The organism is Halorubrum rutilum, from assembly GCF_042665015.1.
Taxonomy (GTDB): Archaea; Halobacteriota; Halobacteria; order Halobacteriales; family Haloferacaceae; genus Halorubrum; species Halorubrum rutilum.
The window spans coordinates 378265-431255 of sequence record NZ_JBHTBL010000011.1 but is presented as its reverse complement, the minus strand read 5'-3'; the positions used below and the strand labels follow the sequence as shown (position 1 = coordinate 431255).

60 protein-coding genes and 1 tRNA gene (2 of these 61 only partly in view) are annotated in these 52991 nt (G+C 71.9%); 25 read left to right on the top strand and 36 right to left on the bottom strand.

Features of this window, described 5'->3' with window-relative positions; genetic code table 11:
- The 7 genes from ACFQMF_RS13715 to ACFQMF_RS13685 all read right to left on the bottom strand — a co-directional run.
- Window positions 1-697, bottom strand: partial view of an FAD-dependent oxidoreductase gene (locus tag ACFQMF_RS13715; protein WP_256408353.1) — the 5' portion only. It extends 542 nt beyond the left edge of the window; only the first 697 of its 1239 coding nucleotides appear in the window; the start codon lies at window positions 695-697; its stop codon lies off the left edge, out of view.
- Between the two features lie 201 nt (window positions 698-898).
- On the bottom strand, window positions 899-1132 hold the full coding sequence (locus tag ACFQMF_RS13710; protein WP_256408352.1) for a YgaP family membrane protein: 234 nt from the start codon (window positions 1130-1132) through the stop codon (window positions 899-901).
- Window positions 1133-1181: 49 nt separating this feature from the next.
- The gene (locus ACFQMF_RS13705; protein WP_321169211.1) at window positions 1182-2897 is read right to left on the bottom strand and encodes an FAD-binding domain-containing protein; all 1716 of its coding nucleotides are present in this window, start codon (window positions 2895-2897) and stop codon (window positions 1182-1184) included.
- A gap of 132 nt (window positions 2898-3029) precedes the next feature.
- Window positions 3030-3902: a sulfurtransferase gene (locus ACFQMF_RS13700; protein WP_256408350.1), complete on the bottom strand. Its 873-nt coding sequence runs from the start codon at window positions 3900-3902 to the stop codon at window positions 3030-3032.
- 107 nt (window positions 3903-4009) lie between these two features.
- Complete coding sequence (locus tag ACFQMF_RS13695; protein WP_256408349.1) at window positions 4010-4435, bottom strand: universal stress protein; 426 nt, start codon at window positions 4433-4435, stop codon at window positions 4010-4012.
- Window positions 4436-4506: 71 nt separating this feature from the next.
- Window positions 4507-5064 carry a GNAT family N-acetyltransferase gene (locus ACFQMF_RS13690; RefSeq protein WP_256408348.1) on the bottom strand — a complete coding sequence of 186 codons (558 nt, stop codon included), beginning with the start codon at window positions 5062-5064 and terminating at the stop codon, window positions 4507-4509.
- 67 nt (window positions 5065-5131) lie between these two features.
- Window positions 5132-7003, bottom strand: a complete 1872-nt coding sequence (locus ACFQMF_RS13685; RefSeq protein ID WP_256408347.1) for a site-2 protease family protein — start codon at window positions 7001-7003, stop codon at window positions 5132-5134.
- Window positions 7004-7187: 184 nt separating this feature from the next.
- Between ACFQMF_RS13685 and ACFQMF_RS13680 the strand changes: the two genes are divergently transcribed.
- Complete coding sequence (locus tag ACFQMF_RS13680; RefSeq protein WP_256408346.1) at window positions 7188-7430, top strand: hypothetical protein; 243 nt, start codon at window positions 7188-7190, stop codon at window positions 7428-7430.
- A gap of 14 nt (window positions 7431-7444) precedes the next feature.
- On the opposite strand, the gene ACFQMF_RS13675 is transcribed toward ACFQMF_RS13680, so the two are convergent.
- The 3 genes from ACFQMF_RS13675 to ACFQMF_RS13665 form a co-directional block, all read right to left on the bottom strand.
- On the bottom strand, window positions 7445-9127 hold the full coding sequence (locus ACFQMF_RS13675; RefSeq protein ID WP_256408424.1) for a methyl-accepting chemotaxis protein: 1683 nt from the start codon (window positions 9125-9127) through the stop codon (window positions 7445-7447).
- A gap of 159 nt (window positions 9128-9286) precedes the next feature.
- Window positions 9287-10270 carry a 5,10-methylenetetrahydromethanopterin reductase gene (locus ACFQMF_RS13670; RefSeq protein ID WP_256408345.1) on the bottom strand — a complete coding sequence of 328 codons (984 nt, stop codon included), beginning with the start codon at window positions 10268-10270 and terminating at the stop codon, window positions 9287-9289.
- Window positions 10271-10272: 2 nt separating this feature from the next.
- Window positions 10273-11028, bottom strand: a complete 756-nt coding sequence (locus ACFQMF_RS13665) for a coenzyme F420-0:L-glutamate ligase (RefSeq protein ID WP_256408344.1) — start codon at window positions 11026-11028, stop codon at window positions 10273-10275.
- 520 nt (window positions 11029-11548) lie between these two features.
- Between ACFQMF_RS13665 and ACFQMF_RS13660 the strand changes: the two genes are divergently transcribed.
- Both ACFQMF_RS13660 and ACFQMF_RS13655 read left to right on the top strand, forming a co-directional pair.
- Window positions 11549-12052: a DUF367 family protein gene (locus ACFQMF_RS13660; RefSeq protein ID WP_256408343.1), complete on the top strand. Its 504-nt coding sequence runs from the start codon at window positions 11549-11551 to the stop codon at window positions 12050-12052.
- Between the two features lie 105 nt (window positions 12053-12157).
- Complete coding sequence (locus ACFQMF_RS13655; protein ID WP_256408342.1) at window positions 12158-12631, top strand: redoxin domain-containing protein; 474 nt, start codon at window positions 12158-12160, stop codon at window positions 12629-12631.
- 455 nt (window positions 12632-13086) lie between these two features.
- On the opposite strand, the gene ACFQMF_RS13650 is transcribed toward ACFQMF_RS13655, so the two are convergent.
- Window positions 13087-13449 carry a DUF5518 domain-containing protein gene (locus ACFQMF_RS13650; protein WP_256408341.1) on the bottom strand — a complete coding sequence of 121 codons (363 nt, stop codon included), beginning with the start codon at window positions 13447-13449 and terminating at the stop codon, window positions 13087-13089.
- Between the two features lie 147 nt (window positions 13450-13596).
- On the opposite strand from ACFQMF_RS13650, the gene ACFQMF_RS13645 reads away from it, so the two are divergent.
- The 3 genes from ACFQMF_RS13645 to ACFQMF_RS13635 all read left to right on the top strand — a co-directional run bounded on the left by ACFQMF_RS13645 (window position 13597) and on the right by ACFQMF_RS13635 (window position 15335).
- On the top strand, window positions 13597-14604 hold the full coding sequence (locus ACFQMF_RS13645; protein ID WP_256408340.1) for a hypothetical protein: 1008 nt from the start codon (window positions 13597-13599) through the stop codon (window positions 14602-14604).
- A 122-nt stretch (window positions 14605-14726) separates the two neighbouring features.
- Complete coding sequence (locus ACFQMF_RS13640) at window positions 14727-15026, top strand: hypothetical protein (protein WP_256408339.1); 300 nt, start codon at window positions 14727-14729, stop codon at window positions 15024-15026.
- 132 nt (window positions 15027-15158) lie between these two features.
- The gene (locus tag ACFQMF_RS13635) at window positions 15159-15335 is read left to right on the top strand and encodes a hypothetical protein (RefSeq protein WP_256408338.1); all 177 of its coding nucleotides are present in this window, start codon (window positions 15159-15161) and stop codon (window positions 15333-15335) included.
- A gap of 28 nt (window positions 15336-15363) precedes the next feature.
- On the opposite strand, the gene ACFQMF_RS13630 is transcribed toward ACFQMF_RS13635, so the two are convergent.
- Window positions 15364-16431, bottom strand: coding sequence for a type II glyceraldehyde-3-phosphate dehydrogenase (locus ACFQMF_RS13630; protein WP_256408337.1), 1068 nt, complete (start codon window positions 16429-16431; stop codon window positions 15364-15366).
- Window positions 16432-16608: 177 nt separating this feature from the next.
- Here ACFQMF_RS13630 and ACFQMF_RS13625 point away from each other — a divergent pair, with 177 nt between their 5' ends.
- The gene (locus ACFQMF_RS13625; protein ID WP_256408336.1) at window positions 16609-17559 is read left to right on the top strand and encodes an aminopeptidase; all 951 of its coding nucleotides are present in this window, start codon (window positions 16609-16611) and stop codon (window positions 17557-17559) included.
- Between the two features lie 496 nt (window positions 17560-18055).
- Here the strand turns inward: ACFQMF_RS13625 and ACFQMF_RS13620 are convergent, their stop codons facing one another.
- A complete protein-coding gene (locus ACFQMF_RS13620) occupies window positions 18056-18985 on the bottom strand; it encodes an HVO_0234 family beta-propeller protein (protein WP_256408335.1) in 930 nt (309 codons plus the stop codon).
- A gap of 112 nt (window positions 18986-19097) precedes the next feature.
- Here ACFQMF_RS13620 and ACFQMF_RS13615 point away from each other — a divergent pair, with 112 nt between their 5' ends.
- Entirely contained in the window at window positions 19098-20081 is a 984-nt protein-coding gene (locus tag ACFQMF_RS13615) for a nucleoside recognition protein (RefSeq protein ID WP_256408334.1), read from the top strand.
- A gap of 467 nt (window positions 20082-20548) precedes the next feature.
- On the opposite strand, the gene katG is transcribed toward ACFQMF_RS13615, so the two are convergent.
- Both katG and ACFQMF_RS13605 read right to left on the bottom strand, forming a co-directional pair.
- Window positions 20549-22702, bottom strand: coding sequence for a catalase/peroxidase HPI (gene katG / locus ACFQMF_RS13610; RefSeq protein ID WP_256408333.1), 2154 nt, complete (start codon window positions 22700-22702; stop codon window positions 20549-20551).
- 183 nt (window positions 22703-22885) lie between these two features.
- A complete protein-coding gene (locus ACFQMF_RS13605) occupies window positions 22886-23272 on the bottom strand; it encodes a cupin domain-containing protein (RefSeq protein WP_256408332.1) in 387 nt (128 codons plus the stop codon).
- 185 nt (window positions 23273-23457) lie between these two features.
- Between ACFQMF_RS13605 and ACFQMF_RS13600 the strand changes: the two genes are divergently transcribed.
- Window positions 23458-23691: a DUF2249 domain-containing protein gene (locus tag ACFQMF_RS13600; RefSeq protein WP_256408331.1), complete on the top strand. Its 234-nt coding sequence runs from the start codon at window positions 23458-23460 to the stop codon at window positions 23689-23691.
- Between the two features lie 25 nt (window positions 23692-23716).
- On the opposite strand, the gene ACFQMF_RS13595 is transcribed toward ACFQMF_RS13600, so the two are convergent.
- Window positions 23717-24061 carry a glutamyl-tRNA reductase gene (locus tag ACFQMF_RS13595; RefSeq protein ID WP_256408330.1) on the bottom strand — a complete coding sequence of 115 codons (345 nt, stop codon included), beginning with the start codon at window positions 24059-24061 and terminating at the stop codon, window positions 23717-23719.
- A 104-nt stretch (window positions 24062-24165) separates the two neighbouring features.
- Here ACFQMF_RS13595 and ACFQMF_RS13590 point away from each other — a divergent pair, with 104 nt between their 5' ends.
- From ACFQMF_RS13590 to ACFQMF_RS13580, 3 genes are all read left to right on the top strand, one after another.
- Complete coding sequence (locus ACFQMF_RS13590) at window positions 24166-25485, top strand: phosphoribosylamine--glycine ligase (protein ID WP_256408329.1); 1320 nt, start codon at window positions 24166-24168, stop codon at window positions 25483-25485.
- Window positions 25486-25563: 78 nt separating this feature from the next.
- Entirely contained in the window at window positions 25564-26133 is a 570-nt protein-coding gene (locus tag ACFQMF_RS13585) for a helix-turn-helix domain-containing protein (RefSeq protein WP_256408328.1), read from the top strand.
- A 79-nt stretch (window positions 26134-26212) separates the two neighbouring features.
- Window positions 26213-27454: an HD domain-containing protein gene (locus ACFQMF_RS13580; RefSeq protein WP_256408327.1), complete on the top strand. Its 1242-nt coding sequence runs from the start codon at window positions 26213-26215 to the stop codon at window positions 27452-27454.
- Between the two features lie 41 nt (window positions 27455-27495).
- Here ACFQMF_RS13580 and ACFQMF_RS13575 read toward each other — a convergent pair whose 3' ends face one another.
- A complete protein-coding gene (locus ACFQMF_RS13575) occupies window positions 27496-27900 on the bottom strand; it encodes a universal stress protein (RefSeq protein ID WP_256408326.1) in 405 nt (134 codons plus the stop codon).
- A 103-nt stretch (window positions 27901-28003) separates the two neighbouring features.
- On the opposite strand from ACFQMF_RS13575, the gene ACFQMF_RS13570 reads away from it, so the two are divergent.
- The 4 genes from ACFQMF_RS13570 to ACFQMF_RS13555 all read left to right on the top strand — a co-directional run bounded on the left by ACFQMF_RS13570 (window position 28004) and on the right by ACFQMF_RS13555 (window position 31705).
- A complete protein-coding gene (locus ACFQMF_RS13570) occupies window positions 28004-29272 on the top strand; it encodes an HD domain-containing protein (protein ID WP_256408325.1) in 1269 nt (422 codons plus the stop codon).
- 67 nt (window positions 29273-29339) lie between these two features.
- Complete coding sequence (locus ACFQMF_RS13565; RefSeq protein ID WP_256408324.1) at window positions 29340-30449, top strand: amidohydrolase family protein; 1110 nt, start codon at window positions 29340-29342, stop codon at window positions 30447-30449.
- 27 nt (window positions 30450-30476) lie between these two features.
- The gene (locus ACFQMF_RS13560; RefSeq protein WP_256408323.1) at window positions 30477-30929 is read left to right on the top strand and encodes a hypothetical protein; all 453 of its coding nucleotides are present in this window, start codon (window positions 30477-30479) and stop codon (window positions 30927-30929) included.
- A gap of 89 nt (window positions 30930-31018) precedes the next feature.
- Entirely contained in the window at window positions 31019-31705 is a 687-nt protein-coding gene (locus ACFQMF_RS13555; RefSeq protein ID WP_256408322.1) for a thymidine kinase, read from the top strand.
- A 22-nt stretch (window positions 31706-31727) separates the two neighbouring features.
- Here ACFQMF_RS13555 and ACFQMF_RS13550 read toward each other — a convergent pair whose 3' ends face one another.
- From ACFQMF_RS13550 to ACFQMF_RS13540, 3 genes are all read right to left on the bottom strand, one after another.
- Window positions 31728-31979: a DUF6199 family natural product biosynthesis protein gene (locus tag ACFQMF_RS13550; RefSeq protein ID WP_256408321.1), complete on the bottom strand. Its 252-nt coding sequence runs from the start codon at window positions 31977-31979 to the stop codon at window positions 31728-31730.
- Window positions 31980-32060: 81 nt separating this feature from the next.
- Window positions 32061-32561 carry a transcriptional regulator FilR1 domain-containing protein gene (locus ACFQMF_RS13545; protein WP_256408320.1) on the bottom strand — a complete coding sequence of 167 codons (501 nt, stop codon included), beginning with the start codon at window positions 32559-32561 and terminating at the stop codon, window positions 32061-32063.
- Window positions 32554-33174, bottom strand: coding sequence for a class I SAM-dependent methyltransferase (locus ACFQMF_RS13540; RefSeq protein WP_256408319.1), 621 nt, complete (start codon window positions 33172-33174; stop codon window positions 32554-32556). The genes ACFQMF_RS13545 and ACFQMF_RS13540 overlap by 8 nt, the downstream gene beginning before the upstream one ends.
- Before the next feature lie 59 nt (window positions 33175-33233).
- On the opposite strand from ACFQMF_RS13540, the gene ACFQMF_RS13535 reads away from it, so the two are divergent.
- Both ACFQMF_RS13535 and ACFQMF_RS13530 read left to right on the top strand, forming a co-directional pair.
- On the top strand, window positions 33234-33758 hold the full coding sequence (locus ACFQMF_RS13535) for a CinA family protein (RefSeq protein WP_256408318.1): 525 nt from the start codon (window positions 33234-33236) through the stop codon (window positions 33756-33758).
- An 82-nt stretch (window positions 33759-33840) separates the two neighbouring features.
- Entirely contained in the window at window positions 33841-34260 is a 420-nt protein-coding gene (locus ACFQMF_RS13530; RefSeq protein ID WP_256408317.1) for a universal stress protein, read from the top strand.
- Between the two features lie 37 nt (window positions 34261-34297).
- Here the strand turns inward: ACFQMF_RS13530 and ACFQMF_RS13525 are convergent, their stop codons facing one another.
- The 8 genes from ACFQMF_RS13525 to ACFQMF_RS13490 all read right to left on the bottom strand — a co-directional run bounded on the left by ACFQMF_RS13525 (window position 34298) and on the right by ACFQMF_RS13490 (window position 40107).
- Window positions 34298-34504: a hypothetical protein gene (locus ACFQMF_RS13525; protein WP_256408316.1), complete on the bottom strand. Its 207-nt coding sequence runs from the start codon at window positions 34502-34504 to the stop codon at window positions 34298-34300.
- Between the two features lie 43 nt (window positions 34505-34547).
- On the bottom strand, window positions 34548-35351 hold the full coding sequence (locus tag ACFQMF_RS13520) for an ABC transporter permease (protein ID WP_256408315.1): 804 nt from the start codon (window positions 35349-35351) through the stop codon (window positions 34548-34550).
- Entirely contained in the window at window positions 35344-36240 is an 897-nt protein-coding gene (locus ACFQMF_RS13515) for an ABC transporter permease (RefSeq protein WP_256408314.1), read from the bottom strand. Before ACFQMF_RS13515 ends, ACFQMF_RS13520 begins: the two co-directional genes overlap by 8 nt.
- Window positions 36231-37346: an ABC transporter ATP-binding protein gene (locus tag ACFQMF_RS13510; protein ID WP_256408313.1), complete on the bottom strand. Its 1116-nt coding sequence runs from the start codon at window positions 37344-37346 to the stop codon at window positions 36231-36233. Before ACFQMF_RS13510 ends, ACFQMF_RS13515 begins: the two co-directional genes overlap by 10 nt.
- A 1-nt stretch (window position 37347) precedes the next feature.
- Window positions 37348-38442: an ABC transporter substrate-binding protein gene (locus tag ACFQMF_RS13505; protein ID WP_256408312.1), complete on the bottom strand. Its 1095-nt coding sequence runs from the start codon at window positions 38440-38442 to the stop codon at window positions 37348-37350.
- Between the two features lie 264 nt (window positions 38443-38706).
- A tRNA-Thr gene (locus ACFQMF_RS13500) sits at window positions 38707-38780 on the bottom strand.
- A 68-nt stretch (window positions 38781-38848) separates the two neighbouring features.
- The gene (locus ACFQMF_RS13495; RefSeq protein ID WP_256408311.1) at window positions 38849-39376 is read right to left on the bottom strand and encodes a GNAT family N-acetyltransferase; all 528 of its coding nucleotides are present in this window, start codon (window positions 39374-39376) and stop codon (window positions 38849-38851) included.
- A 101-nt stretch (window positions 39377-39477) separates the two neighbouring features.
- Entirely contained in the window at window positions 39478-40107 is a 630-nt protein-coding gene (locus ACFQMF_RS13490) for a CBS domain-containing protein (protein WP_256408310.1), read from the bottom strand.
- A gap of 210 nt (window positions 40108-40317) precedes the next feature.
- On the opposite strand from ACFQMF_RS13490, the gene udk reads away from it, so the two are divergent.
- Window positions 40318-41013, top strand: a complete 696-nt coding sequence (gene udk, locus ACFQMF_RS13485; RefSeq protein ID WP_256408309.1) for a uridine kinase — start codon at window positions 40318-40320, stop codon at window positions 41011-41013.
- Between the two features lie 30 nt (window positions 41014-41043).
- On the opposite strand, the gene ACFQMF_RS13480 is transcribed toward udk, so the two are convergent.
- Together ACFQMF_RS13480 and ACFQMF_RS13475 are read right to left on the bottom strand one after the other, a co-directional pair.
- Window positions 41044-41253 carry a hypothetical protein gene (locus ACFQMF_RS13480; protein WP_256408308.1) on the bottom strand — a complete coding sequence of 70 codons (210 nt, stop codon included), beginning with the start codon at window positions 41251-41253 and terminating at the stop codon, window positions 41044-41046.
- Window positions 41254-41370: 117 nt separating this feature from the next.
- Window positions 41371-42816, bottom strand: coding sequence for a DEAD/DEAH box helicase family protein (locus ACFQMF_RS13475; RefSeq protein ID WP_256408307.1), 1446 nt, complete (start codon window positions 42814-42816; stop codon window positions 41371-41373).
- A 49-nt stretch (window positions 42817-42865) separates the two neighbouring features.
- On the opposite strand from ACFQMF_RS13475, the gene ACFQMF_RS13470 reads away from it, so the two are divergent.
- Together ACFQMF_RS13470 and ACFQMF_RS13465 are read left to right on the top strand one after the other, a co-directional pair.
- A complete protein-coding gene (locus ACFQMF_RS13470) occupies window positions 42866-43825 on the top strand; it encodes an alpha/beta hydrolase (protein ID WP_256408306.1) in 960 nt (319 codons plus the stop codon).
- 72 nt (window positions 43826-43897) lie between these two features.
- The gene (locus ACFQMF_RS13465) at window positions 43898-44266 is read left to right on the top strand and encodes a hypothetical protein (RefSeq protein ID WP_256408305.1); all 369 of its coding nucleotides are present in this window, start codon (window positions 43898-43900) and stop codon (window positions 44264-44266) included.
- Window positions 44267-44897: 631 nt separating this feature from the next.
- On the opposite strand, the gene ACFQMF_RS13460 is transcribed toward ACFQMF_RS13465, so the two are convergent.
- Window positions 44898-45269: a DUF8153 family protein gene (locus ACFQMF_RS13460; RefSeq protein ID WP_256408304.1), complete on the bottom strand. Its 372-nt coding sequence runs from the start codon at window positions 45267-45269 to the stop codon at window positions 44898-44900.
- Window positions 45270-45447: 178 nt separating this feature from the next.
- A complete protein-coding gene (locus ACFQMF_RS13455; protein ID WP_256408303.1) occupies window positions 45448-45897 on the bottom strand; it encodes a universal stress protein in 450 nt (149 codons plus the stop codon).
- Between the two features lie 120 nt (window positions 45898-46017).
- Here ACFQMF_RS13455 and ACFQMF_RS13450 point away from each other — a divergent pair, with 120 nt between their 5' ends.
- On the top strand, window positions 46018-47589 hold the full coding sequence (locus tag ACFQMF_RS13450; protein ID WP_256408302.1) for an amidohydrolase: 1572 nt from the start codon (window positions 46018-46020) through the stop codon (window positions 47587-47589).
- Between the two features lie 104 nt (window positions 47590-47693).
- A complete protein-coding gene (locus ACFQMF_RS13445) occupies window positions 47694-47945 on the top strand; it encodes a SelT/SelW/SelH family protein (protein WP_256408301.1) in 252 nt (83 codons plus the stop codon).
- Between the two features lie 43 nt (window positions 47946-47988).
- Here the strand turns inward: ACFQMF_RS13445 and speB are convergent, their stop codons facing one another.
- The 4 genes from speB to ACFQMF_RS13425 all read right to left on the bottom strand — a co-directional run bounded on the left by speB (window position 47989) and on the right by ACFQMF_RS13425 (window position 50749).
- Entirely contained in the window at window positions 47989-48819 is an 831-nt protein-coding gene (gene speB / locus ACFQMF_RS13440; protein ID WP_256408300.1) for an agmatinase, read from the bottom strand.
- A gap of 8 nt (window positions 48820-48827) precedes the next feature.
- Complete coding sequence (locus ACFQMF_RS13435) at window positions 48828-49205, bottom strand: translation initiation factor IF-5A (protein ID WP_256408299.1); 378 nt, start codon at window positions 49203-49205, stop codon at window positions 48828-48830.
- 106 nt (window positions 49206-49311) lie between these two features.
- Window positions 49312-49596, bottom strand: coding sequence for a hypothetical protein (locus ACFQMF_RS13430; RefSeq protein WP_256408298.1), 285 nt, complete (start codon window positions 49594-49596; stop codon window positions 49312-49314).
- A 1-nt stretch (window position 49597) separates the two neighbouring features.
- Window positions 49598-50749, bottom strand: a complete 1152-nt coding sequence (locus ACFQMF_RS13425) for an aminotransferase class I/II-fold pyridoxal phosphate-dependent enzyme (RefSeq protein ID WP_256408297.1) — start codon at window positions 50747-50749, stop codon at window positions 49598-49600.
- 126 nt (window positions 50750-50875) lie between these two features.
- Here ACFQMF_RS13425 and ACFQMF_RS13420 point away from each other — a divergent pair, with 126 nt between their 5' ends.
- Together ACFQMF_RS13420 and ACFQMF_RS13415 are read left to right on the top strand one after the other, a co-directional pair.
- Window positions 50876-52510: a succinic semialdehyde dehydrogenase gene (locus ACFQMF_RS13420; protein WP_256408296.1), complete on the top strand. Its 1635-nt coding sequence runs from the start codon at window positions 50876-50878 to the stop codon at window positions 52508-52510.
- Between the two features lie 72 nt (window positions 52511-52582).
- Window positions 52583-52991 carry the 5' portion of a hypothetical protein gene (locus ACFQMF_RS13415; RefSeq protein WP_256408295.1) on the top strand. The gene runs 389 nt beyond the window's last position, so only the first 409 of its 798 coding nucleotides appear in the window; its start codon is at window positions 52583-52585; its stop codon lies beyond the right edge, outside the window.

Here is a 52991-nt window from a genome sequence, read left to right as displayed (position 1 = left end):
CGACGGAGACCATCACGCCGCGGCTGGGCGCCATCCCCACCTCGACGCCGGCCATGTCGGCGATCCGGTCGGCCCACGCGCCCGTCGCGTTGACGACGTGGTCCGGTTCGAGGGTCGCGTCGACGTCGCCGCCGACGCGGACGCGGACCGCGCCGCCGCCTCCCTCACCGTCGACCTCGATCCCGTCCACCGGCGCGTGCGGATGGACGTCGGCACCGTGTCGCTCCGCGTCGGCGGCGTTCGCGGCGACCAGCCGAGAGGGGTAGATCACGCCGTCGGGCACCCGGAACGCCTCGACGACATCTTCGGAGAGCCCGGGAACGACCGCCCGCGCCTCGTCGCCGTCGAGCCGCTCGGTCTCGATACCGATCTCCTCGCAGGCGGCGATCTTCTCCTCGAAGTACTCGGGGTCGTCGCCGGCGAGCCGGACGAACAGGCCGCCCGTCTCGCGGACGCACGCGCCGGCGATCTCCCGGAGCGTGCGGTTCTCGCGGAGGCACTCCTCGGCGCCCCGAGGGTCGTCCTCGGCGTAGCGGGCGCCGCTGTGGAGCAGGCCGTGCGAGCGCCCGGACGTGCCGCCCGCGAGCCCGCCGCGGTCGACGAGGGTGACGTCGACCCCGCGGAGCGCGAGGTCGCGGGCGACGCCGGCCCCGGTCGCGCCGCCGCCGATCACGAGGACGGTCGGATCGTCGGTCACGCGCGGTCACCTCGGTCGGCGGGAGTCCGGTCGACTGGGTGTCCGTCGGGCACGGCCGCATCGACGACGGGTCTGCGTCGGGGTCTCATGTGAGACGTTACGACCAGCCACACTTGAGGCTACCGTCGGCGGCGGTCTCGAAACCCGTCGAGAACGGTCGTCTCGGTCCGCTTCGCGGCGGTAACCGATCCGGAAGGGGGCCTACCGGGACCCGCCCGCTGACGCCGGGCACGTGTCGACGCCGAACAGGGAGTAGAGCGCGCACGTCCCGGTCGCGGCGGTCCCGAGCATGAGCAGCGACGCGACGCCGAAGACGGGCGCGGCGAGCGCCGGGAGCGGGGCGGCTCCGCCGAGGGTCGCGAACGAGAGGCCCCCGAGCACCGCACCGAGGGCCGTTCTGACGCGTCTATCCGTCGAGCCGACGTTCTGGTTCATAATACACAATACTACGCACGACCGTAAATAACTTTGCCGTCGGCGGCGGCTAGCGGTCTGCCTCGAACGCGGACAGGTCGGTCTGACGACCGCGGTCACCCTCGCGGTCGCGCGAGCCGTCGGTCGCTTCGGGCGCGGCGGTGCCGTGTTCCTCCGCGATCGCTCGCGCGGCGTCGAACCCGCCCGAGAGCGAGGCGCGGCGGGCGATCGGCTCGTCGGCCAGCCGCGCCGCGGCCGCGGGGTGGGCGTCGTAGTACCGCCGCTCGAACGCCTCCCGAGCCGCCTCGAAGTCGACGACGGGGTACGGGTACTCCTCGCCGATCTCGACGCCGCACTCCGCCTGGACCGCGAGCGGGGTGCGCTCGGGGCGGTCGAGGTGCTCGGTCGGGAGCGGTCCCAGCTCGGGGACCCACCGCGTGACGAACTCGCCGTCGGGATCCTGGTCGCGGACCTGCTTGCGCGGGTTGTAGAGGCGGAGCCCCGGCCGCCCCACGAGCCCGCACTGCGACTGCCACTGCGTGTAGTTGATCGCGGCGTCGGCGTCGATCAGGTGCTCGTAGAAGTGGTCTGCGCCGATCCGCCACGGCTGCTGGAGGACGTGGAAGTAGACGCTCGCGCAGAGCGCCCGCATCCGGAAGTTGAGCCAGCCGGTCTCGCGGAGACAGCGCATGCTCGCGTCGACCATCGGGAACCCCGTCTCGCCCGCCTTCCACGCCGCGACGAGCTCCGGGTCGTGGCGGTCGCGGTTGAACCCCTCGTAGACGGGGTTGACGGCGCGGTCGAGCCACCCCGGCCAGTCGACCAGCTTCTGCCGGTAGTGACGGTTCCAGAACAGGCGGGAGACGAACATCGACCTGCCGCGACCGTCCGGCGCGTGCTCGGTCACGTACCGGTGCACCTCCCGGAGCGAGAGGCAGCCGAACCGGAGGTACGGCGAGAGGCCGCTCGTCCCCTCGCGGGCGTCGACCGGCGAGGAGACGTTCCCGGGGTAGTCGCCGATCCGCGCGACGAACGACTCCAGCCGGTCGCGCCCCGCCGCCCGGCCGCCCTCCGGGATCATCGACTTCTCGGGGGTCACGTCGTAGGCGGCCGCGACCGACTCGGGCGTCGGGGCGAACGCGCCGCCGCGACCTCGGTCCACGTTCGCGTCCGACCCGGGATCCGCCGCGATCCGCTCGACCGCGACGCGTCGGGGGTCCCAGTCGAACGGGTCCGCGGCCAGCCACGACTCGATCGCCGCCTTCCACTCCCGGCGCGGGCGGTCGGCGTCCCGGACAAGCCCGTCCCCGTCGACGAATCGAACGCCGACCTCCTCGGCCGCGCGCTCGTCGCGGCGGAGCCCGTACCGGCCGGTCACGCTCCGCGTCGCGACGATGTCCCACCCGGCGTCGGCGAAGCGGGCGAGCACCTCGATCGGGTCGCCGTGGGCGTACGTCAGGCCCGGTGCGCCCACGTCGCGATACTGCCGGTCGAGGTCGCGAAGGCAGTCGTGGAGGAACGCGATCCGGGCGTCGCAGGCCGTCCCGCGGTCGCCGTAGAAGGCCGGATCGAAGACGAACAGGGGGAGGACGGTCGGGTCGGTTCCCGCCTTCGCGGCCGCCGAGTCAGCCGCCGCCGCGAGCGCGGGGTTATCCGCGATCCGCAGGTCCTCGCGGTGCCAGACGACGGTCCCGGCCTCGGCCGGCGACCCAGCGAGCGACCGGATCGCGTCCCGGTCCGGGACCGTCGGGAGGGCCGTCGAGTCGTCGTCCGCGCCCGCGTCCATACTCACCGTCGCTTCGGGCTCTCGGGACATGGGCCTGTCGGCGACGGTCCCGGCGCGGCGGCGGTCAGACGGATCGCCGTCGATCGGAGCGGTTCGAAAATAGCGGCGGGACAGTCAGCGCCCGAGCGTCGCCTACTCGCCGGTCTCGATCGGCGCGCCGACGAGGTTGCCCCACTCGGTCCACGAGCCGTCGTAGTTGCGGACGTCGTCGTAGCCGAGCAGCTCGTGCAGGAGGAACCACTCGATCGACGAGCGCTCGCCGACGCGGCAGTAGGTGATCGTCGACTCGTCGCCGTCGACGCCGGCCTCCTCGTACAGCTCGCGGAGCTCGTCCGCGCTCTTGAACGTGCCGTCCTCGTTCAGGGTGGTCCCGATCGGGACGTTGCTCGCGCCGGGGATGTGACCGCCGCGCTGGGCCGTCTCGTTGAGCCCCTCGGGCGCGATGACCTCGCCGGAGAACTCCTCGGGCGAGCGCACGTCGACCATCGGGATCCCCTCCTCGATCGCCTTGTCGATGTCGTCCTTGTAGGCGCGGACGCTCTCGAAGGGGCCGCGGGCCTCGTACTCGCGCGGGGTGAAGTCGGGCTCCTCGGTGGAGAGCGGGTAGTCGTTCTCGACCCAGTACCCCTTCCCGCCGTCGATCACGCGGACGTCCTCGTGACCGTAGTACTTGTAGATCCAGTAGCCGAACAGCGCGAACCAGTTCGGGACGCGGCCGCCGCCGTACACGACGACCGTCGTGTCGGCGTCGATGCCGCCCTCGCCGTTCCGGGCCGCGAAGTCCTCCTTCGAGACGATGTCGCGCTCCGTCTCGTCGGTGAACACCTCGTCCCACTCGAAGTTCAGCGCGCCCGGGATGTGGCCCTCCTCGTAGGGCGTGTACTCCGACTCGTCGGTGACGGTCGGGTTGTTGATCTCGACGAGCCGGTGATCGGAGTCGTCGTCCTGGAACGCGTCGAGTCGCTCTTCGACCCAGTCCGCCGTGACGAGTACGTCTTCAGACATCACTTCATCTTACGCGTCCAACCACTTTTGAAGACCGGGTAACGGAGGTGCTTGCCAGCGTCTCTGACGCGCCCCGCCGAGTTCGACCTCCGCTCGGGCACGTCACCCTACCGGATCACCGTCACGGGCACGTCGGCCTTGTCGACGACGCTCTTCGCGACGCTGCCGACCACCTGCTCGCGCTCCTCGCTCAGCCCGCGGTGACCGACGTAGATCGCGTCGACGTCGGCGTCGGCCGCGTAGTCAGCGATCGCGTCGGCCGGCCGTCCGGTGAGCAGCTGCGTCTCCACGTCGATCGACTCGTCCCCGACCGCCTCCTCGGCGATCGTCCGGGCGCTGGCGAGGACGCTCTGGCCGGCGTCGACCGCGGCCTCCTCGCCGGGGAGGACGATCGTCCCGTCGACGAGCTCCGAGTCCGGCGTCAGCACGTGGGCGATCTCGAGCGTCTCGTAGAACGCGACCGCCTGCCGCGCCGCGTACCGCACGGCCTCGTCGCTCTCCGCCGATCCGTCGGTGGCCACGAGATAGCTCATACGCGACGGTCGCGCCGGCTCGCATATAACTCCTGTCCGGCGTTCTCACGGCCTGCGGTTCCGGGTCGGTCTCAGTCGCGGTCGACCGGTCGCGCGACCAGCTCGCCCCACGGCGCGAAGCCGTGACGGTCGTAAAAGGCCCGGGCGCGCTCGTTCGCGGGGTCGACGTCGAGCACGATCCGGTCCAGCGGGAGCGACTGGTCGCCCGCGAGGTCGACGGCGGCGGCCAGGAGGTCGTCGGCGACGCCCGTGCCGCGGTAGTCGGGGGCGACGTAGAGCTCGTTGATCACGGCCGCGTCCCAGACCATCGCGAGCCGCTCGGGGAGGACGAAGACGTAGCCGACGAGCTCGCCGCCGTCGTCGCCGTTCTCGTCGTCGTCTCCGCCGCCGCCCTCGCTCCCGCCGCCACCGTCGACCGCGACCGTCACGCACCGCTCGTCGTCCGCGACGCACCGGTCGACCCACGCGAGCCACCGCTCGCGGTAGCCGTCGGTGAGCTTCGCCTCGTAGGCGGTCGCCTTCGCGTCGCCGCCGGTGGTCTCGCCGAGCCCGCGCTCGAAGGCGAGCTTGCAGCTGTAGAGCCCCTCGGCGTCGGTCGCGGGGTCGTACGGTCGAACGCGGACCGTCATCGCTCTCCCCCGCGCTCCGGGCGATCGGCGCCGCGGTTCTCGGCGGTGGGGGGACGACTCATCTCGCTCAGATCAGCCCGAGCGCCATGAGGATCTGGTTCCCGAAGATCATCGCGATCAGCCCGGCGAGCATGACGAGCCCGGACGAGACGGTGATCGTCCGGACGGCGGCGTGCCGGTCGGAGAGCGGGACCCGGCTGATCACCGCCTCGGCGACCATCCGGAGGATCCGTCCGCCGTCGAGCGGGAACGCCGGGAGGCAGTTGAACAGCGCCAGCTGGATGTTGATCCACCCGGTCCAGAAGAGGAGGTTCGCGAGCAGGAACACCCCGCCGCCGAGCGCGCCGAGCGCCCCGTCGACGACGAAGAAGTTGGTCACGTCGCCGGTGAACCCCGCGAAGTTGAACGGGAGCCCGAACAGGCTGCCGAGCGGGAGGATCAGCGAGACGAACACGAGCCCGAGCGGGGAGTCCGTCAGCCCGCCGATCGCGACCCCGTCGGCCCCGGTCTCGCCGCCGTCGCCGCCGAGCAGTTCGAGGTAGGCGCCGGCGGGGTACTGCGAGACGCCGAAGTCGTCGAGCGCGAGCCCGCTGGAGCCGGGGAACACCGTGACGCCGACGAACCCGCCGTCGCGGTTCGGATGCGGGGCCAGCTCGACGTCGTACGCCCGCCGCTCGTCGCCGCCGTCGTACGCGATCACCTCGACGGTCGCGCCGGGGTCGCGATCGCCGAGCACCGCCGAGAGGTCCTCTGCGTCGCGGGTCCGCTCCCCGTCGATGGAGACGATGGTCAGCGGCTCGCCCGGTTCCGCGCCCGCGTCGTCGAGCGGGCCGTCCGCCTGCACGCCGAGCGCGTAGGCGCCGATCGGGATCTCCGCGGTCGTCGCGTTCGCGTCCCCGCCGCCCGCGCCGGCGCGGCGCACCGACACCGTCGCGCGCTCCGCGTCGCCGACGGCGTCGTAGAAGCCGCGCTCGGTCGCCACCCGATCGCCGTTCACCGACGCGACCGTCAGCGGCGCCTCGGTGACCGTCACGCCGAGCGGGTTGCCGCCGGCGGAGCCGACGGCCTGCAGCCGCCGGTCGACCGTGACCTCGCGCTCCCCGTCGCCGTCGGCGGCCGTGACCGTCACCGCGTCGCCCGCGTCCGCGATCGCGGCCTCGAACTCGGCGGCCGTGTCGACCGGCGCGCCGCCGACCTCGACGATCCGGTCGCCCGCCGAGAGCCCGGCCGCGTCGGCCGGCGAGTCGGGGTTCACCTCGCCGACGGCGTAGCCGGGGGCCGGCGAGATGGCGCCGACGACGGGGCCGAACAGCAGCGCGAACACGAGCACCGTGAGCAGCGTGTTGGCGGTGACGCCGGCCGCGAACATCCTCGCTCGGGCGCCGCGCGAGGCCGCCCGCGTCGCCTCCTCGTCCGGCTCGACGAAGGCGCCGACGGGCAGGACCGCGAAGAAGACGAGCCCCATCGACTCGATGTCGATCCCCTCGACGCGGCAGAGCAGGCCGTGTGCCCCCTCGTGGACGACCATCGCGACCGCGAGCCCGGCGACGATCTCGGGCGCGACCGACAGCGGGAGGAAGTCGTTGACGCCGGGGATGATGAGGAAGTTCTGCGGCTGCTGGATCGCGGAGGGCTGGGCGGTGTTCAGCGCCGAAGCGGCGGACGAGAGGATGAGGAAGAACGATCCGACCATCGCGACGAGGGCCCCGCCGAGCCCGAGGTTCGCGAGGCCGCGCCAGAACCGCCGCGGGGCCGCGAGCCGATCGAGGAACTCGCGGCCGCGGAGCGTGCGGAGGGTGAGTATCGGACCCGAGACGCGGACCGACTCCGGGAGTATCCCGCGGTTTCGGAGCCACAGCGCGACCGCGGAGTAGGCGAGGACACCGGTGAGGACCCACAGAAGCGTGTTCTCGGCGAACAGGTCCGTCAGCGCGTTCATTACCGGCACGTCCGTGTCCGTCGGGTGTAAGGCGTTCGGTTACCGGAACCGCTCGCGGACGAGCGGCGACGCCGGCGACGGGCCGCGGAACCCGTCGCGACCCCTCCGGGCGGCCCGCGGACGCGACGCGAGAGGGACGGCCGGGAACTCAACACCCAAGTACCCGGCCGATCAACCCCGTCACATGTTCGCGCTCATCGACTTCGTCTCGCGGGTCGTCGGCGACGTCGGCCGCTTCGTCGACATCTTCCTGAACGACCTCATCCTCGGCGCTGGCGACCCGCTCTCGGCGCTGCTGATCGTCGTCGGACAGGTCCTGATCGTCGCCTCCGTGTCGGTGCTCGGCTACGCCGCGGTCGGCGCGCTGCTGCAGGAGATCGGCGTGACGCTGCCGTCGCTCGGCGGTCGCGGTCGGTCGGATCAGTAACCCGCCGCCGGGGCTCAGTCGTCCGTCGAGCTCGTCCGCGTCCGGAGGCGCGCTCCCGGCTCGACGGCGGGCGAGGGCGAACGGCCGTCGTCCGCCGATAGCTCGCCGTCGTCCGCCGGCACCTCGAACTCGTCGAGCCGCGCGAGCAGCTCGTCGGAGCGGTCCGCGAGCGCGTGCGCCCTGTCGGTCACCTCGGAGACGCTCGCGGTCTGCTCCTCCGCCGCCGCGGCCGCGGTCTCGGCCTCGCTCGCGGTCCGGCCGCTCACGTCGGCGACGTCCTCGACCATGTCGACGACCTCCTGGGTCGTCCGGGCCTGATCGTCGGTCGCCTCGCTGATCTCCCGAACCGTCTCGTCGACCGCGGTCACGTCCTCGACGACCTCCTCGAACTCGCGGAGGGTGGACTCGACGGCGCCGACGCTCTCCGACACCTGCGACTCCATCGCGCCGACGTCGGCGGCCACGTCGGCGGACGCCTCCTGCACCTCGTCGATGCGCTCCGAGATCGCCGCCGCCTCCGCCCGGGTCTCCTCGGCGAGGGACTTCACCTCGTCGGCGACGACGGCGAACCCGTCGCCGGAGCCGTCGGCACGGGCGGCCTCGATCGAGGCGTTCAGCGCGAGCAGGTTCGTCTCCTCCGCGATCCCGTCGATCACGGCCGCGATCTCGTCGATCTCGCCGATCCGGTCGACGAAGTCCTCGACGGCGGTCGCCGTCTCCCCGATCCGCGATTCGAGCGCCTCGAGCTCCGCGATCGCCTCGGCGCTCTCCTCGCGGCCGGCCTGCCCGCGGTCCGCGGCGCTCCGGGCGGTCGTCGCCGCGTCGTCCGCGGAGGCCGCGATCTCCTCGACGGTCGCCGAGAGCGTGTTCATCTCCGCGGAGACCGCTTCCAGGTCGCTCCGCTGCTCGGCCGCGCCGTCCGAGATCTCCTGGACGGACCGCGCCACCGCCTCGCTCGCGTCGTCGACCTCGTCCATGCTCGCGCGCACGTCGTCGCTCGCCGCCGCGACGTCGCCCGTGAACGAGCGGAGCTCGCCGACCGTTTCGCCGAGCGTGGCGACGAGCCGGTTGTAGTTCCCGACGAGCTCGTCGTACCGGTCGTCGTCCGCGGCGAGCGACTCGGCGTCTATCGTCGCCGTGAGGTCGCCGTCCTGCGCGCGCTCGGCCGCGTTCCCGAACGCGTTGACGACCGACTCCAGCTCCGTCGTGTACGCGGCCATGTTCGCGGCCATCTCGTCCAGGGCGTCGCCGAAGCCTCCCGGGACCTCCTCGTCGAGGACCGGATCGTCGAACTCCCGCGCCGCGAGCGCCTCGGCCTGCGCCGAGACGGTGTCGAGGTAGCGTTCGACCTCGACGAACGAGTCCACGAGGCCGCCGATCTCGTCCGACTGGTCGGCGCCCGGCGTCGCCGTCTCGGCGGTCGCCCCGCTGCCGGCCCCGCCGACGTCCCCGGCGGCGATCGCGTCGGCCCCGGCCTCCAGCCGCGTGAGCGGCGCGACGAAGTCCCGGCGCACGATGAGCAGGGTGTTGTAGATCGCGACGATCGCCGCGAGGAACAGCGCCCCGGAGACGGCGGACGCGAGCGCTCCCGAGAGGAGGAACGGCGCGAGGAAGATCCCGACGGTGACGAGGAACTGTATCCCGACGGCCGTCACGACCTTCCGCTCTATCGACTCGGAGACGCCGAGGCGGTCCATCGTGCCCCAGAGGAGATCCTCGTACCGCCCGCGGACTCCCGGGCGTCGTCCTCGATCGATCGACATGCTCCGGACTCGGCGGGACCGGGTTATGAACCTCCGGTCCGAGTTCTCACGGGCGATTCCCGATTCCCAGACCGCGAGATCGCCGCGGTGATTTTAAAAGACCCCGTCGACGGCCTCGGCCGCGAGGTCGACGGCGTCCTCCAAGTCCGGGCCGAGCGGCGACCCGACCACGAGCCCGTCGGCGTGCTCGGCGACGGCGGCCGCGCGCTCGCGGACGGTCGCCGGCGAGCCGGCCATGCAGAACGCGTCGACCATCTCGGGAGTCACGAGCTCGAAGGCCGCGGAGAACTCGCCGGCCGAGACGCGCTCGCCGATCTCGCTCGCCGCGTCCGGGTCGATCCCGTGGCGCTTCAGCACCGGGGGCGCCGCGCCCGCGGCGATGAACGCGACGGGCGGGCGGGCGGCCTCGCGGGCCGCCGACTCGTCCTCGTCGATCGAGACGGCGGCGTACGCGATGAGGTCGAACTCGCCCCGCTCGTCGGGGCGGTCGCCGAGGCCGTCGTCGACCTGGTCGCGGGCCCACGCGAGGTCCTTCGGGTGCGAGCCGTTGTACAGCAGGCCGTCGGCGTGTTTCGCGGCCATCCGGCACATGTGCGGCCCCTCGCCGCCGACGTGGACCGGGATCGCGGCCCCCTGCGGGGGCTCGTAGTTGAGCCCCGCCTCGCTGGCGTCGAAGGTCCCGTCGCGGTCGACGCGCTCGCCGGCCCACAGCCTCTGGGCCGTCTTGAACGCCTCCAAGACGGGCCGCAGCCCGCGCTCGTCTTCGAGCCCGAGGTTCGCGAGCGTGGAGGGGTCGCCGGGGCCGAGCCCGAAGACGGCCCGGCCCTCGGAGAGCTCGTCGAGGGTGGCGACCTTCGAGGCGAGCGTCACGGGGTGGGTCTCGTAGGGGTTGGCGACGCCCGGGCCGACCCGGACCGAGTCCGTGGCGGTCGCGAGCTGCGAGAGGAACGCCCACGGGTCGCGGTTGTTGTAGTGACACGTCGAGTAGACGGCGTCGTAGCCGGCCGCCTCGGCGCGGACGCCGAGGTCGACGAGGCGGTGCAAGTCGTGTTCGGGGGTGAGTTCGATACCGAGCATGGTTATCCGTCGAATGTCCACTGGCGGAGGGCCTGCCGGACGAAGTCGCCCTCGACCTCGCGGAAGTGGCTGTCCGACCCCTCGTGGTCGCCGAACGCCCAGTCGCGGACGACGACGACCGGGGTGCCGCCCGCGCCCTCGCCGGCGACGAGGTTCGCGGCCGACGCGAGCTCGTCGATCACGTTCTGGACGGTGACGCCCATCTCCCGGCCGTCGCGGTCGCGCTCGCCGCGCCAGTCGCGGGCCGCCGGCAGGCCGGCCCAGCCGATCGCGACGCCGCGCTGGCCGTGACGGAACGGGCGCCCGCAGGTGTCGCTGACGACCACGCGGTCGGCCGCGATCCCCTCGCGGATCCGCTCCGCGCTCTCGGAGGGGCGCTCCGGGAGCAGCAGCAGGTCGCCGTCGGGGACGTTCGACCGGTCGATCCCGGCGTTGACGCCGATGTGACCGAAGCGCGTCGCCGTCAGGAGGAACGGCGCCTCCATGATCAGCTCCGTCGACTCCTCGATGACGGCCTGCGCGAAGCGCGGGTCCCGCTCCTCGCCGGCGATCGCCGCGAGGCGGTCTGCGACCTCGTTCGCGCGCGGTCCGGCCGGGAAGTCGGAGAGGTCGAACGTCCGCCCCTCGGCCTTGGAGACGACCGTGCTGGCGACGACGACGACGTCGTCCTCGCGGAGGTCGACGCGCTCGTCGATCATGGCCGCGAGGTCGTCTCCCTCCCGGATCTCCGGGAGGCCCGGGACGGCGAACAGCTCCATACGAACGGGTGGGCGGCGACGAGGAAAAACCCCGCCGGTACCGGGTCGGTTTGACGGTATCGGGCTCACGGTGAAACGGGGAATTCGCTACCGGGACGGCGCCGATCGCTTATAAACTGAACCGCGGTGGCGCGCGCCTCCGAGCGCCCGCAGGGCGCGAGGAGCGCGTGCGAGGGACGCCGCGAACGCCCGCAGGGCGTGAGCGGCGAGGCTGGGGAGGCGTGAGGTGCGGTCGCCGTGCGGTCGGGTGGGACTCAAAGGGGCAGCCGGGAGGCGGGCGCAGGCGACGCAAGCACCGCAACGAGGGAGCGTCAGCGACCGAGTGAGGAGCGCAGCGAGCGTGCGCCCGCCTCCCGGCTGGGGCTTTGGAGGTGTTCACCCAATGTCAAGTATTAGTCGCGCACAGCCGAGTGGCTGGGGCTTTGGAGGTGTTCACCGGTGATCGGCGAGAAGCGATATACAATAGTCAATATCCGGCCGCTCCGCACATCTTATAAACGACTCAGACGACCTCGTACGTGTGGACCTGCACGTCCGGTACGAGGGCGACGACGACCCCGACAAGTGCACGGCCCGGAAGCTCGCGCGGTTCGACCTCGCGGAGCTGCACCGCTCGGACCGCGCGACCCCCAACGGCGTCGTGCTGAATCCCCACGCCGAGCGGGCGCTCTCGCCCGCGGACGGCGACCTCGCCCGCGAGAACGCGCTCGTCGCGCTCGACTGCTCATGGGAGTCGGCCGGCGAGAAGATGTTCGGCCTCCCGGGCAAACACCGCGCGCTCCCGTACCTGGTCGCCGGCAACCCCGTGAACTTCGGTCGGCCGATGCGGCTCACAACCGTGGAGGCGTTCGCGGCCGCGCTTCGCATCCTGGGCGAGCCGGATCACGCGGAGCGGATCATGGCGAAGTTCACGTGGGGCGAGACGTTCCTCGACCTCAACGAGGAGCCGCTCCGGCGGTACGCGAACTGCGAGGACTCCGCCGAAATCGTCGCGATTCAGCGGGAGTACCTCGACCGGGAGTAGCCGCGGCGCAGACGCCCCGCCCGAGCGCCTCGCGGTCGCGGCGGATACCGGATCCGAACGGGGGTGCGGCAAGCCTTTTGCACGAATCCCCCCTACTGTGAGTCGATGGTATCCACTGGTGACACCGCACCCGACATCTCCGCGACGATCGGCACGAGCGACCACGAACCGTTCGAGCTCGGCGACCACCTCGGCGACGGCCCGGTGGTGCTCGCCTTCTTCCCGGGCGCGTTCACGCCGCCGTGTACGAACGAGATGATCGCGTTCCAGGAGCACGCCGACGCCTTCGAGGCGGCCGGCGCGACGATCTTCGGGATCAGCGCCGACTCGCCGTTCTCCCAGGGCGCGTTCCGCGAGGAGCACGGGATCGAGTTCGACCTCGTGAGCGACATGGCCGGCGACGCAATCCGGGCGTACGACCTGGAGATCGACATCGCCGAGCTGGGGCTCCACGGGATCGCCAACCGCGCCGTCTTCGTGCTCGACGAGGACGGCGAGGTCGTCTACGACTGGGTCGCCGACGACCCGACCAACGAGCCCGACTACGACGCCGTCCTCGACGCGGCCGAGAGCGCGTAGGACGGATCTGAGCGAGGAGTAGCGGATTCGGTCACCTTTTCATTCGATCATTTATAAACGGCTGACGGTAGATCGAGGGTGAACGCCTCAAAAGCCCCAGCCGACGAGGCGGGCGCACGCTCGCTGCGGTCCTCGGTCGGTCGCTTCGCTCCCTCCTGTGGTCCTTGTGTCGTCATCAGAACGCTTCGCGTTCTGATTGGCTCACGAGAGCGGAGCTCTCGTGAACGCCTGCGCCCGCCTCGTCGGCTGCCCCTTTGATTCCCGCCCCGCCCCGCACAGCATCGCAGCCTCGCACCTCCCCAACCTCGCGGCTCGCTCGGGGCTCCCTCCGGTCGCCCGCGTCGCTCGCCGCGTCCCTCGCGCGGCGCTCCTCGCGCCCTTATCAGGGCGCTCGGAGGCGCGCGCCAACAACTGGTCACACTCATCGCTCAATCTATACCGGATCGAAAAACGACTCACTCCCCGAGCACGCCGCCGATCGCGCCCGCGAGCGCCGAGTCGACCGCGAACAGGACCGTCACGAACAGGCCGACGACCAGCACCCCCGCGCCGCCGAGCAGGCTCCCGACGGGACCGCCGGCGAGCCCGAGGAGCCCGCCGAACGCGGCCAGCAGGAGGGTGACGGCGACCCCGCTTATCGACCCGGCGAGCAGGCCGTGCCACGCCCCCGAGAGGAGGCCGCCGCCCGCGACGTAGCCGGCGACGAACCCCCCGATCAGCCCCGCGCCGACGTGCCCGACGACCGGAGCGGACGTCGCGAGCAGCCCGGCGATCAGCATCACGACGAACCCGTAGCCGACGGCGCGCCATTGTGTCATACCCCCGGTAGTCGGTCCCGAGGGAAGTACTCGCCGCCGTTTCTGTCGGTGCGCCGATGTCCCGACGTGACGACCGAGACGGCCGATCCCGTCGGTCGACCGCTCCGACGGCCGGAGTTTAACTTCGCATCGCCCCAACGCCCGGGTATGCCCTCCGAGCCCAGTACGCCCGTCGACGAGACGGGGCGGTCGGCGGACCGGGAGCCCGGCACCGCTCGCGGCGACGGCCCGGAAACGGTCCCCGGCACCGATCCGGACGCGCCCTCGGATTTCGCTCGGGACGCGGCCCCGGTCGAGTGGGGACCGATCCGATTCGAGCGCCTGCGGTCGCTGGCCCTCGGGGCGACGCTCGTCGCGGTCGGCGCCGCCCTCCTGCTGGCGCTCGGCGTCGCCGTCGCGTTCGCCCTCTCGCTCCCGGCCGGCGGGGGGATACCGACGGAGGCGTCGGCGCTCGTCGTGCTCCTGTTCGTCGGCGGCCCGGCGTCGCTGTTCTACCTGCTGATCGCGTACGATCGCGCGTCTCCGGAGCGCCGGCGAGAGCTCCTGTCGCCGCTCGGCGGAGGCTCGTTCGATCCCTCTCACTTCCGGCTCGGGTGGACGCTCCTCGGGACGGGCGCCGCGCTCGCGGTCGGGGCGACGGCGCTCGGACCGGGGGCGTGGGCCGCCCCGGGGCTGGCCCCGCTCGTCGTCTCCCTGTTCGCGGTGCTTCCGGCGCTCTCGCGGACGCAGGGGACCGACGTGCGGCTGGACCCGACGGAGCTGACCGTGGAGCGGACGCATCGGGGCCGGGACCGCAGCCGTACCGACGACCTCGGGTCCGCCGTCCGGACGCGCCGGATCGACCTCCCGTGGACGACCGTGTTCCTGATCGCGTACCGCGGGAACGCCTGGTACCGGTCGACGCCGTGGCTGTTCGTCCCGACCGGACTCGCCGACCGCGTCGAGCGGGCGCTCGACGAGGCGCTGGCGCGCAGCGACGGGCCGGACCGGGCCAGCGTCCCCGAGCGCGTCACCCTCGCGGTCGTGGGATCCGCCTCGCTCGTCGTCGGTCTCTCGATGTCCCTCGCCGCCGGCGAGGCCGCGGCCGGACTGCTCTTGACGCTCCTGACGGCGCCGTTCAGTCTCCTCTTCCTCGCGCTCGCGGCCCGACTGTGATTCCCGCGAGGCTCACGGTCAGCCCTCGGCTCCGGTCGCGGGCGGGATCCCGACCGTCGTCGACACCGGACGTGCCACCCCCTACCACGCGACTCATATAGTCGGCGGCCGTAGCGTCGCGCATGGACAGAACACGTCTGGAGAACGCGCTGGCGGAGGCGTTCGGCGGCACCGAGGCCGAGCGGCGGGCGGTCGCCCGGGCGGCCTGCGACCTCGCGGACTCCGGCCGGCCCTCCGAGGACCGGGGGCACGCGCTCACCGTCCCCGGCGTGGTCGACCACCTCGACGACGCCCCGGACGGCTCCTCGCTCGTCGAGCGCTGGAACTGGTGGCTCGGCGCGCTCGAAGCCGCCTACGGCGGGTACGACTACTTCACCGTCCGGTTCGTCGAGGACGACGAGGAGGCGGGGCTCCGCCGGTAAGCCGGGAGCGCGGGGCGGGGGTGGGACCGGAGTCGGGAACGAAATCGGCGGCGTTCGCCGTCGACGCTTCCACTTTCAGTTTCACTCCGGGGATGGCTCGGTTATAGGGGCGTTCCGGCCGGAGTGCGACGTATGAGCGCGATCACTCCCGACCGACCGCAGTACGCGACCCCGACGCGGAGAGACGTCACCGACTGTCGAACCGACCGGATCGCCGACCGCGTTCGCGTGAACCGAGTGCGCGGGAGCGAGGTGGCCCTGGAGCGCCGCGGCGGGCGGACGTTCCTGGTGACGCGACCGTCGGAGTGAGGACGGGTCTCGGATCTGCGGAGAAGCGTCAGTCGTCGGCCGCGAGCGGGCTCCGCGCGGCGCCGCCGTCGGAGAGCAGGCTGTCGAGGCCGACCCCCAGCGACTCGTCGGTCCGCGCCACCGACTCGGCGCGGGACGCGTCTGTCGCCAGCGCCCGGATCGCGTCGACGTTCTCCGGGACGACGTCGGCCTCCTGGTGGACGTTCTGGAACAGGTAGAGGTCCCGCCCCTCGACGCTTATCGACTCCTCCCAGACGCAGTTCTCCCAGAGGTCGCCGCGCGGGCGCCCGACGTCGGCGGCGTAGTCCTTCAGCGCGCCGGCGCCGTCGATCCCGGCGCCCTCGGGGATCAGGAACACTCGGCTCTCGCCGCCGAGGAGGTCCCTGACCGCCTCGGTGCTCGGCTCCTCGTCGAGGGTGACGTTGACGCTGTGGGTGTGCATCGCCGTGACGGGGGCGCGCAGCGCGGCCGTGTCGACGTCGACGTCCGGGAGGATCTCGTTCACGTCGGGGCCGTGGTGTGACGGGACCGTCGTCGGGTCGGGCACGACGTCGTTGATGGGTCCGCGGTCGGTCTCGCTTGGGTCGCCGCCGCGGCGGACGAGCGTCACGCGCGCCTTCTCGACGCCGTACGTCTCGTCCAGGGGCGCGAGGAGCCGGGAGAGCCCGGTGGTGTTACACGAGACGACGCGGAGCGAGCCGGCGCCCCGGGCAGCTTCGTAGCTCCCGCGGGCGTTGAACGAGGCGTCGGCGATGTCCGCGTCCTCGCCGCCCTGGTAGATCGCGGGCACGTCGTGGGCCTCGTACGTCGGCCGGTTGCGCTCGCCGACGCCGGAGGGGCAGCAGTCGACGACGACGTCGACGGCGTCGAGCAGGTCGGCGAGGGTTCCCGCCACGCCGAGGCCGGCGGCCTCGAACTCGTCGACCCGGTCGTCGATCGCGGCGTAGAGGTCGTAGCCGCGTCGGACCGCGCCCTCGGCGCCGTAGTTCGGGCTCGTCTTGGTCACGCCGACGAGCTCCATGTCGGGCTGGGCCGCGACCGCGTCCGCGACCCGCTTCCCGATCGTGCCGTACCCGTTGACGCCCACGCGTATCATGTCGTTCACTGGATTCCGTAATGGGATAATGTTTTCGAGTATTTTTGAGAGAAATTAACTACGGCGTGAGTAACGCGTCGGTAAATTCGGGTGACGCAAAGCCGTAACTGAGTTTCGAAAGAGAGTAAATGAAGGCGGATCCGAAGGTCTAACGCCCGCGAGCACCGATCGTCGCGTATGTCACCGACCCTCTCCGAGGCGGCGGCGACCGCCGTGAACCAGTGTCTGAACGTCGGGCCGGACGAATCGGTCGTCGTGATCACCGACGACGAGCGCGAACCCGTCGGGGAGGCGCTGTACGAGGCCGCGGTCGCCGTCACCGACGACGCGACGCTCCTCAGGTACCCCCCCGCCGAACAGCACGGCACCGAGCCGCCCGCGCCCGTGGCGGCCGCGATGGCCGAGAGCGACGCCTTCCTCGCGCCGACGACGAAGAGCCTCAGCCACACCCGCGCTCGGGGGGCCGCCTGCGACGCCGGCGCCCGCGGCGCGACGCTCCCGGGGATCACCGAGGACGTGTTCGCCGCGGGGCTCGACGCCGACTACGCCGCCATCGAGGCCGCGTGCGACGACGTGCTCGCGCAGGTCGCGGGCGCCGACGAGGTCCGGGTCACCTCGCCCGCGGGCACCGATATCGCGTTCGGGATCGGGGACCGCGAGTGGCTCTCGGACACCGGCATGGTGCGCGACCCCGGCGACTTCTCGAACCTCCCGGCCGGCGAGGTGTTCGTCGCGCCGGAGACCGCGACCGGGACCTTCGTCGTCGACGGGACGATGATGCCCCACGGCCTGCTCGACGAGGACCAGGAGCTGACGTTCGAAGTCGAGGACGGACTAGTCACGGCCATCGGCGACGACGCGGTCCGCGCCGACGTCGAGGCGGCCGCGGAGTCGGTCGGCGACGCCGCCTACAACCTCGCCGAGCTCGGGATCGGGACCAACGTCGGCGTCGACGAGCTGGTCGGCTCCGTCCTCCTCGACGAGAAGGCGGGCGGCACCGTGCACATCGCGATCGGCGACGACGCGGGCATCGGCGGGGAGACGGACGCCCCGATCCACCTCGACGGGATCCTCCGGAACCCGACCGTCTACGCCGACGGCGAGGAGGTCGAGTTGCCGACCGCGTAGGAGTGACGGGATCAGAGACGGTCGGATATTTATAAACGAACGTTGCGGTCGGCGCGTGCCTCCGAGCGCCCGAAGGGTGCGAGGAGCACGCGCGAGGGAGTCGCGACCGAAGGGAGCGACGAGGCTGGGGAGGCGTGAGGCGCGGTTGCGGTGCGGTCGGGGCAGGACTCAAAGGGGCAGCCGCGAGGACGGCGTAGGCGACGAAAGCACCGCAAGGAGCGAGCAACGCGAGCGACTGCGGAGCGCAGCGAGCGTACGCCGTCCTCGCGGCTGGGGCTTTGGAGGTGGTCACCGCCGATCCGGGCTCAACAACGTATGGCCGAGCGGCTGGGGCTTTAGAGGTAGTCACCGCCGATCCGGGCTCAACAACGTATGGCCGAGCGGCTGGGGCTTTGGAGGTAGTCACCGCCGACCCATCACCAGCCAGTTATAAACGAGCGGTTGAACCGACAGCAGTATCCTTCGCGAGACCGACCTCGTACAGTTGATCGACGCTCTATTCGACGACCGCGAGCGCGACGCCCGCCACGTCTCGCACGCCGACCACCTGATGCCGCCAGCCGTCGCCCGCGTCGACGCAGAGCGTTCCGGCCGCGGTGACGACCACGGAGATCCCGGGCCCGTAGCCGAGCGCGACCGCGTCCTCGTCGACCGGGAGCTCGGTCGCGCGCCACGCGTCGTCGTCCCACGCGTCCGTCCCGTCTTCGTCCTCCTCCCCCGCGTGGACCAGAAGCTCGCCCTCGACGACCGCCATCGCGTGGCCGTCGCCGTCGGCCGCGACCTCCTCGGCGGACCCCTCCAGCGCCGTCATCCAGCCGTTGCCGAGCCAGTAGAGCCCCGACCCGGTGGCCGCGAGGGGCATCCCCGCGCCGGCGACGTCGCGGGCGTCGTCGAGGCCGACGGCGGCGAGGTCCGGGTCTCCGCCTCCGCCCCGGCTCCCGCGGACCCGGTGGACGCCGTCCCCGGCGGCGACGAGGGGGCCGTCGATCGCGCGCGGGTCCGACGCGGTCCCGATCGAGGTCGCGGCCGGATCGGAGGCCGCGGCCAGATCGGAGGCCGCGCCGCCCACCGCGACGCGGTCGATCCCGCCCTCCTCCCCGGCGACGAGGAACGCGTCGTCGAGGACGCCGACCGCGACCGCGGAACCGGGGACGACCGGCTCGAACGCCGGGTCGTCGCCGACGGGCGCGACGCGCAGCCCGTCCGCGGTCGCGATCCCGACGAGGTCCGGGTCGCCGTCGCGGGGGAGGACCGCGACGTCGCGGGCCGGCTCGCGGGCGACCATGTCGAACGCGCCCACCTTGTCGGCCGACAGCGCCACCCGGACGACGCCGTTCCCGGTGGCGACGTACGCGTCGGTACGGCCCGCCGTCCCGGCGTACACGCGCTTCTCCTCGATCGAGATGTCGTCCTCCGCGGGTGCCATCGACCCGGGGGTTCGGGCGCGGCTCCCATAAGCCTCGCGGGCGGCGAATCGAGATCGACTGGCGTCCGCCCGTTTCGACGCGCATTAGGTCGGCGGCCGCGTACCGCCGGTCGTGCAACCGGTCGCCGCCGAGGTCGTCGCCCTGCTCGCCGAGGTCGCCCCGCGGCTCGCCCGTATCGCGGCGTTCATCGCCGTCGGCGTCTTCGCCGCCAACGTCGCGGTCGCGTTCGGGCTGATCCGGTACGTCGCCGGGCTGGCGGGGTGGCTCACCCGACCCGCGAACCTCCCCGACGAGGTCGGGACCGCGATCCTCACGACCGCGGCGTCGACGACCGCGGGCTACGCCACGCTCGCCGAGTACCGCGAGTCCGGGCTGCTCGACGACCGGGCGACGCTCGTCGCCGTGACGATCAACACGTTCTTCGGCTTCGTCCAGCACGTGTTCACGTTCTATATTCCGGTGTTGATCCCGATTCTAGGCGTCGAGACGGGGACCGTCTACGTCTCGGCGCGGGCCGGGATCGCCCTCGCGATCACGGTCACGGGCGTGCTCGCCGGGGGCGTCCTGCTCTCCGGGCGCAACGTGGACCGGTCGGCGCTCTCGGAGGTCGACGCGAGCGGGCCCGAGGCCGACGACCGCACGAGCCGCGAGCGCGTTCGCGAGGCCGCCGAGAAGTCGTGGTCGACCCTCCGCCGGATCGTTCCCCGGCTCGCGGTCGTCTACACGCTCGTGATCGCGTTCGTCACCTACTACGACGTCGAGGCGCTGACGAGCGTCGCCGAGCCGGTGACCGGGCTCCTCGGGCTCCCCGGCGCCGCGGTCCCCGTGATCGCCGTCTACACCCTCGACACGACGGCCGGGGCCGTGACGCTCGCCGGGACCGAGGCGGGCGTGTTCACCACCCGGACCGCCGTCGCGACCCTGCTCATCGGCGGGATCCTCTCCTTCGCCGTCTCCACCTTCCGGCGCTCGATCCCCTTCCAGTACGGGATCTGGGGCGCCGAGTTCGGCACGAAGGTGATCGCCGTCAACACCGCCCTGAAGCTCGTCTTCATCTCGGCGACGGTCGCGCTGCTGCTCGCGCCGGTGTGGTGAGGCGAGTCGTCGAGCGAGACCGGTGTCACCACGACTGCCGACCGCGGCTCCGGAAGCAATTTATGAAATGAAATTCGGTCGGTGCGCGCCGCCGAGCGCCCACCGGGCGCGAGGAGCGCGTGCGAGGGAGTCAGTCGCCCGGAGCAACGCGGAGGGTGACTGACGAGGCTGGGGAGGCGTGAGGTGCGGTCGCTGTGCGGTGTGGGGTGGGACTCAAAGGGGCAGTCGCGAGGCCGCAGTAGGCGACGGAAGCACCGCAGCGAGCAGCGCGAGCGAGGAGCGCAACGAGCGTACTGCGGCCTCGCGGCTGGGGCTTTGGAGGTCCTCTCCGCAGAGTAGTCGATTGCGTCAGGCCCAGCGGCTGGGCCTTTGGCGGTGTTCACCGTCAGTCCACAGGTAACGAGCTCAGATAGGTGATCGACGGCGAGAATGAAAACGATATCCGCGGGGATCGGGACGCCCTCGCTTTATTCCAGGTCGAAGCGGTCGAGCCGCATCACCTTCGTCCACGCGTCGACGAAGTCGTCCACGAGCTTCGCCTCGGCGTCCTCGCTCCCGTACACCTCCGCGATCGCGCGGAGCCGGGAGTTCGAGCCGAAGATCAGGTCGAGGCGGGTGGCCTCCCACTCGACCGCGCCGGTCTCGCGGTCGATCCCCTCGTACACGTCGGCCTCCTCCGCGCCCGTCTCGACGGGCCGCCACTCGGTACTCATGTCGAGCAGGTTCACGAAGAAGTCGTTCGTCAGCGCGCCGGGGCTGTCGGTGAGGACGCCGCGGTCCGTGTCCTCGTAGGTAGCGCCGAGCGCGCGCATGCCGCCGACGAGCGTCGTCATCTCGGCGGCGCTCAGGTCGAGGAGGTCGGCCTTGTCGACGAGCAGCTCCTCGGGCGGGTGGTCGACGCCGTCGCCGAGGTAGTTCCGGAACCCGTCCACGCGCGGCTTGAGCGCCTCGAACGAGTCGGCGTCGGTCTGCGCCCGCGTGGCGTCGGTCCGCCCCGGCTCGAACGGGACCGTCACGTCGTGGCCGGCGTCCGCGGCCGCCGCCTCGACGGCGGCGTTGCCGCCGAGGACGATCAGGTCGGCGAGCGAGACGCGCACGTCGTCGTCGCGCGAGGCGTTGAACGCCTCCCGAATCGCTTCGAGCGTCTCCAGCGCCGCGTCCAATTGCTCCGGCTCGTTGACCTCCCAGTTACGCTGGGGGTCGAGCCGGACGCGCGCGCCGTTCGCCCCGCCGCGCTTGTCGCTGTCGCGGTAGGTGGACGCGGAGGCCCACGCGGTCTTGACGAGCCGCCGGCGCGTCAGGTCGCTGTCGAGGATCTCGGCTTTGAGCTCCTCGACCTCCGCGTCGCCGATCAGGTCGTGGTCGACCTCGGGGATCGGGTCCTGCCAGATCATCTCCTCGTCCGGGACCTCCGGGCCGAGGAACCGCGACGGCGGGCCCATGTCGCGGTGGGTCAGCTTGTACCAGGCCTTCGCGAAGTTCATGCCGAACGCCATCGGGTTCTCCTGGAACTCCTCGACGATCTCGCGGTAGGCGGGGTCGCGCTTCAGCGCGACGTCCGTCGTGAGCATCATCGGCGTGACGCTCTCGTCGGAGTCGTGCGCGTCCGGGGCGCTGCCGTGGAGCGACTCGTCGGTGGGCGTCCACTGCCACGCGCCGCCGGGCCCCTTCTCGGGCTCCCACTCGTACTCCAGGAGGTTGTCGATGTACCCCATGTCCCACTCGGTCGGGGAGCCGGTCCAGGGGCCCTCGATCCCGCTCGTGATCGTGTCGCCCCCCTTGCCGGTGCCGTGCGCGTTCTCCCAGCCGAGCCCCTGCGCCTCGATCGGTGCCGCCTCGGGCTCCGGACCGAGGTTCTCGTCGGGGTCGTCGGCGCCGTGGACCTTCCCGAACGTGTGGCCGCCGGCGATGAGCGCGGCCGTCTCCTCGTCGTTCATCGCCATGCGGTCGAACGTCTGGCGGATGTTCTTCGCCGACGCCATCGGGTCGGGCCGGCCGTCCGGTCCCTCCGGATTCACGTAGATGAGCCCCATCACGGACGCGCCGAGCCCCGGCTCGATCTCGCCGGGCTCCTCGAAGCGCTCCTGCGTGTCCATCTCGGACTCGGGGCCCCAGTAGACGGAGTCGTCCGGCTCGAAGGCGTCCTCGCGGCCGCCGGCGAAGCCGAACGTCTTGAACCCCATCGACTCGATGGCGACGTTCCCGGCGAGGACCATCAGGTCGGCCCAGGAGAGCTTGCGGCCGTACTTCTGCTTGATCGGGAGCAGCAGCCGGCGCGCCTTGTCGAGGTTCGCGTTGTCCGGCCAGCTGTTGAGGGGGGCGAGGCGCTGTCGGCCGCCGTCGGCGCCGCCGCGGCCGTCCGCCGTCCGGTACGTCCCGGCGCTGTGCCACGCCATCCGGATGAACAGCGGCCCGTAGTGGCCGTAGTCCGCCGGCCACCACTCCTGTGACGTCGTCATGAGCTCTTCGAGGTCCGCCTTCACCTCGTCGAGGTTGAGCGACCGGAACGCCTCGGCGTAGTCGAAGTCGTCGTCGTAGGGTCCGACGTCGCGGGCGTTCTGGTCGAGGATGTCCAGGTTCAACTGGTTGGGCCACCACTCCTGATTGGTCTTCTGAGACATTAGGTTCGTCCGAGTCTTCCGCCACCTCAGATAAAAAGGTGTTCAAGTTACAGAGATATTCCCGGCAAAGATAACCCGTATTTCTTCATTATGAAGATATGTTTCGGTACAGCAAAATCCGTGCGACTTTGTTACACGTGGTCGGCGTATACGGGCGTGTCGACGTCGATCACCCCGCGACGGTCACTCCGGCCCGTTCCGCGGGTCGAACTCGTCGCGCCGGATCCCCTCCCGGACCGGTTCGTGCTCGGTCTCGGTCGGTGGCGGCGCGGTGACGAGCACGGCCTCGAGGCGCGCGTCGTCGTCGGCCTTCACGCCGCGTTCGGTCCCGGCCTCGACGGCGACCACGTCGCCCGGACCGACGGCGTGATCGGTCTCGCCCTCTCGAACCGTGCCCGTGCCGGACTGGACCGTGACGACCACGTCGCTGTCGGGGGCGTGGACGGGGATGAACTGCCCCGGCTCGAAGTACCCGCAGACGGCCTTCGCCCGGTCGCTCCGGAACACGCCGCTCGTCGAGAACCGCTCCTCGTCGTACGTCCGCTCCGCGTCGAGGCTCGTCGCCGGCACGTCACTCACCCCGGCGGAGCGAGTCGCCTCGCCCGGTCGAATCGGGGTACCCGTTCGCGCTCCGCTCGAACGACGGCGTCGGTCGGTCTCGCATGTTCGGACCCTCGGGCCCGTGCGGTGAGTGGCTGTGCCCGAACATATTCGTCTCAAGGCGGATGCGAGCGCGTCGCGAAGGCTCGGACGCCATGCCGAGACTCGACGTCCGCGACATCCCGCCGGTGAACAGACACGACCGGATCCACGAGGCGTTCGACGGGATGGACCCCGGCGAGACGCTCACCATCGTCAACGACCACGAGCCGAAGCCGCTGTACTACGAGATGGCCGCGGAGGTACCCGCGTTCGACGAGGAGGGGTACGAGGTCCGGCGAGCGGCGCCGGACGAGTTCGTCGCCGAGTTCCCGAAGACGGACGCGTAGGCGGCGACGACTCGGTCCCCGGCGATTACTCGGTCTCCGGCGACCGCTCGCCCGCCGCGATCGCCGTCTCTCCGTCGGCGTCGAACAGCCGCGCGAGGGCGCGGGCGGTCGCGCCGCCGCCGCTCGCCCGCTCCAGCGCCGCGTCGGGACGCGACGTGAGCCGACGGCGGAGGACGGCGCCGAGCCGACGGACCGTCTCCCGCTGCTCGTCGGTCAGGTCGCCGCGCGACTCCAGCTTCGAGACCGCCTCCGCGACCTCGCGGCGCTCGATCCGCTCGGCCCGGCGCCGGAGCCGCCGTCGGACGCGGTCCGGATCGACCCGCGCGTCGGTCCGCGAATCCGATCGGGCGTCTGAACGTTCGAGTGCCACGTCGATCCCTCAGCCCCCACGCGGGTGAGGGTTCCCACGAACGTGTTCGGCCCCGCCGCCCGCGACGGGCACACACTCAAGTCCTCGCCGCGAGAGGTCTGGGTATGGACCCCGCCCGCTTCCTGTTCGTCTCGGCCGACGCCGCGCTGATCACCGACCTCGCCTGGCAAGTTCACCGCGAAGGCCACGACGTGAAATACTACATCGAAGCCGAAGGCGATCGGGAGATTGGCAACGGTTTCGTCCCGAAGACGGACGACTGGCGCGCAGAAGTCGACTGGGCAGATGTCATCATTTTCGACGATATCTGGGTTGGTTCCGACATCGGCACGGGTGAACTCGCAGAGGAACTCCGTGAGAAGGGGAAAGCTGTCGTCGGCGGGACGCCCAACACCGATCATCTCGAAGAGGATCGAGGATACGCGATGGAGATCCTCGAAGAACACGGTGTGAACACCGTCGAACACCATATCTTCGACAGTTTCGACGCGGGGATACAACACGTTCAGGAGAATCCCGCCCCGTATGTGATCAAGCCGCTCGGCGAAGTCCAGAACGTCAAGCGCCTACTGTACGTTGGGAACGAGGACGACGGCAGCGACGTGGTCGACGTGCTGAAGGCGTACAAGAAGGCGTGGGGTCACCGGATGAAGGGCTTCCAGCTGCAACGCAAAGTAGAGGGCGTCGAAATCGCTATCTGCGGGTTCTTCAACGGGAACGAGTTTATTGACCAGGTCAATTTTAATTTTGAGCATAAGAAATTGTTCCCGGGGAACATCGGTCCCTCGACCGGAGAGATGGGGACGTCGATGTTTTGGGCGGGCCAGAACGAACTCTTCGAAGAAACCTTCGGGAAAATCGAGGACTGGCTCGCCGACGAGGGGTACGTCGGGAGCATCGACATCAACTGCATCGTCAACGAGCGCGGGATCTACCCGCTGGAGTTCACGCCGCGGTTCGGCTACCCGACGATCGCGTTACAGGAGGAGTCGATCGAGTCGTCCACCGGGGAGTTCTTCTACGACCTCGCGCACGGCGACGAGCCCGAGGTCGAGGTGCACAACGGCTACCAGATCGCGGTCCGCGTCGTGCTCCCGCCGTTCCCGTTCGACGACGAGAAGACGTACGACGAGAACTCCCGGAACGCGGCCGTGGTGTTCGAGACGGAAGACAGGGAGGGAATCCACATCGAGGACGCGAAGCGGATCGACGGGCAGTGGCGCGTCGCCGGCGACAACGGGATGCCCATCGTCGTCACCGGGAAGGGCGAGACGATGGGAGCCGCGCGCGAACAGGCGTACGGCCGCATCGACGACGTCGTGATGCCGAACATGTACTACCGCGACGACATCGGGGAGCGCTGGGTCGACGGCGACGGCGACCGGCTGCAGGCGTGGGGGTACCTGGGACCGGCGGGCGAGTGAGTGCGTCGCCGTCGCGTCGCCCCGCCGAGCGGCCGTCCCTCCACGACTTTTTAACCGTCCGGGTCCACCGTTCGCGGTATGGCGAAGTACTCGACGGGCGGTGGCGGCGGCGGCGACGACGGCGACGCCTGCGAGCTCTGCGGGCGGGAGACGACGAAGCTCCAGCGGGCCACGGTCGCCGGCGCGAAGCTGCTGGTGTGTCCGGACTGCCGCCCGCACGACGACGCGGGCAACGCGCCCGAGAATCGGGGGGGCTCGGGATCGGGCGGCGGCCGCGGCGGGAGTTCCGGCGGCAGTCCGGGCGGCGCCAGCGCCGAGTCGAGCGGCTCGGAGAGCCGGAAGAAGGAGCTCGCTCGGAAGCAGGCGAAGATGTACGACTCCGTGAGCGGCGACTCCAAGCACTGGGAAGAGGGAGGCACGAGCTACGAGTCCGACCGGCTCCCGTACCTCGTCTCCGGCTACGGCGACGACGTCGCGGCGGCCCGGCAGGAGGCCGGCCTCACCGTCGAGGAGCTGGCCGCGGAGCTCGACGTCGACGAGGACGACGTGTTCGCGGTGGAGGACGGCCGGGCCGCGACCGCCGGCGTCGGCGGGTCGGTCGTCCGCGCCCTCGAAGAGCGGCTCGGCGTGGAGATCGTCGACGAGTGACCCGCGTGCGACCGCGCTCGCGGCGCCGCGTCGACGCCGACCCGAGGCGACCGATCCGGTCCCGGGCGACCGCGGGGCGATGAAGGCGATCAAGGACAGCGTCCACGGTCACGTTCGGCTCGGCGACCTCGCGGCCGAGCTGATCGACACCCCCGCCTTCCAGCGGCTGCGCCACATCAAGCAGCTGTCCACCGTCCGGTTGGTGTACCCCTCCGCGAACCACACCCGCTTCGAGCACAGCCTCGGCGTCTATCACCTCGCCGGCCGCGCCGTCGAGGGGTTCGACCTCGACGCCGACACCGCCGCCCACGTCCGCGCGGCGGCGCTCCTCCACGACGTCGGCCACGGCCCCTACGGCCACCAGACGGAGGGGATCATCCGGCGCGCGACGGGCCGGGACCACGACGACGTCGCGTGGCTCCTGACCGACGCCGACCGGGAGGCGTGTCAGGTCCTCGAACGCAACGGGCTCGACCCCGAACGCGTCGCCTCGCTGATCGCGGGCGAGGGCGGGCTCGGGGCGCTGATCTCGGGCGAGCTCGACGTCGACCGCATGGACTACCTCGTGCGCGACGCCCATCACACCGGGGTCCCGTACGGCACGGTCGACACCGGGCGGCTCGTCAACGAGCTCAGGCTCGCGGGCGACGGGGGATCGGCCGGGGACGAAGGATCGGCCGGGGACGGGGGATCGATCGATCCGGAGCGTGCGCGCCTCGTGCTCGCCGAGGGGAACGTCCCCACCGCCGAGAGCCTGCTGGTCGCGCGCTCGCTGATGAACGCGGTCGTCTACCGCCACCACGTCTCGCGCGTCGCCGGCGCGATGCTGGAGCGCGCCTGCGAGCGCTACCTCAACCGGACCGACGCCGACGCGGAGGCGTTCCGGCGGATGGCCGACCACGACCTGCTCGTCGCGCTCCGCGAGACCGTCCCCGAGCTCGGCCGGCGCATCGAGCGCCGCGACCTCTACAAGCGGGCGGTGTGGGTCGGGCTGGCCGACGTGCCGGCGGGGACGGTCGACGCCGGTCACGGCGAGGAGCTCGCCGCCGAGCGCGAGATCGCCGACAGGGTCGGGCTGGACCGCGAGGCGGTCGTCGTCGACGTCCCGTCGCGGCCCGGGCTGAAGGAGTCGGGGTCCACCGTTGTCGTCGACGGCGTCCCGCAGCGCCTGGAGGACGCCTCGGAGCTCGTCGGGGGACTGCGGAGCGCCGAGCGCCGCCGCTGGACGCTCGGCGTCTACTGTCCGGCCGAGCACGTCGACGCGGTCGGGGAGGCCGCGCGCGACGTGCTCGGGCTCCGCGACGCCAGCGCGCGGACGTAGGTCGAGCGCGGCGACGTGTTGGACGCGGGGAACGACGCCGGTCAGTCGTCCCGCGGCGCCGGCACCGCGAGCACCGGGCGGTCGCTCCCGAGGACGACGTCCTGCGTCACGCTCCCGAAGACGGCCTTCCCGGTCGGGCTGCGCTTGCGACCGGAGACGCAGATCGCGTTCGCGTCCACGTCGGCGGCGGCCGCGAGCAGCTCGTCGGCCGGGTCGCCGCTCGCCTCGCGGTGGACGCAGGTGATCCCGGCGGCTTCGAGCGTCTCCCGGGCGCGCCGCACGGCCGACAGCTGGTTGACCGAGGCCCCCTCCGGATTCTCCTGGAACACGTGACACAGGTGCGCCGTCAGCTCGTCGGCCGCGTGCGGGAGGTCGGCCACGGCCTCCGCCTGCGCGACCGCGCGTCGGTCCGCCTCGTTGTCGATCCCGATGAGCACCTCGTACATGTCTAGACGTTCGCGGACGACCCTTATAAACGGTGGCCGACGTTCCCGCTCGCCGCCACCGGTCCTCCCACTCCTTTTATCCGACGCCGCCGAACCGGGTCGCATGATCACGGTCAAGGACACCGTCCACGACCATATCGAGATCGACGGTGTCGCCGCCGCGCTGATCGACACCCCCGCGGTCCAGCGCCTCCGCCACGTCAAACAGCTCGGGACGGTCCAGCTCGTCTACCCCTCCGCGAACCACACCCGCTTCGAGCACAGCCTCGGCGTCTACCACCTCGCCAGCCGCGCGCTCGACGGCCTCGGGATCGGCGGGAAACGCGCCGAGCGGATCGAGGCGGCGGCGATGCTCCACGACGTCGGCCACGGGCCGTTCAGCCACAACCTGGAGTCGCTCACCCACCGCCGCACCGGGAAGTACCACGACGACGTCGGCGAGCTCCTCGCGACCGGCGGGGTCGGCGAGGCCCTCCGCGACCACGACCTCGACCCGGACCGGATCGCCGGGATCGTCGCCGGCGAGGGGCGGTACGCCGGGCTCGTCTCGGGCGAGCTCGACGTCGACCGCATGGACTACCTCGTGCGCGACGCCTACCACACCGGCGTCCCGTACGGCACCATCGACACCGAGCGGTTCGTCCGCGATCTCACGTTCGTCGAGCGGGGAAGCGACGCGGCGAGCACCGCGACGGGAGCCGGCGGGAACGGCCCGGAGCTCGTCCTCGACGAGGGGAACGTCCAGACCGCGGAGAGCCTCCTGCTCGCCCGCGCGCTGATGAACCCGGTCGTCTACACCCACCACGTCGCGCGCATCTCGAAGGCGATGCTGCGGCGGGCGGCGAGCGAACTGCTCGACGCGACGGCGACGACGGCCGCCGAGCTCCGGCGCATGGACGACCACGACTTCCTCGCCGCGATCCGCGACTGCCGAGCGACCGCGGAGATCTCCCGACGCTACGACGAGCGCGACCTCTACAAGCTGGCGGTGTGGGCCGAGTACGACGACGTGCCGGAACGCGTCCACGAGGCGGACCACGAGACCGAGACCGCCTTCGAGCGCGAGATCGCCGAGGAGGCCGGCGTCGCGCGCGAACACGTGGTCCTCGACGTGCCGCCGGAGCCGTCGATGCGCGAGTCGACCGCCCGCGTGACGGTCAGCGGCGAGGTGCGTCGGCTGGAGCGGCAGTCGCCGCTCGTCTCCGCGCTGCGGACCGCCCAGCGCAACCAGTGGCGCCTCGGCGTCTACGCCCCCGAGCCGGCCACCGACCGCGTCGGGCGCGCGGCGGCGGACGTGCTCGGGCTCGACCCGGACGGCCTCGTGACCGAGGTGCGCGGGGCGGTGCCGACGACGCTCGACGAGTTCGAGTGAGGCGTGAACGACCCCTTGACCGATCCGTTCCCGTGACGTTTTAACCCCGGGCTGGCGACCGTGGGGTATGCATCTGGAGGGGACGATACTCGTCGGCGAGGCGTTCGAGCCCGTCGAGGGACGGGTCGTGGTCGCCGACGGCGAGGTCGTCCGGGTGGAGGAGGCGTCCGTCGAGAGCGACGACGTGATCCTCCCCGCGTTCGTCAACGCCCACACCCACATCGGCGACTCCATCGCGAAGGAGGCCGGCGAGGGGCTCTCGCTCGACGAGCTCGTCGCCCCGCCGGACGGGCTCAAACACCGGCTCCTGCGCTCGGCGAGCCGCGAGGAGAAGGTGGCGGCCATGGCGCGGACGCTCCGGTACATGGAGTCGACCGGCACCGGGAGCTTCCTGGAGTTCCGCGAGGGCGGCGTCGACGGCGTGGCCGCGCTGCGCGACGCGGTCGCGGGCGAGGGGGTCGACTTCGGCGAGCGCGCGATCGAACCCGTCGTCCTCGGTCGCGACGACCCCGACGTGCTCTCGGTCGCGGACGGCTACGGCGCCTCGGGCGCCCGCGACGGCGACTTCGACGCCGTGCGCTCGGAGACCCGCGAGGCCGGGAAGCTGTTCGGCATCCACGCCGGCGAGCGCGACGCCGACGACGTCAACCCCGCGATGGACCTCGACCCGGACTTCCTCGTCCACATGGTCCACGCCGAGGCGATCCACCTCGAACGCCTCGACGACCGGGGGACGCCGGTCGTCGTCTGCCCGCGCTCGAACCTCGTGACGAAGGTCGGGGTGCCCCCGATCCGCGAGCTCGCCGAGCGGACGACCGTCGCGCTCGGCACCGACAACGTCATGCTCGACTCCCCCTCGATGTTCCGCGAGATGGAGTTCGCCGCGAAGCTCGCGGACCTCCCCGCCCGCGACGTGCTCCGGATGGCGACCGTCAACGGCGCCGCGATCGCGGGGCTGAACAAGGGCGTCGTCGAACCCGGCGCCGACGCCGACCTGCTCGTCCTCGACGGCGGCTCCGACAACCTCGCCGGCGCGCACGACCTCGTCCGGGCGATCGTCCGGCGGGCGGGCGCCGCCGACGTCTCGCGCGTCGTGATCGGCGGCGACGAGATCGATAGCGACGAGATCGACGGCGACGAGACCGGCGGCGACGGGAGCGACGCGGCGGGAGACTGAAGCCGGTCGCGGCCGTACCGACCGTCAATGGCCACGTTCTCGCTGCTCGCCGGCCTCGCGCTCGGACCGGTCGTCGGACTGCTCGCGACGCTCGCGATGGACCGCGTGATGCCCCGGCTCCCGGAGGGGACGACCGCCCCGAAGGTCGCCGCGGGCGTGCTCACCGACACGCCGGTCGACGACGCCCCCGAGCGGCTGGCGACGTGGGTCCACTACGTCGCCGGCGGCGGCTCCGGGCTCCTCTTCGTCGGGCTCGTCGCCGCGGCGCAGACCGGCCTCGGCGGCGGCGCCGTCGCCCTCGCGGTCGCTTCGGCGGTGATGCTCGCGCTGATGGTCGGCTTCTTCGCGCTCGTCCCGCTCCCGCGGGCGCGGGGGCTCCCCCGGCAGCGCCTCGCGACGATCCGCCGCGACTGGGCGCTCTCGGCCGCGACGTACGTCGTCGCCGCCGCGGTCCTCGTCGGGGTCGCGGGCGGCGTCTGATCCGGTTCGCCTCCCCGCGACCGCCGACCGATCGGCGACGCCGCGACGGGAGAGAAACGGTTTAGTCGCTGGCACCGGCCCGATCGCTCATGCACGCCATCACTCGATCCGGCTGGATCGAGGTCATCTCGGGGTCGATGTTCTCGGGCAAGACCGAGGAGCTGCTGCGCCGGCTCCGCCGGTCCGAGATCGCCGGGCAGTCCGTCGCGGTGTACAAGCCCGCGGTCGACGACCGCTACGGCGAGGAGACGATCGGGAGCCACACCGGGCGCCAGTGGGACGCGACCGTCGTCGACAACGAGGGCGACGGCCCCCGCGACATCCTCGACGACGAGCCGTACCCGGAGGTCGTCGCGGTCGACGAGGCGAACTTCTTCTCGAACGCGCTCGTCGGGGTCTGCAACGCGCTCGCCGACGCGGGGACCCGCGTGATCGTCTCCGGCACCGACCAGACCTTCCGCGGCGAGCCGTTCGAGCCGCTCCCGCAGCTGATGGCGACCGCCGAGTACGTCGACAAGCTCCAGGCGATCTGCTCCGTCTGCGGCGAGCCGGCCTCGCGGAACCAGCGGCTCATCGAGGGCGAGCCCGCCCACGAGGCGGACCCGACGATCCTCGTCGGGGCCGAGGAGTCGTACGAGGCCCGGTGTCGCGACTGCCACGTCCTGCGGACCGGCGAGCGACCCGACGGCGGCCGGTCGTATCTGGCCGACGACGATGCGGCGTCGGAAAAGCCGACCGACGACGCCGAGGAACCGGTGGACGCGAGCGACGACTGAGTCCGGGAGCGAGGGCGCCGGGCTACTCCTCCGGTCGCTCGTCGGTCGTCGGCGACCCCTCGGCGTCGTCCGTCGCGACGCGGAAGAGCCCGACGAGCGAGACGAGCGCGAGGACGACGCCCTCCGCCCGCGCGGCGGCGTACGTCCACTCGCGGGGCTCCGCGTCGCCCGCGTCGCGGTAGGCGACGCGGGTCCACGCCCGCACGACCGGGCGGGGGGCGAGCGTCTGGACGAGTCCGACGAGGCCGACGACCAACAGCAGCGCGGCGTTCATGTCGGTCGCTTCGCCGGGCGTGTTTAAAAACGACCCGCCGAGGCGGTCGGCGTCCGGCGGGATTCGTCGAGTCGACGCCGCTCACACCGGCTCGGCGGCCGCGAGGAACCGGCGACAGGTCGCCGCCGCCCACTCCCGGACGGGCGGGGCGTCCGACCACAGCACCGCGGCGAGCCCTCCCTCGTCGAACAGTCCGGCGACGGCGCGGTCGCCGACGAGGAGGACGCCGACCGGCGAGTCCCCCCGGTGGCGGTACGCCTCGACGCCGCGCCCGGAGAGCGCCGATCGGACGGCGGCGCCCCCTGGACCGCCGAGGCGGTCGGCCGCGCTCCCGGTGAACACCAGCCGGATCTCCCCGTCGACCGCGTCCCCGACGCGCCGCGCGAGCGACGAGTCCACCCGCGGGACGACGCCCACGACGGACTCGTCGCCATCGCCGACGACGTCGGCGAGTCGCGCCCCGGGACCGGGGTCGTCGCCGCGCTCGGCGACGTCAAGCGACGAGTCCGGTCCCGAGAGGTCGCCGTCGACGGCGGAGGCCACGAGCGCGCGGAGCGACTCCCCGGGCCCGGGGTCACTCATCGCCGCCCTCGGTCGGCCGTCGCGGGTACGACTGCCGGCCCCCGGTCGACCGACGCGCGAGCAGGCGGGCGGTCGCGCGGCGCCGGTCGTCGGGACGCTCCTCGGTCGTCTCGTCGTAGTACAGCACCGTCAGCCCGAGGCCCGCCCGCAGGAGCTCGTTGGCCGCGAACCGGTACCGGTCGTCGCTCGGCCCGGACGGGGTCGGGGAGTCGGACCGGAGGTGCCCCTCGACGAACAGGTAGCCCCCGGGTGCGAGCGCCTCGGCGATGTCGGCGAAGCGGTCCAGCGTGTGAAAGAAGCTCATCGTGATCAGCTCGTACGCCTCGGTCGGGAAGCCGTACGTCGAGACGTCGCCGCGGATCGGTTCGATCCGGTCGCCGACCCCGCGCTCCGCGGCGCGCTCGCGGACGATCCGCAGTCCCTCGCGCGACGCGTCGAGGGCGTCGACCGCGTAGCCGGCCGCCGCCAGGAACACCGCGTTTCGGCCGGTCCCCGCGGCGACGTCGAGCGCGCGGCCGTCGGGGATCGAGGGCTCGTACGAGCGCAGCACGGGCGACGGCTCCGGCGCTCGGGGGTAGTCGCCGGACGCGAACCGCTCGTCCCAGTCCGTCATGGGGGCGCTTGCGCGCGGTCGAGCGTAAACCCCACGGGCGTGCGGGTCGGACTCAGAGTATGGACGAAACGGAGTCGACCGCGGCGGTCCTCGGCGAACTGCTGACCGACAGGGACGAGACGCTCGCGGTCGCGGAGTCGCTCACCGGCGGCCTAGTCGGGTCGCGCGTGACCGAGGTCCCGGGCGCGAGCGCCTACTTCGACCGGGGGTTCGTCACCTACGCGTACGACGCGAAGCGGGAGGTGCTCGGCGTCTCCCGCGAATCGCTCGACGCCGAGGGGGCCGTGAGCGCTGCGGTCGCCGAGGAGATGGCGGCCGGCGCGCGGGACCGCGCGGACGCGACGTGGGCGGTCGCGACCACCGGCATCGCCGGTCCGGGCGGCGGCACCGCGGAGAAGCCGGTCGGCCTCGTCTACGTCGCCGTCGCGCACGCCGCGCCGTGGGGCACCGAGGCGTCGTTCGTCCGGAGCGAGCGCGTCGTCCTCGACGGCGACCGCGACGCGGTGAGGCGCGGCGCGGTCAACGCCGCGCTCGACGCGCTGGTGGCGGCGGTCCGCGAGGTCGACGCCGAGGAGGCCGACTGAGGGGCGGTCGCGACCCGAGCCGGCGCCGGCGGAGGCCGCGGGGCGCGCGAGCGTTTATCCCGGCGCACCGCGTACGGTTCCCATGGTCGAACGCGTGCTGGTGCCGATGGACGACTCCGAGCTCTCCGAGCGGGCGCTGCGCTACGCGCTCGACGTGCACCGGGACGCCGACGTGACCGTGTTACACGTCGTCGGCGAGCCCTCCCGGATGATGGGGGCGGCGACGGGGATCGCCCTCGCGGACGACAGCGAGGAGCGCGTCAGGGAGCTCTCCGAGGACGTGTTCGAGCGGGCGGAGGCGATCGCCGCGGAGCGGGGGGTCGCGATCGAGACGATGACCGAGGTGGGGTCGCCGGCGCGCCGGATCGTCGAGCGCGCCGACGAGTTCGACGTGGTCGTGATCGGGACCCACGGCGGGTCGCTGGCCGACCGGCTCCTCGTCGGCAACGTGGCGAAGTCTGTCTTCCAGCACTCGCCGGTCCCCGTGACGGTCGTGCGCTGAGCCACCGGTCAGTCCGGACGTGCTCCGAGCCGCGCGGTCAGTCGTCGATGTACGCGTGGCCGACGACCGCGACGACCAGCGCCGCGACGACGACCCACGCGAACGGCTCGACGGCGAGGAGTCGTATCGGCCGGAGGACCGACACTCCGGGACCGAACAGGATGCCCGCGGCGAATGTCATCGCGAGGACGAGGGCCGCGACGACCCCGGCGACGCCGAGCAGCGCGGTGTCGGTCCGATCCATATCGCGAATCGGTTCGGAGCCTATATAAACGGATCCCGGCGAGTCAGGTGTCGGTCGCCAGTCGGTCCAGTCCGGCGAGCCCGCCGGCGAGGAGGACGAGCAGCACGACCGCGGCCAACAGGATCGTGGACACCACGCTCACGAGCGGGTCGAGGCTCTGTCTGAGGGAGTTCCACGCCTGCACCGGGACGGTCCGAGTCTCGGGACCGGAGAGGAAGAGCGCCATGACGAACTCCTGGAGGCTGACGATGAACGCGACCAGCGCCCCGACGGCCAGCCCCGCACGGACTTCGGGGGCGACGACGGTCCGGAACGCCGTGAGACGCGACGCGCCGAGGTCGAGGGCCGCCTCGTGGAGCGCCCAGTCGAAGCGGGCGAACGCCGACTGCATCACCGAGAATGTGAGCGGCGTCGCCCACAGCGAGTGCGCCAACACGAGCGCGAGGTAGCTCTGCTGCAGCCCGAACGCACTGAAGAAGGTCAGGAGCGTTACGGCGATGACGACTCCCGGCACGAGTAACGGCAGTAGCGCGAGGCCTACGAGCCCCCTGCGGAGCCGTCCGTCGTACCCGCGGAGCCCGAGCGCGGCCGTCGTTCCGACGGCCATCGAGAGGGCGCTCGTGCCGGTCGCGACGACGAGGCTGTTGGCGAGCGACCGCAGCCACGTCGGCGACGCGAGCAACTCGCCGAACCACCGCAGCGACGGGTCCGTCGGCGGGAAGACGACCGCGCTCGACGCGTCGAACGCGGTGGCGACCACGATGACGAGCGGCGACACGAGCAGGCCGAACAGGGCGGCGACGACCCCGCGGGCGAGCCAGCCGCGGACCGCGCGGACGCTACTCAAGGATCTCACCCCCGTCGTCGAGCCGCCACAGTCCGGCGAGCAGCGTCGTCAGCACCACCGCCACGGTGATCACCGAGAGCGCGGCGGCGGCGGGCCAGTCGAACTCGGTCAACAGGAGCTGCGAGACGAGGATCGCCGTCGTCTGCTCGCTCCCAGACCCGACGAGCAGCGGCGCGGGGTACGCGCCGACGGACCACGTGAAGCTGATGATCGCCGCCACGGCGACCCCCGGCCGGACGTGCGGCAACACGACCTCGCGGAAGACGGCCGGCCGGTTCGCGCCGAGGTCCTGTGCGGCCTCGACGAGGCTGTCGTCGAGCGTCGTCAACACGGCGTACACGGTGAGGATCGCGTAGGGAACGACGATGTACAGCTGCGCGATGACCGCGCCGGCGAGATTGTCGACGAGCAAGACGGGGTCGGAGAGAGCCCCGACTCCGGTGAGGAACTCGTTGAGCACTCCCCGGGGCGAGAACACGAGCACGACCGCGAACAGCTTCACCACGACGGTCGTGAACAGCGAACAGATCGCACCGCCCAGGAGGACCGTCCGCCACGGGCCGCTCGCGAGCCAGACGGCGTAGGCGTACGTCACGCCGATCGCGACCGCAAGGGCGGTCACGAGGACGGCGAACCCGAGGGTAAACGCGAATATCTCGTGGACGAGCGGCGTCTCGACGACGTACTCGTACCCCGCGAGCGACCACGAACTCTCGACGAAGGCGCCGCCCGACGTGCGCTCGGCGAAGCTCAGCCGGAGCAGGTAGCCCATCGGGACGAGGAAGACGAGCCCGTCGAGCAGGAGGAGCGGGACGAGGAGCGCCAGGGTCCGCCACCGCGCGGACAGCTCGACGGCCGGCAGCGCCGCCCGCGCGTCGCTCACCGACATCTGGCACCCGTCCCGTCGAAATAGAGCGCGTCGGCGGGCCGGAAGCGCACGACTACCGCGTCGCCCGCGCCGACTGGGGGCGCCCCCGCGACCGACGGCTCGACGAACAGCGTCGTCTCGCCGGCCGACAGCCGGATCCGGAGGTCGGCGCCCCGGTAGACCGTCTCCTCGACGCGCGCCGGCACCGCGACCGCGGACTCGCCGCCGTCGCTGACGGTCGTTTCCGGCGTCTCCTCGGCGGGAGCGACGGACAGCGAGAGCCGCTCCGGACGTAACGAGGCGACGACCGCGTCACCGGGCGCCAGCGATGAGCCCTCGATCCCGGCCTCGAACCCGACGCCCATCGGCGTCTCTAGGCGGGGTCGCGGGCCCGGCTCCGCGACGGTGCACTCGACGAAGTTCGTCGTCCCGAGGAACGACTCGACGAAGCGGTCCGCCGGGTCGTCGTACACCGCTTCCGGGGTGTCGTGTTGGACGAGCCGCCCCGATTCCATGACCCCGAGCCGGTCGCCGAGCGTGAACGCCTCGTCCTGATCGTGGGTCACGTACAGCATCGTGGTCCCGACGCGGTCGTGGATCTCGTTGAGTTCGAGCTGCATCGTCTCGCGGAGCCGCCGATCGAGGTTCGACAGCGGCTCGTCGAGCAGCAGGAGGTCGGGATCGACCGCGAGCGAGCGCGCGAGCGCCACGCGCTGTTTCTGCCCGCCGCTGAGCTGGTCCGGGTACGCGTCTCCGTGTCCCTCCATCTCGACGAGTTCGAGCATTTCCCGGGCCCGCGTCTCACGCTCGGCGGTCCCGACGCCGTTCATCCTCAGGCCGAAGGCGACGTTCTCCGAGGCGGTCTGACGCGGGAACAGCGCCCAGTCCTGAAACACGAGCGAGCAGTCGCGCTCGTTCGGCGGCGCGTCCGTCACGTCGACGCCGTCGATCCGGATCCGCCCGGCCGCGGGCGTCTCGAATCCCGAGATGGCGCGGAGTACCGTCGACTTCCCGGAGCCGGACGGACCGAGGAGACAGCAGAGCTCGCCCTCCCCGACCGCGAGCGAGACGTCGTCGACCGCCGTCAGGTCGCCGTACTCGACGGTGAGTCCGTCCAGTTCCAGCATCTCAGTTGTCCTGGACGAACGCGCGGAAGCGGTCGTTCATGTCGCCGGAGAAGCTGGCGACGCCGGCGAAGTTTTGAAACGCGATCTGGTCGAGCTCGTCGTTCGCGATCTGCAGCGCGTCCGCGGTCGCCGACGGGTGCGTCGTCCCCTCGTGGGAGAACCCGAGGTTGAACTCCGAGGCGTACGCGCTCTGGACCTCCGGGTCGAGCATGAAATCGATAAACTCGGTCGCCATCGCTTCGTCCGACGCGCCGCGGACGATCTGGTAGTAGTCGATGTACCCCGTCGTCGGCTCGGGAACGGTGACGCCGATCGGGTACTCGTCGGTGTTGCTCGCCTTCCGCAGGCCGTAGGCGAAAAAGTAGTGGCCGACATCGGCGAGCCCCTCGCTGAGCGCCGTCCAGAGCTGCTGGGTACCCTGGTAGAACGTCGACACCGGCAGCCCCTCGACGGTGTCGAAGAGGGCGTCCATGTACTCGGGGTCGTACACCTCCTCGGCCATCGGCTCGTCGTCCCTGAGCAGCGCCGCCATCATGAACAGCTTTAGCCAGAAGTCGCTCGGAAGCGCGACGTTCTCGGCGGCGTCCGACTGGAGGTCGCTCCACGACTCGGGCGACCACGTGACGGAGTCCTCGTTGTAGACGTAGGCGTGTGCACCGTAGGCGACGGGGACGCCCGACTCGGACATCCGGAACTGTCGGAGGCCGTCCTTGATCCCGCCGGCGTTCGAGAGGTCGCCGTAGTCGACCGGAATCCACAAGTCGTCCTGCTGGCCGCGGTAGTTCGTTCGCCCGACGCCGACCGTCACGTCGAACGGCGGGTCGTCGTCGGGGGACTGGCGGATCTTCGAGAGGATCCCCTGCCAGTTCCCGCTCAGTTCGAGCGTGTTCCCCGTCCGCTCCTCGTACATCGGCTTGATCACCTCGCGGAACACCGTCTCGTTCGTGCCGCTCCAGACCGAGACGCGAAGCGTGTCCGTCCCGCTGGCCGTTCCACCCATACAGCCGGCGACCCCCGCCGCCGCCGCGCCGCCGGCCGCTGTCAGAAACCGCCGTCGACTGGCACCGACAGGGGCGCCTTCAGGCTGATTTGCCATCACCGTTGTAACGGCACGGACAAATAAAAACGGTCGGTACAGCCGGCGACGGACGCCCGGCCGCGTCCACTCGGTCCTGTCCGCGGGTGACGAACGACTGCCGTTCGTCGGTCGAGACCGACGTGGCGGGCGCCCAGTCCGGCGGTCGCGACGGGCGTGAGTCCGGCATCACTGACTCCTTCCCGCCCCTCGTCGCCGTCGGTGTCCCGGTCCGTCCCCGGTGCCGGCGGGGAGGCGGCGTCGACGGGACGGCTCGGTCGGTGAAGCCAGGGCAGGGATTTGAACCCCGGAAGTCTCGATTACAAGTCGAGTGCATGAACCGCCCATGCTCCCCTGGCGCAGGCTGGCGTACTCGGGCCTCGTATGAGTGCGTGTCGCTTTCGGCGAGGCTGGCGCCCGCTCCGGGTCACTCGGTTCCGGTCGCGGCGTCGCCGTCCGTCGGCTCGCCCGCCGCCGATCCCGACAGCGACTTCGTCAGTTCGACGCGGTGGAGGTCGTACCCCCGGTCGGCGTAGAACGCGCGGGCCCGGTCGTTGTCGGCGAGCGCCTCCAGCGCGACGGCCTCGGCCCCGGCCGCCGCGAGGGCGCGTTCGGCCGCATCGAGCAGGTCGGCGCCGATCCCCTCCCCCCGTCGCTCGGGGACGACGAACAGGTTGCTCACCGTTCCGCGGACGCGGTCGCGCTCGTACCCCTCCCGGTCGAGCGCGAAGCCGACGAACCCGATCGGGCCGTCGTCGCCGTCGCGGGCGACGAGCAGCTCTCCGGTGACGACGGAGCGCGCGACCCACTCGCGGACCGCGGTGCGGTTCGGCTCGGCGAGCAGCGTCGAGCCGTGGCGCCGCTGGCCCTCCGCCAGCGCGATCCACAGGTCGGTGACGTCGTCGACGTCGTCGACGGTCGCCGGCGCGACCGTCGGCCCCTCGGCGTCGGACATTCGGTTCCCGCTTCGGGGCGGCGCGGGATGAGGCTACCGGCGGACGGCGGGGGGAGCGAGGATTCGGACGGGAGTAGAGAGCGCTCCGGTCCCAACTCGGTTCACACCTCGCGACACTCCGGGCAGACGGCCTGCCCGTTGTCGGTCACCAGGTCGGGGACCAGGGCCCCGCAGCTCTCGCAGACCCCCTGCGTCGCCGGTTCGGAGACGTCCGCCGCGGCGGTCCCGCTCGCGGCGTCGACGCCGCCGTCGGCGCCGAGCGGCCCCTCGTCGCCGCGCCGCGTCCCGCGGAGCGACTCGTCGCCGGGGACCGTCTCGCGGGCGCCGTCGCCGGTCCGCGGCGCCCCCGCGGCCAGCGCGTCGCCGGCGGTGACGACGCCGACCGCCTCACCCTCCCCGACCGCCACGACCCGGTCGACGCCCTCGGCGACGAGCCGCTCCTCGACGGTCGCGAGCGAGTCGTCCGGCGCCACCGTCGGGAGGGGCGGTCCCATCACGGCGCCGACGGTGGGGCCGTCGGCGTCGCCGGGGCGCCAGCCGTCGGCGTCGAGCAGCGCGCCGAGCGCGCTCCGGCAGTCCAGCCGCCCGACGGGCTCCCCGCCCCGGACGACGACGAGGCAGTCGGTGTCCTCCTCCACCAGCAGGGCGGCCGCGTCGGCCAGCCGGTCGGACTCGCTCACGCCGAGGAACTCGCGGTGCATCACGTCGCGAACCGTGGTGTCTGTTCGCATAGGACGTGGATTCGCCGCGAGCGGCTAAAAGCTGCCCCCGGTATCGTTATACCGGTTCCGAACGTAGCCGCCCGATCGGTGCGGAAAACGACGGTTTCGGGGTGCTCGGACGGGCGGCGTCCGCCGACGTGCCCCGACGTCGACGCTCGGGGAGGGCCGTCGCGCGGCGCGAAGAGGAGGGTTCAAACCCTCCGGCGTTCGAGCGGGGACATGGCCATTCCCTCGTTCGTGATCGGGATCGCGGGGGGGACCGGCGCGGGTAAGACGACCGTCTCCCGGCTCGTCACCCGCGACCTCGGCGACAGCGTCACCCGGATCCCGCTCGACAACTACTACGAGGACCTCTCCCATCTGGACTTCGAGGAGCGGCAGTCCGTCAACTACGACCACCCCTCAGCGTTCGAGTGGGAGCTCCTCCGCGAGCACCTCGAAGCGCTGCTGGAGGGCCAGTCCGTCCGGATGCCGCAGTACGACTTCGAGATCCACAACCGGAAGGACGAGCGCGTCGCGGTCGAGCCGACCGACGTCATCGTGTTGGAGGGGATCCTGGCGCTGTACGACGAGGAGATAAACGACATGATGGACCTCCGGCTGTTCGTCGAGACAGACGCCGACGTGCGTATTCTGCGGCGCATTCGTCGGGACGTGATCGAGCGCGGCCGCGACCTGGAGGGCGTCATCGACCAGTACCTCTCGACGGTGAAGCCGATGCACGAGCAGTTCATCGAGCCCTCGAAGAAGCACGCCGACGTGATCATTCCGGAGGGCGCCAACAGCGTCGCCGTGAACCTCTTAGAGGAGAAGCTTCGGGCGGAAGTCGAGGGCGACGCCGTCAGGAGCTGGGAGCGCGGGAGCTTGGAGGAGGAACTCGGCGAGAAGCGCTCGCTCGACGTCGACGACGACTGAACGGACCGAGTTCGCGGTAGGCGGACCCGCCTAACGGCGACGGTCGAGGAGCTCGCCGGACGGGTCGTCGTCGATCGCCACGATGTTCGGAGAGACGAGTTCGGCGTTTCCCTCGGCGAGGAACCGTTCGAGGCAGTCGTCACAGAGTTTCAGATCCATCCGCTGAGCGTCCCGGCCCTCCGGAGAGAAGCGGAGGACGTAGCTGTCGGGGTCCGCCGCGCCGCAGTGAGTACACGTCATTTCGGACTGTTCGGCGCCGGAACGTATAGCTGTGTCTACATCTTCTCACGTCGTGAGAGACGGGGCGTCCGCGGCCGTACGGACGACGGACGGCCTCGTCGGGTCCGGCGGGGGCCGTCACCGTCGCCGACTCGCCACCCGCTCCTCGGCGGTCTCCGCGCTGACGACCTCGTAGAGGATCGCCCGCCCGCCGTCCTCCTTGGGGCGGAGCACCCGCCCGAGCCGCTGGGTGAACTCGCGCTCGCTGCCCGACCCGGAGAGCACGACGGCGACGTTGGCGTCGGGCACGTCGACGCCCTCGTCGAGGACGTTCGCGGCGACCACCCGGCCGTAGGTGCCGTCGCGGAAGCGCTCCAGGATCTCGCGGCGCTCCTTCGCGCCCGTCTCGGCGGTGATCGCGGGGAGCAGGAACCGCTCGGAGAGCCGGTAGACGAGGTCGGTGTGCGCGGTGAAGACGATCACGCGGTCGTCGCGGTGGCGGTCGAGGATCGACTCCAGCCGCTCGACCTTCCGGTCCGCGTTCATCATGACCTCGCGGGCCTCCTGTTTCGCCAGGAGCGCCTCGCGGGCCGCCGGATCGTTGCCGGAGCGCTTGACCAGTTCCTGATAGTCGCTCCCGCTCGAAAACGTGATCCCCGCGTCGCGGACGTACTCGACGAACGTCCCCTGTTTCTCCTCGTAGCGCTCGCGCTCCGCGTCGGTGAGCTCCACCTCGATCCGGCGGATGTCGTACGGGGCGAGGTGGTCGCCCGCGAGGTCGTCGACGTCGAGCGCGTGGACGCGCTCGCCGATCAGTTCCGCGACCGCCTCGTGGGCCCCGTCGGGGCGCTCGAACGTCGCGGTGAGGCCGAGCCGCGCGGGCGCCGCGAGCAGCCGCGCGACGTCGCGGTACCCCTCGCCGCCGAGGTGGTGGACCTCGTCGAAGACGACGAGCTCGAAGGCGTCGCCGACGTCCTCGGCCTTCAGGTACGCCGAGTCGTACGTCGACACCGTGATCGCCTCGCGGCGCTGTTCCCCGCCGCCGAACCGCCCGATCGGAACGTCGAACTCCGTCTCCAGCTCCCGACCCCACTGGTCGAGGAGGTCGACCGTGGGGACGACGACGAGCGTCGGAACCCCGAGCTCGACCATCGCGCGGATCGCGATCACGGTCTTGCCGGCCCCGGTTGGGAGTTCGAGCACGCCGCGGTCGCCCGCCTCGCGCCACGCGTCGAGCGCCTCGCGCTGGTACTCGCGCAGGTCGTAGTCCGTCGCGAGCGCGTCCGGGAGCCCGGCCTCGCGCGCGGCCCGGTCGCTCGCGTCCAGCACGCGGTCGTCGACGCTCGCGCCGGCCACCTCCAGCGCCCGTCGGATCGCGGCGTAGCGGTAGGCCGGTGCCCGACCGGTCCCCGAGCGCGGATCGGTCTCGACGCCCGGAAGTGGCGGGAGCGGTTGGAGGGGGTCGGCGTCGGTCGACCGGTCGCCGGTCGCCTCGCCGTCGGCCGACCTCCCCGCGTCGCCGTCGGCGGGGCCGCCGGCGTCGACCCGGATCGTCCCGTCCTCGTAGGTCAGCCGGACGTTCATCGCCGGACGTTGCCGACCGACTTACAAAGGGGCACCGCCTCCTCCCGGCATGCGCGCGGACGAACTCGACCCCGAACTGGCGGCCGTCGTCGACGAGATCGAGGCGCTCGGGCTCCCCGAGTGGCACGCGCTCTCCGTCGACGCCGCGAGGCGCGTCGAGGACGAGGTGTTCTCCGGTGACCCGGAGCCCGCGGTCGCCGACGTGCGCGACCTCGCGTTCGCCGGACCGCACGGCGAGGTGCCGGTGCGGGTGTACCGGCCGGACGCGGCGGTCGAATCGACCGGAGCCGACGGGGGTCCCGCTCGCGCCCTCGTCCACTTCCACGGCGGGGGCTGGACGCTCGGCACCCTCGACTCCGTCGACGGGATCTGCCGCGAGCTCGCGGTCCGCGCCGACGCGGTCGTCGTCTCGGTCGACTACCGGCTCGCGCCCGAGCACCCGTTCCCGGTCGCCGTCGACGAGGCGGCCGCGGCCGTCGAGTGGGTCGCGGACGACGCGGTCGCGTTCGGCGGCGACCCCGACCGGCTCGGCGTCTCCGGCACCAGCGCGGGCGGCGCGCTCGCGGTCGCGGCGTCGCTCCGCGCTCGCGAGCTCGGTGACCCGCCCGCCCCCGCCGGCCAGTTCCTGCTGTATCCGATCGCGGGGCACGACTTCGAGACGAACTCGTACCGCGAGAACGCGGCGGGGCCCCTGCTGACCCGCGCCGACATGCGGTGGTTCTACGAGCGGTACCTCCGCAGTCCGGTCGACGCCGCGAACCCCTACGCGGTGCCGCTTCGGGCGACCGATCTGGGCGACCTGCCGCCCGCGACGGTCGTCACCGCCGGGTTCGACCCCCTCCGCGACGACGGGGTCGCGCTCGCGGAGCGGTTCGAGCGCGAGGGGACCCCGGTGGAACACCGTCATTACCCAGCGATGGCGCACGGGTTCTGTAGCCTCACCGACCGGGTCGAGACCGCGGGCGACGCGCTCGACGCGGTCGCCGCCGACGCGCGCGAGAGGCTGTAGGCGCGGACCGAACTCCGGACGGGGCGAGCCGCCGTCGACGGCCCCAAGTGTCCGGCCGCGAAACGGAGTTGCATGAGTCTCATCGGATCGGCCGTCACCTTCGCCGTCAGCCTGCTCGTCGGCGGGCTGGCCATCTTCATCGCCGCCGCGGTCGTCACCGACACGCGCGACTACGGCCACGCCGTGTTCACGGCGCTCGTCGGCGCGATCGTCTGGGGGCTCGCCGCCTTCTTCCTCTCGTGGGTCCCGCTGATCGGCGACTTCATCCCGCTTCTCGCGTGGGTCTGGGTCATCCGGGCGCGCTACGGGTCCTCGTGGGTCCACGCGGGGGTCATCGGGTTCGTCGCGTGGGCGTCGGCGGTGTTGGTGCTCTCGGTGCTGCCGTTCGCGGGCGTCGACGCCGTCGGCGTGCCCTTCGTTCGGTCGCTGAGCGCGATCTGATCGGGCGCGTGCGGAACGGGTCGGAAGGATCCGTTGACCCCGACCTTTCAGAGACGGACTGAGCTGAAGCGGCAGTCGTTAAATCCTGATAGCCGGAGTGGGTATTGCAGATCGGTGGTGGCAGGAGCGTATTTAAATGATGATGAGCGACTGCGACAGTCGCTAATAACTGAATACGGTGCGGTGGCGCGCCTGCGAGCGGCCGCCACCGGCGGCCGCGAGCCAGCCCGCGAGGGACGCGGTGAGCGCTCGGAGAGCGCGAACCGCGAGGCTGGGGAGGCGTGAGGTGCGGTTGCGGTGCTGTACGGGTGGGACTCAAAGGGGCAGTCGCTGCGGACGGCGCAGGCGATGTAAGCACCGCAGCGAGCGACGCGAGCGAGGAGCGCAACGAGCGTGCGCCGTCCGCAGCGACTGGGGCTTTGGAGGTCTTCACCGCGGAGTCATCGATCACTCGTAAACGGCCGACACCGACGCCGTTCGATCAGTTGTAAACAACCGACCAACCGAACTGATACACGTACTCCCGCTATCGATCGTCGCGGAGTCTGCATTGACCGGTCATCCCTCCCCAGAGTGCATCTCCTACCGAGGATGGCGACAGCGTCCCGGAGTCCGTATCTGGTACCGCGTGTTACGGCTCGGTCTCGTTCGACGCCGCGGAGCGATACCCGCCCGTCCGGCCGCCGATCTCCGCGGTGACGAGCGCCATCCCGAGGACGAACAGGCCGTAGCCCGCGACTCCCGCCGCGAACGACTGCTGGAAAAGACCGGTCAGGCTTCCCGCGCCGATACCCCCGCCGACCGTCCCGACCGTCCGCGACGACCCCTCGCCGTACACGGTTCGGATCAGCGCCACGTTGTCGAGCGCGAACGCCGTCGTCGTCCCGTATATGAGCGGAATCATCGCCACGAGACCGACGGTTCCGTCGTCGACGACGACCGTCAGCGCCATCGCTCCGAGACCGACGACCGCCGAGAGGGCGTACCGGATGGACCGTCGCATACCGGCGCGTCGTCTACGCTCCAGTTGAATGATCGGAGTCGTCTCTCGTCGGGAACGTCCGCTAATTTCGAGGCGTTCAACGAGACCGAAGGAGAGCGATTCCGCGAAGCGGGCGTGGCCCGCACCGACGCCCACAGACCGAGAGGCGTCGACCGACGCCGGGGTCACCGAACCCGCCTCACTCCGCGACGGTCGTCTTCACGATGCTGACCGGCGCGGTCGACCGGCGCGAGACGCGCTCGGTGACGGAGCCGAGCATCCGCCGGTAGTCGCCGGAGCGCGTCTTCGACCCCATCACCGTCAGGTCGATGTCCGCCTCGTCGACGTAGCCGAGTATCTCCTCGTGAGGGACGCCGAACACCAGGTCGGTGACGACGTCGACGCCGGCGTCGCGGGCGTGGGCCGCCACCGCGTCGAGCGCCTCGCGGCCGCGCTCCTCTAACGTCTCCTCGGCGCCCTCCGCGCCGTCGACGAACTCGTCGCCGGAGTAGGCGTTGATGACGTCAGTGTCGACGACGTACAACACGTGGAGGGTCGCGTCGTAGCGCTCGGCGGCGTCGACGGCGTGGTCGATCGCGCGGTCGACGCCCTCGCTGCCGTCCGTGGGGAGCAGGATCCGGTCGTACATGCGCGGTAGTTCGCGCGGTCGCCGAATAAATCGGTCGGCGGTCCCCGCGACGCCGGTCCCCGGCCGTCCGCGGTCGCCGTTTCCCGAACGGTTAACACGCTGGTACTCCCGGGTTCGGCCATGACAGCGGCCGCGGACAGACTGTTCGTGAACGGGGAGGTCCACACGCTCGCCGCGCCCGACGAGACCCGCGAGGCGGTCGCGGTCCGGGACGGCGCGATCGTCCGGGTCGGGCGCACCCGGGAAATCGAGTTCCTCGAAGGGGTCGATACCGACGTCGTCGACCTCGGCGGGCGCGTCCTCCTCCCCGGCTTCGTCGACGCGCACACCCACCTGACGACGGTCGGGCGCTACCTCGTCCACGCCGACCTCTCGGCCGCCGACTCGCCGGGGGAGGCGGTCGACCTCCTGACGGAGCGGGCGGCGGCGGTCGCCGAGGGAGACGGGACCGGCGACGAGTGGGTCCTCGGCTACGGCTACGACGAGTCGACGTGGAACGAGGCGCGCTACCTGACGCGCGACGACCTCGACCGCGTCTCGACGGAGCGGCCCGTCGCCGCCTTCCGCGAGGACATGCACGTCGCCGCGGTCAACGGGGTCGCCCTCGACCGGTTCGCCGACGCGCTCGCCGCGGCCCCCGACGAGACGGTGCCGACCGACGCCGACGGCGAGGCGACCGGCGTCCTCCTAGAGAGCGCGATCGACCCGGTCTACGAGGCGGTCGAGCCCGGCCCGACCGAGACGCGCGAGGTCGTCGAGGCCGCGCTCGCCGACTGCGCCGCGAAGGGGATCACGGGGTTCCACGACATGGTGCGCGACTCCCACGCGCCGCGGGTCTACCGCGACCTCGACGCGGCCGGCGATCTGACCGCTCGCGTGCGGATCAACTACTGGAGCGACCACCTCGACGCGCTCCGCGAGGTCGGTCTCCGGACGAACGACGGGAGCGGAATGGTCGAGACCGGCGCGATCAAGTCGTACACGGACGGGAGCTTCGGCGGCCGGACGGCGCGGCTCTCCGAGCCGTACGCGGACGCCCCCGACGAGACCGGCCAGTGGGTCGTCGACCCCGACGAGCTGGGAGAGGCGGTCGCCGAGGCGACGGCGGCCGGCTACCAGTTCACGGCGCACGCCATCGGCGACGAGGCGGTCGACGCGGTCCTCGACGCGTACGAGGAGGCCTCTCGGACCGATCCGGGCGAGGCGCGCCACCAGATCGAGCACGTCGAGCTCGCCGACGACGCGGCCATCGAGCGGCTCGCCGACGCCGGCGTCGTCGCCAGCGTCCAGCCGAACTTCCTCAAGTGGGCCGGCGAGGGCGGGCTGTACGAGGCCCGACTCGGCCCCGAGCGAACCGCCGCGACGAACCGCTACCGCGACATGCTCGACGCGGGCGTGAACCTCGCGTTCGGCTCCGACGGGATGCCGATGGACCCCCTGCTCGGCGTCCACCACGCGGTCAACGCGCCGGCGGAGTCACAGCGGCTGACGGTGACCGAGGCGCTGCGCGCGTACACCCGCGGCGCGGCGTACGCGGGCTTCGACGAGGACCGGCTCGGCGCGGTCGCGGTCGGCAAGCGCGCCGACCTCGTGGCGCTCGACGCGTCCCCGTGGGCGGAGCCGGAGTCGATCCGCGACGTCGGCGTCGCGCTGACGGTCGTCGACGGCGAGATCGTGTACGACGGCCGCTGAGTCGGTCGCGTCGCCGACCGGGGTGGCGGCGATACCGGTCCGCGAACGCCGCAATCCCTGCCAGAAAACAGTGGTTATTAATCATGTAGTTCTTAGCGATCGGTATGGCAGAGATAGCTATCGAGTACGCCGCCGGCAGCCGCCTCCGGCCGGAGGCGGAGACCGCCCGACGCCTGATCGACTCGTACCTCGGCGACCGGCCCGACGTCGACGGGGTGACCCTCTCGCCCTCGACCGACTCCGTGTTCTGCGTCAGCGTCGAGGGCGACCGCATCTGGTGTACGGACCCGCGCGAGTGGATCGACGCGATGGAGGCCGTCACCGCGGCCCGGGGTCGGCTCACGGAGCTGTCGTAGGTAGTCGGCCCCGAAGCCGTCGTGAGCGGCCGACGGCGGGGTATCAGCCGCCCTCGGCCGTCGCGCGGGCCCGCACGAACTCCCGGAGGAGCTTTCCGGCCAGCGCCGCGGCCTGGCCGTCGTCGCGGTCGTTCACCTCGACGACGTCGACGCCGTCGGCGCGCGGCGCGACGGCGCGCACGAGGTCGCGGACCTCGCGCGGGGCGAGCCCGAACGGCTCCATGGTCCCCGTCCCCGGCGCGAAGCCGGGGTCGAGCCCGTCGATGTCGACCGAGCAGTAGACGGACTCGTCTCCGAACGTGTCCGCGTCGACGCCGTCGATCCAGTCGCGCGCCTCTTCGGGCGACACGACTTCGACATCGGCCTCCGCGGCGCGGTCCCACTCCGCCTCGGAACCGGTGCGCGCGCCGACGATCACGGCGCGGTCGACGCCGAGGTCGTCGAGACATCGACGCGTCGCGCAGGCGTGGCTCCACGGGGTGCCGTCGTACGCGTCCCGGAGGTCGAGATGGGCGTCGCAGACGACCAGGACGTCGGGGTCGACCGCGTCGACGCCGGCGTAGGTGACGGTGTGCTCGCCGCCGACGAGGAGCGGGACGGCGCCGTCGAGGGCGACGCTCCGGAGCTCGGCGGCGAGGTGGTCGAGGTACGCTTCGACGTCGTCCCACGGTCGCACGTCGCCGGCGTCGTGGACGCCGAGCGCGGAGAAGTCGCTGTCCGTCCTGCGGTCGTAATCGTCGTAGGTCTCGGCGAATCGCCGGACCCGGTCCGGTCCGAACCGGGTGCCCGGCTGAAAGGTGGTCGTGGCGTCGAGGGGAGCGCCGACGACCACGTACGAAGCAGCTTCGCGGTCCGTCGTCGCTCCCGGAAACATGGCCCGAGCTACCCGACGACCTTGCGCTGGCCCTCGTACTCGAGGTACTCGATGTTGTCGTCAGACGAGAAGTCCTCGCCCTCGGGGATGCGCATCGTGAACGTCTCGTAGGTGTCGAGGTCCATGACCTGCGCGTCGTTCCCCGAGACGGAGACGACCTGTCCCTGCTTCCGCTGGATGATCGGGACCCAGACCTTCGCGTCGACCGGCTGGGAGAGCGAGCGCTTCTTGTCGTCGAAGACGCCCTTGCCCTCGACGCGCGCCTTGGCGCTGCCGTGTTTCCCGGGTTTCGCTGTGCTGTAGTGGTTGATCTTGCAGGGCGAACTGTCCATCATCACGTAGCTGCCCTCCTGGAGTTCGCGAACCTGCTTCTGCTCTCGCGGCATGCCCGCTACTTTCTCCGGCGCGTGTATAAACGGTTTGGAACGGCGTTGTGCGGGGCGGACCGGGACCGTTTCGACCGGGGTCGAGACCGTCCCGACCGGGGGCCGGCTACGGGTCCATCTCGTCGACGTACTCCTCCGGCTCGTCCTCGTCGTCCGCGTTCCCGTCGGGCGGGACGAACCGCCCGGTGAGGAGGTAGCTCGCGACGAACAGCCCGATGAAACCGACCCCGACCGCCGCCGTCGTCCGGACGACGAACGGGAAGTCGATCCACCAGAGCGCGCGGTCGGCGATCGCCATGACGACGACGGCGACGAACAGGGCCTTCTGCTCGTCGGTCGGGTCGCGGACGAAGCCGACGACGTCCTCCTTGAGGTCCTCGAAGAACCCCATCTCAGGCACCCCCGTCGGCGCCGGCGTCGCCCGCGCCCGCGGCGGCGCGCTCGCCGCCCTCGATCACGCGGCTCACCCGTCGGAGGCCCTCCTCCAGCTCCTCGGTCGGGAGCCCGAACCCGATCCGGAACCGGTCCGGGAACCCGAACAGGCCGCCGGGCGCGAGCACGACGCTCTCCGTCTCGACGACGGTCCGGCAGAACGCCTCGGCGTCGTCGAAGCCGTCGGGGACCGTCACGAACCCGTTGACGCCGACGGGGTCGTGCCAGTCGAGGCCGCGGTCGTCGAGCCAGTCGGCGACGATCGCGCGGTTCGTCGCGGCCAGCTCGCGGTTCTCCTCTAAGATCCGGGACTCGCGTCGACCGAGCGCCTGCTTCGCGACGTGCTGGCCGAACAGGCTCGGCGAGATGGTGGTGTAATCCTTCCACCGCCAGGCGCGCTCGACGACCGCCTCGGGGCCGGCGACCCAGCCGAACCGGAGGCCGGCGAGCCCGTACGCCTTCGTGAGGCTCGTCGTCGAGATGCCGTGAGACCCGAGGCTCGCGACCGGCGGCCGCGGGTCGTCGGCGAGCAGGCGGTACACCTCGTCGCAGAGGAGGTAGGCGTCGTGATCGACCGCGGCGTCGTAGACCGCCCGCACCGCCGCCTCGTCGTGGTACCGGCCGGTGGGGTTGTTCGGATTGTTGACGACGATCACGGCGGTGTCGTCGCGGGCCGCGTCCGCGACCGCGTCGGGGTCGAGCTCCCACTCCGGCGGCTCCAGCTCGACCCGGGTCACCTCGCCGAACGCGTCCGGGACGGCGTGCAGCGCCTGGTAGGTCGGGGTGACGACGACCGCGTGGGTGCCGGAGCCGACGGGCGAGTCGGCGTCGGGGCCCTCGGCGTCACCGAGCAGCGAGAGGAACGTCAGGAAGTTCGCCTCCTGGGTCCCGCAGGTGAACAGCACCTCGTCGGCGCTCCGGCCGTACCGGTCGCCGACCGCCGCGCGGAACTCGGGGTCCCCGTTCGTCGGGATCACGTAGTCGAGCGTCCCGGGGTCGAGGTCGAACCGGCTCGCGTCCAGCGACCGGATCCCGCTCTCGGCCAGCATGATGTCGGCCTCGTGCTCGTACTCCGCGAACCAGCGTTCGAGGCCGAACGGGTCGATGCGCATACGGGACGTGGGAGTGGCGCGAGGTTAGGTGCTACGGTTGCTCGCGCTCTCGACCCGATCGGCGAGCGCGTCGGGCCCGTCCACCGGCACCGCTTTCCGGCCCCCGGCCCTCCCACGAAGCGTCCAATGCCCCCGACAGATCCGCCCACCGCGCTCGCCGACGCGCCGCACCTCTCGACCCGACGGCTCGACGACCTCGCCGAGCGCGTGCGCCGCGCGGCGCCCGGCGAGAGCGACCCGTTAGACGCCGCCGTCGACGTGTTCGCGCCGGCGACGACCGAGCGGATCGGTTCGGTCCCGGACTGCGACGGCGACGACGTCGCCGCCGCGGTCGAGCGCGCCCGGGCGGCGCAGGCCGAGTGGGCCGAGACCCCCCCGACCGAGCGCGCGGCCGTGATCGACCGGTTCGGCGACCTCGTGCTCGACCGCCGCGAGGAGCTCCTCGACCTCCTCCAGCTGGAGACCGGGAAGTCGCGCCGGACGGCGGTCGAGGAGCTGTTCGACGTGCCGGCCGGCTGCGCGTACCTCGCGGACGAGGCGCCCGGCGCGCTCGCCGACGAGCGCCGGCGCGGGGCCGTTCCGGGGCTCTCGACCGCGACGGTCACGTACGACCCGGTCGGCGTCGTCGGCGTGATCTCGCCGTGGAACTACCCGCTGACGCTGTCGATGGCGGACGCGCTCCCGGCGCTCGCCGCGGGCGACCCGGTCGTCTGCAAGCCCGACGAGAAGACGCCGTACGGGGCGCTCGCGCTCTCGGAGCTGCTGGAGATCGCCGGGCTCCCCGACGACCTCTTCCAGGTCGTCACGGGCGAGGGGGCGACGGTCGGGCCCGCCCTGATCGACGCGGTCGACTACGTCGCGTTCACCGGGAGCACGGAGACCGGTCGGACCGTCGCCGAGCGCGCGGGGCGGAACCTGATCGGCTGCTCGCTGGAGCTCGGCGGCAACAACCCCCTCGTCGTGCTCGGCGACGCCGACGTCGACGAGGCGGCCCGCGGCGCGGTCGACGCCTGCTTCTCGAACGCCGGCCAGCTCTGCCTCTCGGCCGAGCGGATCTACGTCGAGGAGCCCGCCTACGAGCCGTTCCTCGACGCCTTCGTCCGGGAGACGGAGGCGATCGCGCTCGGCACCGGCTACGACTACGACGCCGACCTCGGCTCGCTGATCGACGCCGACCAGCTCGACCGCGTCCGGGGCCACGTGGCGTCGGCCCGGGAGGCGGGCGCGACCGTCAAGACCGGGGGGCGTCACCGCCCGGACGTGGCGCCGTACTGCTACGAGCCGACGGTCCTGACGGGCGTCGAGCCGGACGCGACGGTCGCCTGCGAGGAGACGTTCGGCCCGGTGGTCGTCGTGACGCCGGTCCCGGACGAGGCCGCGGCGGTCGCCGCCGCCAACGACTCGCCGTACGGGCTCAACGCGAGCGTGTGGACCGCCGACCGCGAGCGGGGCGCCCGGGTCGCCCGCGAGGTCGACTGCGGCACCGTCAACGTCAACGACGGCTTCCTCGCGACGTGGGGGGCTGTCGACGCGCCGATGGGCGGGGTCGGCGACTCGGGGCTCGGCCGCCGCCACGGCCCCGAGGGGATCCGGCGGTACGCGGAGTCGCGGACGGTGGGGGTATCGCGCGTCGGCCCGCTCGGCTTCCCCGACCGGATCCCCACCGACTGGTTCGTCCGCGGCGCGTTCGCGGCGACCGCGCTCGGGCGGCGGGCGAGCCGGGGGGTGCGGCGGCTGAAAGAGCGGGTCGGCCTGCGGTAGCTCGGGCGGCGGCGGGGACGGAGCTGGCCCGGCGACCTCCGGATTCAAGTCCGTCGCCCGCCACGTGACACCATGGCAGGACCGGACCCGGCCGAACTGCGGCGGGTCGTCGAATCGTTCCCCGCGGCGGCAGAGGGCGACGGGGCGAACCGCTCGGGCGCCGACGGCGACCCCCTCGACCGCGTCGACGACCTCCTCGACGGGACGTACGGCAGGCTGACGCGCGAGTGGTACCCGGAGCTCGGGGCGCTGACCGAGCGGTACGCCGACGGCGAGATCCTCCGCGAAGACGTGCTCGAACACGTCGAGGCGGTGCCGTCGTTCCGGCTCTCCGACGGCGCCGCGCCGCTCCCGGCGAAGCGCCGGGCGCTCGCGGCGGCCGACGAGGCGGCCGACGAGGTGGCGGCGATCGCGGGCTGGTACGCGACGGTGCGGTCGGCCCTCGACGACGACCCGGACGACCTGACGCGGTTCGAGCGGC

Bases quoted from the DNA above. Each gene is read 5' to 3' on its own strand.
- ACFQMF_RS13565 (WP_256408324.1), top strand. From the start codon at position 29,340: ATGCATCTGGAGGGGACGATACTCGTCGGCGAGGCGTTCGAGCCCGTC.
- ACFQMF_RS13600 (WP_256408331.1), top strand. From the start codon at position 23,458: ATGCCGAGACTCGACGTCCGCGACATCCCGCCGGTGAACAGACACGAC.
- ACFQMF_RS13495 (WP_256408311.1), bottom strand. From the start codon at position 39,376: ATGTCCGACGCCGAGGGGCCGACGGTCGCGCCGGCGACCGTCGACGAC.
- ACFQMF_RS13590 (WP_256408329.1), top strand. From the start codon at position 24,166: ATGGACCCCGCCCGCTTCCTGTTCGTCTCGGCCGACGCCGCGCTGATC.
- ACFQMF_RS13425 (WP_256408297.1), bottom strand. From the start codon at position 50,749: ATGCGCATCGACCCGTTCGGCCTCGAACGCTGGTTCGCGGAGTACGAG.
- ACFQMF_RS13545 (WP_256408320.1), bottom strand. From the start codon at position 32,561: ATGAGTGACCCCGGGCCCGGGGAGTCGCTCCGCGCGCTCGTGGCCTCC.
- ACFQMF_RS13480 (WP_256408308.1), bottom strand. From the start codon at position 41,253: ATGACGTGTACTCACTGCGGCGCGGCGGACCCCGACAGCTACGTCCTC.
- ACFQMF_RS13645 (WP_256408340.1), top strand. From the start codon at position 13,597: ATGCCCTCCGAGCCCAGTACGCCCGTCGACGAGACGGGGCGGTCGGCG.
- ACFQMF_RS13460 (WP_256408304.1), bottom strand. From the start codon at position 45,269: ATGCGACGGTCCATCCGGTACGCCCTCTCGGCGGTCGTCGGTCTCGGA.
- ACFQMF_RS13450 (WP_256408302.1), top strand. From the start codon at position 46,018: ATGACAGCGGCCGCGGACAGACTGTTCGTGAACGGGGAGGTCCACACG.
- ACFQMF_RS13710 (WP_256408352.1), bottom strand. From the start codon at position 1,132: ATGAACCAGAACGTCGGCTCGACGGATAGACGCGTCAGAACGGCCCTC.
- ACFQMF_RS13505 (WP_256408312.1), bottom strand. From the start codon at position 38,442: ATGGCAAATCAGCCTGAAGGCGCCCCTGTCGGTGCCAGTCGACGGCGG.
- ACFQMF_RS13445 (WP_256408301.1), top strand. From the start codon at position 47,694: ATGGCAGAGATAGCTATCGAGTACGCCGCCGGCAGCCGCCTCCGGCCG.
- ACFQMF_RS13435 (WP_256408299.1), bottom strand. From the start codon at position 49,205: ATGCCGCGAGAGCAGAAGCAGGTTCGCGAACTCCAGGAGGGCAGCTAC.
- ACFQMF_RS13625 (WP_256408336.1), top strand. From the start codon at position 16,609: ATGTCACCGACCCTCTCCGAGGCGGCGGCGACCGCCGTGAACCAGTGT.
- ACFQMF_RS13550 (WP_256408321.1), bottom strand. From the start codon at position 31,979: ATGAACGCCGCGCTGCTGTTGGTCGTCGGCCTCGTCGGACTCGTCCAG.
- ACFQMF_RS13455 (WP_256408303.1), bottom strand. From the start codon at position 45,897: ATGTACGACCGGATCCTGCTCCCCACGGACGGCAGCGAGGGCGTCGAC.
- ACFQMF_RS13675 (WP_256408424.1), bottom strand. From the start codon at position 9,127: ATGGACCGCCTCGGCGTCTCCGAGTCGATAGAGCGGAAGGTCGTGACG.
- ACFQMF_RS13465 (WP_256408305.1), top strand. From the start codon at position 43,898: ATGAGTCTCATCGGATCGGCCGTCACCTTCGCCGTCAGCCTGCTCGTC.
- ACFQMF_RS13535 (WP_256408318.1), top strand. From the start codon at position 33,234: ATGGACGAAACGGAGTCGACCGCGGCGGTCCTCGGCGAACTGCTGACC.
- ACFQMF_RS13570 (WP_256408325.1), top strand. From the start codon at position 28,004: ATGATCACGGTCAAGGACACCGTCCACGACCATATCGAGATCGACGGT.
- ACFQMF_RS13560 (WP_256408323.1), top strand. From the start codon at position 30,477: ATGGCCACGTTCTCGCTGCTCGCCGGCCTCGCGCTCGGACCGGTCGTC.
- ACFQMF_RS13655 (WP_256408342.1), top strand. From the start codon at position 12,158: ATGGTATCCACTGGTGACACCGCACCCGACATCTCCGCGACGATCGGC.
- ACFQMF_RS13585 (WP_256408328.1), top strand. From the start codon at position 25,564: ATGGCGAAGTACTCGACGGGCGGTGGCGGCGGCGGCGACGACGGCGAC.
- ACFQMF_RS13475 (WP_256408307.1), bottom strand. From the start codon at position 42,816: ATGAACGTCCGGCTGACCTACGAGGACGGGACGATCCGGGTCGACGCC.
- ACFQMF_RS13510 (WP_256408313.1), bottom strand. From the start codon at position 37,346: ATGCTGGAACTGGACGGACTCACCGTCGAGTACGGCGACCTGACGGCG.
- speB (WP_256408300.1), bottom strand. From the start codon at position 48,819: ATGTTTCCGGGAGCGACGACGGACCGCGAAGCTGCTTCGTACGTGGTC.
- ACFQMF_RS13580 (WP_256408327.1), top strand. From the start codon at position 26,213: ATGAAGGCGATCAAGGACAGCGTCCACGGTCACGTTCGGCTCGGCGAC.
- ACFQMF_RS13490 (WP_256408310.1), bottom strand. From the start codon at position 40,107: ATGCGAACAGACACCACGGTTCGCGACGTGATGCACCGCGAGTTCCTC.
- ACFQMF_RS13620 (WP_256408335.1), bottom strand. From the start codon at position 18,985: ATGGCACCCGCGGAGGACGACATCTCGATCGAGGAGAAGCGCGTGTAC.
- ACFQMF_RS13555 (WP_256408322.1), top strand. From the start codon at position 31,019: ATGCACGCCATCACTCGATCCGGCTGGATCGAGGTCATCTCGGGGTCG.
- ACFQMF_RS13525 (WP_256408316.1), bottom strand. From the start codon at position 34,504: ATGGATCGGACCGACACCGCGCTGCTCGGCGTCGCCGGGGTCGTCGCG.
- ACFQMF_RS13680 (WP_256408346.1), top strand. From the start codon at position 7,188: ATGTTCGCGCTCATCGACTTCGTCTCGCGGGTCGTCGGCGACGTCGGC.
- ACFQMF_RS13530 (WP_256408317.1), top strand. From the start codon at position 33,841: ATGGTCGAACGCGTGCTGGTGCCGATGGACGACTCCGAGCTCTCCGAG.
- ACFQMF_RS13420 (WP_256408296.1), top strand. From the start codon at position 50,876: ATGCCCCCGACAGATCCGCCCACCGCGCTCGCCGACGCGCCGCACCTC.
- ACFQMF_RS13690 (WP_256408348.1), bottom strand. From the start codon at position 5,064: ATGACGGTCCGCGTTCGACCGTACGACCCCGCGACCGACGCCGAGGGG.
- ACFQMF_RS13540 (WP_256408319.1), bottom strand. From the start codon at position 33,174: ATGACGGACTGGGACGAGCGGTTCGCGTCCGGCGACTACCCCCGAGCG.
- ACFQMF_RS13630 (WP_256408337.1), bottom strand. From the start codon at position 16,431: ATGATACGCGTGGGCGTCAACGGGTACGGCACGATCGGGAAGCGGGTC.
- ACFQMF_RS13650 (WP_256408341.1), bottom strand. From the start codon at position 13,449: ATGACACAATGGCGCGCCGTCGGCTACGGGTTCGTCGTGATGCTGATC.
- ACFQMF_RS13640 (WP_256408339.1), top strand. From the start codon at position 14,727: ATGGACAGAACACGTCTGGAGAACGCGCTGGCGGAGGCGTTCGGCGGC.
- ACFQMF_RS13705 (WP_321169211.1), bottom strand. From the start codon at position 2,897: ATGGACGCGGGCGCGGACGACGACTCGACGGCCCTCCCGACGGTCCCG.
- ACFQMF_RS13430 (WP_256408298.1), bottom strand. From the start codon at position 49,596: ATGGGGTTCTTCGAGGACCTCAAGGAGGACGTCGTCGGCTTCGTCCGC.
- ACFQMF_RS13700 (WP_256408350.1), bottom strand. From the start codon at position 3,902: ATGTCTGAAGACGTACTCGTCACGGCGGACTGGGTCGAAGAGCGACTC.
- ACFQMF_RS13695 (WP_256408349.1), bottom strand. From the start codon at position 4,435: ATGAGCTATCTCGTGGCCACCGACGGATCGGCGGAGAGCGACGAGGCC.
- ACFQMF_RS13670 (WP_256408345.1), bottom strand. From the start codon at position 10,270: ATGCTCGGTATCGAACTCACCCCCGAACACGACTTGCACCGCCTCGTC.
- ACFQMF_RS13470 (WP_256408306.1), top strand. From the start codon at position 42,866: ATGCGCGCGGACGAACTCGACCCCGAACTGGCGGCCGTCGTCGACGAG.
- ACFQMF_RS13515 (WP_256408314.1), bottom strand. From the start codon at position 36,240: ATGTCGGTGAGCGACGCGCGGGCGGCGCTGCCGGCCGTCGAGCTGTCC.
- ACFQMF_RS13665 (WP_256408344.1), bottom strand. From the start codon at position 11,028: ATGGAGCTGTTCGCCGTCCCGGGCCTCCCGGAGATCCGGGAGGGAGAC.
- udk (WP_256408309.1), top strand. From the start codon at position 40,318: ATGGCCATTCCCTCGTTCGTGATCGGGATCGCGGGGGGGACCGGCGCG.
- ACFQMF_RS13685 (WP_256408347.1), bottom strand. From the start codon at position 7,003: ATGAACGCGCTGACGGACCTGTTCGCCGAGAACACGCTTCTGTGGGTC.
- katG (WP_256408333.1), bottom strand. From the start codon at position 22,702: ATGTCTCAGAAGACCAATCAGGAGTGGTGGCCCAACCAGTTGAACCTG.
- ACFQMF_RS13575 (WP_256408326.1), bottom strand. From the start codon at position 27,900: ATGTACGAGGTGCTCATCGGGATCGACAACGAGGCGGACCGACGCGCG.
- ACFQMF_RS13635 (WP_256408338.1), top strand. From the start codon at position 15,159: ATGAGCGCGATCACTCCCGACCGACCGCAGTACGCGACCCCGACGCGG.